The 57,671-nt window shown below is 44.9% G+C and carries 45 protein-coding genes (1 of these 45 cut by a window edge); 19 read left to right on the plus strand and 26 right to left on the minus strand.

What is annotated here, in order from left to right; translation table 11 throughout:
• Positions 1-315, minus strand: the 5' end (the start) of a protein-coding gene (locus JZY04_RS05395) for a dihydroorotase (protein ID WP_122141785.1). The gene continues 1,065 nt to the left of window position 1, outside the view; 315 of the gene's 1,380 nt are visible here — the first part of the coding sequence; it begins with the start codon at positions 313-315; its stop codon lies beyond the left edge, outside the window.
• 8 nt (positions 316-323) lie between these two features.
• Positions 324-1,070, minus strand: coding sequence for a polyprenol monophosphomannose synthase (locus JZY04_RS05400; RefSeq protein ID WP_122141784.1), 747 nt, complete (start codon positions 1,068-1,070; stop codon positions 324-326).
• 192 nt (positions 1,071-1,262) lie between these two features.
• Between JZY04_RS05400 and mfd the strand changes: the two genes are divergently transcribed.
• Entirely contained in the window at positions 1,263-4,640 is a 3,378-nt protein-coding gene (gene mfd / locus JZY04_RS05405; protein ID WP_122141783.1) for a transcription-repair coupling factor, read from the plus strand.
• 105 nt (positions 4,641-4,745) lie between these two features.
• On the opposite strand, the gene JZY04_RS05410 is transcribed toward mfd, so the two are convergent.
• The 14 genes from JZY04_RS05410 to JZY04_RS05475 form a co-directional block, all read right to left on the minus strand.
• Complete coding sequence (locus JZY04_RS05410; protein WP_122141782.1) at positions 4,746-6,599, minus strand: YgiQ family radical SAM protein; 1,854 nt, start codon at positions 6,597-6,599, stop codon at positions 4,746-4,748.
• Positions 6,600-6,624: 25 nt separating this feature from the next.
• Positions 6,625-7,101, minus strand: a complete 477-nt coding sequence (locus JZY04_RS05415) for a DUF456 domain-containing protein (protein WP_122141781.1) — start codon at positions 7,099-7,101, stop codon at positions 6,625-6,627.
• A gap of 4 nt (positions 7,102-7,105) precedes the next feature.
• Positions 7,106-7,450 carry a hypothetical protein gene (locus JZY04_RS05420; RefSeq protein ID WP_032535786.1) on the minus strand — a complete coding sequence of 115 codons (345 nt, stop codon included), beginning with the start codon at positions 7,448-7,450 and terminating at the stop codon, positions 7,106-7,108.
• On the minus strand, positions 7,447-7,662 hold the full coding sequence (locus JZY04_RS05425; RefSeq protein WP_005807358.1) for a sulfurtransferase TusA family protein: 216 nt from the start codon (positions 7,660-7,662) through the stop codon (positions 7,447-7,449). Before JZY04_RS05425 ends, JZY04_RS05420 begins: the two co-directional genes overlap by 4 nt.
• Positions 7,659-7,979 (minus strand): hypothetical protein, encoded by a 321-nt coding sequence (locus tag JZY04_RS05430; protein ID WP_032542511.1) that lies wholly within the window; start codon positions 7,977-7,979, stop codon positions 7,659-7,661. Before JZY04_RS05430 ends, JZY04_RS05425 begins: the two co-directional genes overlap by 4 nt.
• A gap of 166 nt (positions 7,980-8,145) precedes the next feature.
• The gene (locus JZY04_RS05435) at positions 8,146-8,547 is read right to left on the minus strand and encodes a hypothetical protein (RefSeq protein ID WP_032535789.1); all 402 of its coding nucleotides are present in this window, start codon (positions 8,545-8,547) and stop codon (positions 8,146-8,148) included.
• 313 nt (positions 8,548-8,860) lie between these two features.
• The gene (locus JZY04_RS05440; protein WP_122141780.1) at positions 8,861-11,770 is read right to left on the minus strand and encodes an N-acetylmuramoyl-L-alanine amidase; all 2,910 of its coding nucleotides are present in this window, start codon (positions 11,768-11,770) and stop codon (positions 8,861-8,863) included.
• Between the two features lie 101 nt (positions 11,771-11,871).
• Positions 11,872-12,594 (minus strand): tyrosine-protein phosphatase, encoded by a 723-nt coding sequence (locus JZY04_RS05445; protein WP_005823386.1) that lies wholly within the window; start codon positions 12,592-12,594, stop codon positions 11,872-11,874.
• Positions 12,595-12,684: 90 nt separating this feature from the next.
• Positions 12,685-14,676 (minus strand): glucosamine-6-phosphate deaminase, encoded by a 1,992-nt coding sequence (locus JZY04_RS05450; protein WP_005780179.1) that lies wholly within the window; start codon positions 14,674-14,676, stop codon positions 12,685-12,687.
• Positions 14,677-14,928: 252 nt separating this feature from the next.
• Entirely contained in the window at positions 14,929-16,095 is a 1,167-nt protein-coding gene (gene nagA, locus JZY04_RS05455; protein WP_005780176.1) for an N-acetylglucosamine-6-phosphate deacetylase, read from the minus strand.
• Positions 16,096-16,232: 137 nt separating this feature from the next.
• Positions 16,233-17,003 (minus strand): amidohydrolase, encoded by a 771-nt coding sequence (locus JZY04_RS05460; protein ID WP_122141779.1) that lies wholly within the window; start codon positions 17,001-17,003, stop codon positions 16,233-16,235.
• A 3-nt stretch (positions 17,004-17,006) separates the two neighbouring features.
• The gene (locus JZY04_RS05465) at positions 17,007-17,564 is read right to left on the minus strand and encodes a 1-acyl-sn-glycerol-3-phosphate acyltransferase (protein WP_032535791.1); all 558 of its coding nucleotides are present in this window, start codon (positions 17,562-17,564) and stop codon (positions 17,007-17,009) included.
• Positions 17,565-17,566: 2 nt separating this feature from the next.
• The gene (locus tag JZY04_RS05470) at positions 17,567-17,836 is read right to left on the minus strand and encodes a hypothetical protein (RefSeq protein ID WP_005780168.1); all 270 of its coding nucleotides are present in this window, start codon (positions 17,834-17,836) and stop codon (positions 17,567-17,569) included.
• A 253-nt stretch (positions 17,837-18,089) separates the two neighbouring features.
• Complete coding sequence (locus JZY04_RS05475; RefSeq protein ID WP_005807345.1) at positions 18,090-20,300, minus strand: patatin-like phospholipase family protein; 2,211 nt, start codon at positions 20,298-20,300, stop codon at positions 18,090-18,092.
• A gap of 322 nt (positions 20,301-20,622) precedes the next feature.
• Here JZY04_RS05475 and JZY04_RS05480 point away from each other — a divergent pair, with 322 nt between their 5' ends.
• The 3 genes from JZY04_RS05480 (at position 20,623) to JZY04_RS05490 (ending at position 26,431) form a co-directional block, all read left to right on the plus strand.
• Positions 20,623-21,813: an efflux RND transporter periplasmic adaptor subunit gene (locus JZY04_RS05480; protein ID WP_005780164.1), complete on the plus strand. Its 1,191-nt coding sequence runs from the start codon at positions 20,623-20,625 to the stop codon at positions 21,811-21,813.
• Between the two features lie 91 nt (positions 21,814-21,904).
• A complete protein-coding gene (locus JZY04_RS05485) occupies positions 21,905-25,051 on the plus strand; it encodes an efflux RND transporter permease subunit (protein ID WP_005780162.1) in 3,147 nt (1,048 codons plus the stop codon).
• 3 nt (positions 25,052-25,054) lie between these two features.
• Complete coding sequence (locus JZY04_RS05490; RefSeq protein ID WP_122141778.1) at positions 25,055-26,431, plus strand: efflux transporter outer membrane subunit; 1,377 nt, start codon at positions 25,055-25,057, stop codon at positions 26,429-26,431.
• A 17-nt stretch (positions 26,432-26,448) separates the two neighbouring features.
• Here JZY04_RS05490 and JZY04_RS05495 read toward each other — a convergent pair whose 3' ends face one another.
• Entirely contained in the window at positions 26,449-26,997 is a 549-nt protein-coding gene (locus tag JZY04_RS05495) for an RNA polymerase sigma-70 factor (protein WP_005780158.1), read from the minus strand.
• Positions 26,998-27,187: 190 nt separating this feature from the next.
• The gene (locus JZY04_RS05500; RefSeq protein ID WP_022012434.1) at positions 27,188-27,427 is read right to left on the minus strand and encodes a hypothetical protein; all 240 of its coding nucleotides are present in this window, start codon (positions 27,425-27,427) and stop codon (positions 27,188-27,190) included.
• A 284-nt stretch (positions 27,428-27,711) separates the two neighbouring features.
• Here JZY04_RS05500 and JZY04_RS05505 point away from each other — a divergent pair, with 284 nt between their 5' ends.
• From JZY04_RS05505 to JZY04_RS05550, 10 genes are all read left to right on the plus strand, one after another.
• A complete protein-coding gene (locus JZY04_RS05505) occupies positions 27,712-28,368 on the plus strand; it encodes a FecR family protein (protein ID WP_032535827.1) in 657 nt (218 codons plus the stop codon).
• Positions 28,369-28,405: 37 nt separating this feature from the next.
• Positions 28,406-31,783, plus strand: coding sequence for a TonB-dependent receptor (locus JZY04_RS05510; RefSeq protein WP_122141777.1), 3,378 nt, complete (start codon positions 28,406-28,408; stop codon positions 31,781-31,783).
• Between the two features lie 9 nt (positions 31,784-31,792).
• Positions 31,793-33,703 (plus strand): RagB/SusD family nutrient uptake outer membrane protein, encoded by a 1,911-nt coding sequence (locus JZY04_RS05515; protein WP_122141776.1) that lies wholly within the window; start codon positions 31,793-31,795, stop codon positions 33,701-33,703.
• A 21-nt stretch (positions 33,704-33,724) separates the two neighbouring features.
• The gene (locus JZY04_RS05520; protein ID WP_122141775.1) at positions 33,725-34,621 is read left to right on the plus strand and encodes a discoidin domain-containing protein; all 897 of its coding nucleotides are present in this window, start codon (positions 33,725-33,727) and stop codon (positions 34,619-34,621) included.
• 182 nt (positions 34,622-34,803) lie between these two features.
• Positions 34,804-37,623 carry a M60 family metallopeptidase gene (locus JZY04_RS05525; protein WP_122141774.1) on the plus strand — a complete coding sequence of 940 codons (2,820 nt, stop codon included), beginning with the start codon at positions 34,804-34,806 and terminating at the stop codon, positions 37,621-37,623.
• Positions 37,624-37,826: 203 nt separating this feature from the next.
• Positions 37,827-39,470, plus strand: coding sequence for a diphosphate--fructose-6-phosphate 1-phosphotransferase (locus JZY04_RS05530; RefSeq protein ID WP_005780146.1), 1,644 nt, complete (start codon positions 37,827-37,829; stop codon positions 39,468-39,470).
• A 98-nt stretch (positions 39,471-39,568) separates the two neighbouring features.
• Positions 39,569-41,272, plus strand: a complete 1,704-nt coding sequence (locus JZY04_RS05535) for a sialidase family protein (protein ID WP_122141842.1) — start codon at positions 39,569-39,571, stop codon at positions 41,270-41,272.
• A gap of 33 nt (positions 41,273-41,305) precedes the next feature.
• Entirely contained in the window at positions 41,306-42,163 is an 858-nt protein-coding gene (locus JZY04_RS05540) for a glycoside hydrolase family 25 protein (RefSeq protein WP_122141773.1), read from the plus strand.
• 48 nt (positions 42,164-42,211) lie between these two features.
• Positions 42,212-43,537: a TIGR01777 family oxidoreductase gene (locus JZY04_RS05545; RefSeq protein WP_122141772.1), complete on the plus strand. Its 1,326-nt coding sequence runs from the start codon at positions 42,212-42,214 to the stop codon at positions 43,535-43,537.
• Between the two features lie 34 nt (positions 43,538-43,571).
• A complete protein-coding gene (locus tag JZY04_RS05550) occupies positions 43,572-43,835 on the plus strand; it encodes a GNAT family N-acetyltransferase (protein WP_005780139.1) in 264 nt (87 codons plus the stop codon).
• A gap of 192 nt (positions 43,836-44,027) precedes the next feature.
• On the opposite strand, the gene JZY04_RS05555 is transcribed toward JZY04_RS05550, so the two are convergent.
• The 5 genes from JZY04_RS05555 to JZY04_RS05575 form a co-directional block, all read right to left on the minus strand.
• Entirely contained in the window at positions 44,028-44,297 is a 270-nt protein-coding gene (locus JZY04_RS05555; protein WP_005807327.1) for a zinc ribbon domain-containing protein, read from the minus strand.
• Positions 44,298-44,344: 47 nt separating this feature from the next.
• On the minus strand, positions 44,345-45,085 hold the full coding sequence (locus JZY04_RS05560) for an SDR family oxidoreductase (RefSeq protein WP_005820920.1): 741 nt from the start codon (positions 45,083-45,085) through the stop codon (positions 44,345-44,347).
• Positions 45,086-45,099: 14 nt separating this feature from the next.
• Positions 45,100-45,591: an accessory gene regulator B family protein gene (locus JZY04_RS05565; RefSeq protein ID WP_122141771.1), complete on the minus strand. Its 492-nt coding sequence runs from the start codon at positions 45,589-45,591 to the stop codon at positions 45,100-45,102.
• Positions 45,592-46,312: 721 nt separating this feature from the next.
• Positions 46,313-47,443, minus strand: coding sequence for an ATP-binding protein (locus JZY04_RS05570; protein WP_005820915.1), 1,131 nt, complete (start codon positions 47,441-47,443; stop codon positions 46,313-46,315).
• An 81-nt stretch (positions 47,444-47,524) separates the two neighbouring features.
• Positions 47,525-47,821 (minus strand): nitrous oxide-stimulated promoter family protein, encoded by a 297-nt coding sequence (locus JZY04_RS05575; RefSeq protein WP_005780129.1) that lies wholly within the window; start codon positions 47,819-47,821, stop codon positions 47,525-47,527.
• A gap of 84 nt (positions 47,822-47,905) precedes the next feature.
• Between JZY04_RS05575 and JZY04_RS05580 the strand changes: the two genes are divergently transcribed.
• The 4 genes from JZY04_RS05580 (at position 47,906) to JZY04_RS05595 (ending at position 54,419) form a co-directional block, all read left to right on the plus strand.
• Positions 47,906-48,838, plus strand: coding sequence for a DMT family transporter (locus JZY04_RS05580; protein ID WP_122141770.1), 933 nt, complete (start codon positions 47,906-47,908; stop codon positions 48,836-48,838).
• Positions 48,839-48,868: 30 nt separating this feature from the next.
• Entirely contained in the window at positions 48,869-50,083 is a 1,215-nt protein-coding gene (locus JZY04_RS05585) for a hypothetical protein (RefSeq protein ID WP_005780125.1), read from the plus strand.
• A 126-nt stretch (positions 50,084-50,209) separates the two neighbouring features.
• Positions 50,210-50,770: a hypothetical protein gene (locus JZY04_RS05590; RefSeq protein ID WP_032530369.1), complete on the plus strand. Its 561-nt coding sequence runs from the start codon at positions 50,210-50,212 to the stop codon at positions 50,768-50,770.
• Positions 50,754-54,419, plus strand: a complete 3,666-nt coding sequence (locus JZY04_RS05595; RefSeq protein ID WP_122141769.1) for an ATP-binding protein — start codon at positions 50,754-50,756, stop codon at positions 54,417-54,419. The genes JZY04_RS05590 and JZY04_RS05595 overlap by 17 nt, the downstream gene beginning before the upstream one ends.
• 6 nt (positions 54,420-54,425) lie before the next feature.
• On the opposite strand, the gene JZY04_RS05600 is transcribed toward JZY04_RS05595, so the two are convergent.
• Positions 54,426-54,899, minus strand: a complete 474-nt coding sequence (locus tag JZY04_RS05600) for a hypothetical protein (protein WP_122141768.1) — start codon at positions 54,897-54,899, stop codon at positions 54,426-54,428.
• A 279-nt stretch (positions 54,900-55,178) separates the two neighbouring features.
• Entirely contained in the window at positions 55,179-56,087 is a 909-nt protein-coding gene (gene rlmF, locus JZY04_RS05605) for a 23S rRNA (adenine(1618)-N(6))-methyltransferase RlmF (protein WP_122141767.1), read from the minus strand.
• A gap of 91 nt (positions 56,088-56,178) precedes the next feature.
• Between rlmF and JZY04_RS05610 the strand changes: the two genes are divergently transcribed.
• On the plus strand, positions 56,179-56,451 hold the full coding sequence (locus tag JZY04_RS05610; RefSeq protein ID WP_032535829.1) for a DUF1294 domain-containing protein: 273 nt from the start codon (positions 56,179-56,181) through the stop codon (positions 56,449-56,451).
• Between the two features lie 196 nt (positions 56,452-56,647).
• On the opposite strand, the gene JZY04_RS05615 is transcribed toward JZY04_RS05610, so the two are convergent.
• A complete protein-coding gene (locus tag JZY04_RS05615; protein WP_250704705.1) occupies positions 56,648-57,535 on the minus strand; it encodes a DUF3276 family protein in 888 nt (295 codons plus the stop codon).
• Positions 57,536-57,671: the final 136 nt, after the last annotated feature.

Raw genomic sequence — 57,671 nt, forward strand, 5'->3', positions numbered from 1 at the left:
GTCCAGTGTGGTGGTTTGCGGATTGGTATTGGGCATGTCCATAATAGAGGTTACCCCTCCTGCTGCCGCAGCCCGGCTTTCGGTGGATATGTCGGCCTTATGGGTTAGGCCCGGATCGCGAAAATGCACATGATCGTCGATGACACCCGGAAGCAGATAGCATCCGTTGGCATGGATTGTCTCTTCACAGGGAGTGGCCGGTTTCTGTCCTTTCTCCAGTATCTCGGCTATTTTTTCACCTTCGATGACTACCGAACCGCGTGTGGAGCGTCCTTCGTTTACTATGATGGCGTTTTGTATTAATGTTCTTTTCATATCTTAATTCATTTTGTTTTCTGCGGAAATTTGTGGAACCAGCTGTTCACTTTCAGTTTGATAACTCCAAATACCGCTTCTCCGAAAATACTGCTGTTCATTTTTGATGTGCCCAGTTCACGGTTAATGAAAATCACCGGTACTTCGATAATCTTGAACCCGCATTTGTAAGCGGTGAATTTCATTTCTATCTGAAAAGCGTAACCCTTGAAACGGATGTGGTCAAGATCGATGGTCTCGAGTACCTGACGACGATAACACTTAAAACCGGCAGTAGTGTCGTGTATCGGTAGTCCGGTAACGATGCGAACATATTTAGATGCAAAATAAGACATAAGGACGCGTCCCATCGGCCAATTCACTACGTTCACTCCGCTTACGTAGCGGGAACCGATGGCTACATCTCCTCCTTGGTTGGCACAAGCATCGTAGAGCCGTGGCAAGTCATTGGGGCTGTGGCTGAAATCGGCGTCCATCTCAAAAATGTATTCGTATGAATGTTCCAGTGCCCACTTGAACCCGGTGATATATGCCGTTCCCAATCCCAGTTTTCCTTTGCGCTCTATCATAAAGAGACGGTCGGGGAACTCTTGCTGCAGGGTTTTTACGATGGTGGCGGTTCCATCCGGAGAGCCATCTTCTATGATAAGAATATGAAAAATCTTTTCCAGTCCGAAAACGGCACGGATAATGTTCTCTATGTTTTCCCGTTCGTTGTAGGTAGGGATGATTACGATGCTGTCCGATGTCTGCATATTGTGTCTAAATTTGAAGACAAATGTAACGCTTTTCCGCTACTAACCAAAGATAGCGCATTAAAACTAAGGATAATTTAGTACTTTTGCGGTGAATTTGCATCACGGGTTACATGGATTCACACAGATTGGGAATTGATTTTGAGCGATCTGTGTGAGTTGGTGCGTTTGTGATGGACTAAAATGCTATTTATGACGATTACTGAACTGCAACATCAATATGCCGGGCATCCGAATGTGGAAGCCTTGAACAAACTGTTGGGGGAGCCCGCAGTCAGACATATCTATTGCGGTGGCCTGTATGCTTCCGCTGCTTCCTTATTCGCTTCGGCACTGGTAGAGAAGAGTCCTTGCCCGTTTGTTTTCATATTGGGTGATCTGGAAGAAGCCGGTTATTTTTATCATGATCTTACTCAGGTATTGGGTACGGAGCAGATTTTGTTTTTTCCTTCTTCGTTTCGCCGTTCGGTGAAGTATGGACAAAAAGATGCGGCCAACGAGATATTGCGTACCGAGGTACTCAGCCGGCTTCAGAAAGGTGAGCAAGGGTTGTGCATCGTCACTTATCCGGATGCGTTGGCCGAAAAGGTAGTCTCGCGCCAGGAATTGAGTGAAAACACATTGAAGTTACATGTGGGCGAGAAGGTGGACACCGGTTTTATCACGGATGTATTACATAGTTACGGGTTTGAGTATGTCGACTATGTGTATGAACCGGGACAGTATGCTGTTCGCGGCAGTATTATTGACGTATTTTCTTTTTCGTCCGAATATCCCTATCGTATCGATTTTTTTGGTGATGATGTGGAGAGTATCCGTACTTTTGAGGTAGAGTCACAGCTATCGAAAGAGAAAAAGGAAAGCATTGTCATTGTACCCGACCTTGCCGTAACCGGAAAAGTTACTACTTCTTTCCTTGACTTTATTCCGAAAGATACGACTCTGGCAATGCGTGATTTTCTCTGGTTGCGGGAACGCATTCAGGCTGTTCACGATGAATCGCTTACACCACAGGCTCTTGCTGCACAAGAGGCGGAAGAGAACGGAGGCATCACTCTGGAAGGCAAACTGATTGATGGTAGTGACTTTACTGTCCGTGCCTTAGATTTCCGGCGGATGGAGTTTGGCAACAAGCCAACCGGTACACCGGATGCCACGTTGACTTTTCATACTACGGCACAGCCCATTTTCCATAAGAATTTCGATTTGGTGGCAGAGTCTTTCAAAGATTATCTGAGCCAGGGATACACACTTTATATCTGTAGTGACAGTACGAAACAGACAGACCGTATCAAGGCTATTTTTGAGGACCGTGGAGACCGGATTCAGTTTACAGCTGTGGAACGGACACTGCATGAGGGGTTTGCGGATGACACTCTGAAACTTTGCCTGTTTACAGATCATCAATTGTTCGACCGTTTCCATAAATATAACTTGAAGAGTGATAAAGCCCGTTCGGGAAAAGTTGCTCTTTCACTGAAAGAACTGAATCAGTTTACTCCCGGCGATTATGTGGTGCATACCGATCATGGAGTAGGACGTTTTTCCGGTCTGGTGCGTATTCCTAACGGAGATACGACGCAGGAAGTGATGAAACTGGTTTACCAGAATGAAGATGTGGTATTTGTCTCCATCCACTCGTTGCATAAAGTCTCAAAATATAAAGGGAAAGAAGGAGAAGCTCCCCGGTTGAACAAGCTGGGCACCGGTGCTTGGGAGAAGTTGAAGGAGCGTACCAAGACAAAGATTAAAGATATAGCCCGTGATCTGATTAAACTTTACTCGCAACGTCGTGAGGAGAAGGGGTTTGCATACAGTCCCGACAGCTTTTTGCAACGGGAGCTGGAAGCTTCGTTCATTTATGAAGATACCCCCGATCAGAGTAAAGCTACGGCAGATGTGAAACAGGACATGGAACGGGATATGCCGATGGACCGGTTGGTGTGCGGAGATGTGGGGTTCGGCAAGACGGAAGTGGCCATACGTGCCGCGTTTAAAGCTGTAGCGGACAATAAGCAGGTAGCCGTCCTGGTGCCTACTACGGTATTGGCATACCAACACTTCCAGACTTTCCGTGACCGTCTGAAAGGGCTTCCCTGTCGGGTAGAATATCTCAGTCGTGCCCGTACGGCAGCACAGGCAAAGGCAGTTATCAAAGGATTGGAAACCGGAGATGTAAATATTCTGATCGGTACTCACCGTATTCTGGGTAAAGATGTCAAGTTCAAGGACCTTGGCCTGTTGATCATTGATGAAGAGCAGAAATTCGGTGTGTCGGTCAAGGAGAAACTGCGCCAGATGAAAGTGAATGTGGATACATTGACGATGACGGCAACTCCGATTCCGCGTACGTTGCAGTTTTCATTGATGGGAGCACGTGATTTAAGTGTGATTTCTACTCCGCCTCCCAACCGCTATCCGATACAGACGGAAGTACATACGTTCAGTGAAGAGGTGATTGCCGATGCCATTAATTTTGAAATGAGCCGCAATGGGCAGGTTTTTCTGGTCAATAATCGTATAGCCAATCTCCCGGAACTCAAAGCGATGATTCTCCGTCGTATTCCAGATTGCCGGATTGCCATCGGGCATGGGCAGATGGAGCCGGCGGAATTGGAGCAGATTATCTTCGGTTTTGTCAATTATGATTATGATGTGTTGATTGCCACCACCATTATTGAGAGTGGAATCGACATACCGAATGCCAATACTATTATTATCAATCAGGCTCAGAACTTTGGTCTGAGTGACTTGCATCAGATGCGCGGACGTGTAGGACGTAGCAATAAAAAAGCTTTTTGTTATTTACTGGCTCCCCCCTTATCGTCGTTGACGCCTGAAGCTAAACGTCGTCTGCAAGCTATTGAGAATTTCAGTGATTTGGGGAGTGGCATTCATATTGCCATGCAGGATCTGGATATTCGTGGTGCAGGAAATATGTTGGGAGCCGAACAAAGTGGTTTTATTGCTGATCTGGGCTATGAAACTTACCAGAAAATATTATCCGAGGCTGTACATGAACTGAAAACAGATGAATTTGCAGAGCTCTATGCCGACGAATTAAAGGGGGAAGGCATCATAAGTGGTGAAGAGTTTGTAGAAGAGTGCCAGGTGGAAAGCGATCTGGAATTGTTGTTACCGGCCAATTATGTGACAGGTAGCAGCGAACGTATGTTACTGTATCGTGAATTGGACGGATTGACTCTTGATAAAGATGTAAATGCTTTCCGTTTACGGTTGGAGGATCGTTTTGGCCCTGTTCCTCCCGAAACGGAGGAATTGTTACGTATTGTACCGCTAAGGCGTCTGGCTGCACGTTTAGGAGTGGAAAAAGTATTCCTGAAAGGGGGGCGTATGACTCTGTTCTTTGTCAGCAATCCGGATAGTCCGTATTATCAGAGTGCCGCTTTCGGCAAGATGATCGATTATATGATGAAATATACCCGCCGATGCGATTTGAGGGAGCAGAACGGACGTCGGTCTATGTTGGTGAAAGACATTCCGAATGTGGAAACCGCCGTCAGTGTGCTTCAGGAGATAGTGGCATTGCCGGTGAGAGAAAAAGAATAGACAGTTTACTTCGGAGGACACAGAGTATATACAGAGGATAAATTTTATCTTCAAACAGCGAAACTTTTGTGTCCTCTGTGTTCTCCGGAGTGAATAAAGCATGAATTATCTTTTTCCGTACAACTTGTCTATCAGGTCTGCCCGTCCGATGCGGCGCAGTTCATTGATGATGTTCCGTCGTTCTTCCGGTTTATACCAAAAAAAGAATTGTCTTTGGGCCAATTTTTCCCGTTGGGTTTTGGCACTGAATACCGGTTCGAGAGTGTATGGGTGGAAGCCGGTGTACCAGGCTTCGGTAGCTACGGTCATAGGGGTGGGAGTGAAGTCCTGCACCTGTTCCAAATGAAAATCCTGCCGCTTGGTAATTACTGCCAGTTCTGCCATATCCTCTTCTCTACATCCGGGATGGCTGGAGATGAAATAGGGGATTAATTGTTGGCGTAAGCCAAGTTCCCGGTTGATTCTGTCAAATATCTTTTTAAACTCCCCGAATTGGCTGAAGGCAGGTTTACGCATGATACTCAGTACCCGGTCACTGGTGTGTTCCGGTGCTACTTTCAGGCGGCCACTGACGTGGCGTGCTATTAGTTCGCGGGTGTATTCCGCCGTACTTTTATTGACGGAAGGGTCTTTGCTTTGATGAAGCAGTAAATCATAGCGTACTCCGCTGCCGATAAAGCTCCGTTTGATTTCCGGTAAAGAATCTACTGCATGGTAGATATCCAGCAATGGCCGATGATCTGTATTGAGGTTCGGGCATACTTTGGGATGGATACACGAAGGACGTTTGCAACGTTTGCAAAGTGCCAGGTCTTTTCCACCCATTTTATACATGTTGGCAGAAGGTCCTCCTAAATCGCTAAGATTTCCTTTGAAGTCGGGTAGTTGTACCACCTCTTTTACCTCTTTCAGAATGCTCTCTTTGCTTCGGCTCACAATAAATTTTCCCTGGTGGGCGGAGATCGTACAAAAGGCACATCCTCCAAAACATCCCCGATGGATATTGATGGAGAATTTAATCATGTCGTAAGCCGGAATACGTTTTCCCTTGTATTTGGGATGGGGTAAGCGTGTATAAGGAAGATCGAATGAATGGTCCAATTCTTCCTGTGTCATCGGTGGATAGGGTGGGTTTACCACTACTACTTTGTTGTCTACAGCTTGAATAATCCGGGCTGCTGCATATTTATTGCTTTCTTCTTCAATGTGCCTGAAATTGGCGGACTGCTTCTTTTTGTCAGCGAGGCATTCTTCGTGGGAATGGAGGGCAATATCTTGCTCATCAGGCTCATATTCATCGGTCAGATAAGCAATTTGCGGAATAGTAGTCAGTGAAGAACGACAGATGTTAAACGGTGAAGTTGTATTGTCCCGGTATTCATTGTGCGTTGTTAATCTGCGGACCAGTTCGCAAATGGGCTTTTCACCCATACCATAAATCAGCATGTCGGCACCGCTTTCACAAAGGATGCTTTTTTTAAGCTGATCTTGCCAATAGTCATAATGGCTGAGGCGGCGCATACTTGCTTCAATACCTCCTAAAATGACCGGTACATCGGGATAGAGTTTTTTCAGGATCTGACTGTACACGATTGAGGGGTATTCCGGTCGCATATCCGGACGTCCGTCCGGTGTGTAGGCGTCATCGCTGCGCAAACGTTTATTAGCTGTATATTTGTTCACCATGGAGTCCATGCAACCTGCACTGATGCCGAAAAAAAGGCGGGGGCGTCCCAGTTTGCGGAAATCGCGCAAGTCGTCACGCCAATTGGGCTGAGGTACGATGGCCACCCGTAAACCTTCGGCTTCAAGGATACGGCCGATGACGGCCGCTCCGAAGGAAGGATGGTCTACATAAGCATCACCGCTAAAAAGGATGACATCCAGTTCGTCCCAGCCGCGAAGCTCTACTTCTTTCTTAGTGGTGGGTAACCAATCAGTAAGTCGATATTCTTTCATGGGAGCAAAGATACGGATAATTTTGCTATACGAGGGCACGGATAAAGCAGAAGATGAACCAACCACATACGGCTACCTTCAGCACGGTACCCAACAGGAAACCTGCAAATGCTCCGAATCCGGCTTTCAGGGCGTATTTGGTCTCTTTACCGCCCAGCAATTCGCCTGCTACTGCGCCTACAAACGGACCGATGAATACCCCCCAGGGAGGAAACAGGAAAATACCGGCAAAGGTACCGATGATACATCCCCATTTACCCCATGAAGTACCTCCGAGCCTTTTCACTCCAAACATTGGAATGAAATAGTCGAGTATTTGTATCAGTACCACAATGAACAGCCAAAGGAACAGTTGCGGAATAGTGAAGGAAACTTTATCGGTGAAGTGTAGAAATACCAATGCCAGATAGGCAACAGGAGGTCCCGGCAACATGGGGACAATACATCCGGCCAATCCGACAAGCAGGCAGATGCTGCCCAAAATGATCAGGAATATATCCATGCGCTCAGCCGATTCTTTTAATAATAGCAATGAATTCCTCGTTGGTCATTCCGAAGTCTTGCTCACGATAGTTCACGAAATCCTCCAGATAGTCGCTGGCTATGGCTTCAAGAACTTCCTTACCGTTAAGTCCTTCTTCATCAATCATAAAACGGATCATACCCTGATAGGCATGAATCGTTTTTAAGCGCTGTTCGGCTCCGGCTACTCCCATCATTTGACAATGATGCTCGTTGCGGGCAATAAGATAAACGGTAGCATAGAATTTTTCTGCGCTACCGAATGTATTTTTTATTTTTTTGATTGCCGTTACCGGCCATTTCTTTATTTGATTTTGTACTTCGCTCATAAGATAGTAAACTGTAAAGTCATCCGCTCTCCATCATATATTTCGCGGAATCCGATACCTTGTTCTGATAAATATTCCTTAAGATCCTGAAATGCGGCTACCTGATCCGTTACAATCTCCATTTTGTCACCGGAACTGGCATTACACATCGCTTTTATGGCCGGAATCAACGGGCTATAGTTTGTCATTCCGCAGGTATCAATGGTAATCATACTTCCTCCTCTTCTTCTGCTTCCTGCTTCGATAGCCAGGTGAGATAAAGTTTGATGAGTTGCTGCAACCCGAATGCTTTCATATTATTGTGATAAATCACGTCTATGCAGAGGTCGAGCAGGTCCTTACTGTCTTCTTCCTGACTTGCTATCAGCGAACGTATATTCAGTTTCAACTTCTCCAGAACGGCTTCATCTACAATGCCATTGCTGTCTATCAGATGCTGGAATAAAGAGTGTTTTTCGATGGTTACCAAATTCTCTTCAGATATTTCCATGCTGCGTGTACCGCTCGGATTTGCTTGTATTGTGTACATAGTGCTTTTATTTTAATAGTTATTATTAGGAGCAAAGATAGAATTTAAAATGAAGAATGGAGTATGCAGCAGGGATTTTTTTTGATGAATTCATATTTTCATAGAATTCCCTCCGTGAGCAGACATGCTCACGGAGGGAACCTTATGACTGTTTATCTGTCAATTGTCAAGGCCATGGCTGAACAATAATCTGAATGGTTTGCCGTCCTAATGGGGGCTGCCCCGGATTGAGCGGATTATACCATTTCATATTAACATGATATCTTCCTGCCAAAATTCCTCTTATGCGCAGAATAATCATAGTGCCAAGTACGTATGACTCTTCTTGTTCTATGCCTTCCGGCGGGTTATCGCATTCCCATATCATTGCTCCAAACATGGGATATGGAATTTCTGCTATTTCGCCCACATGAAGAAAGACCTGACTCGGCAGTGGGGGAGGTGTAACATGAGGAGGTGGAATATCTTGTTCGATTCCTTCCACCTTTGAAATCGGAACGTTCACGGAAGGGCTGTATGCATAAGCTACGCCTCTACAAAGTAGCATGACTACTACTAAAAAAAACATTTTTGTTTTCATAATTATAAAAATTGGTTCATCTAAAATGCCACAAATGATTATCCAACCATAAATAATCAGATTAGAAGACTCTATTATGAAATTAGAAAAAGATAAGATGGCAAAAACAGTAATGGTAATGGGGCAACCGAATGATGGCAGGAACAAGAACGATAGCAGCCATTATGTCAGATGGCAGCAAACCTTAAAATAAATTCACGTAAATAACAGACATTATGACAGTTTTGTCTGCAAAGAACTTGTTCTTTGCAGACAAAAGACTAATACCAAATACCGGGACATAACAATGTTTATTGAAAGTTTATTTTTCTCCGAAGAATTTTAGTATTGCTGCCATTACTGTGGCACGGTCCGTTTCGCTTTCAATGCTTTCGAATGGGAATCCCATTGCGAATACCCGATAATCTCCTTTATAGGCAATTCCGGCACTGCGTTGCCCGGGTTGATATGCGAATACCGGGAAAGCAGAACCTACCGGCACAATGCAGTCGGGAGCAGTTACCGCATAAGACTTTTCGTTAGGCAAGCGGGGAATCTGTATGGTACGTCCCAGGCCCGAGATCTGTCCGGAACGGGTATCACTTAATGAACTCTGATAGCCGTATTTCAGTACAGTCTCTGTGAATTCGCGGTTACCTTGCGAATTACTCATGTCGCTGCCTATATAGGATCCGCTGACAAACAGGTTTCCTCCTGACTGGCAATAAGCTGTCAGTAAGCGCTGCATAGGTGAAGAGAATGTTTTATAATACGTTTTGCGGGCCGGATCACTTTGGATATCATCTTTCTCCAGGCCCAGAATGAAATCTACGATCGGATAGTGCTCCAGTTGGACACGTCTGTTTTCAACGGCTTCGTCACTGCATGAAACGAAGCTGTAGTTTCCGGCAGCCTGAATCGCTTTGCCATGTATAAATGGATAGTCGAAGGTATTCCCGGCAATTTTCATTCCTTCCAGTTCGCCGCCGCTATAACCCAGGCTTCCTTTTCCTTCTTTTCCGGCTTGAAAGCGATCAAAGTCTGTTTGTGCTCCGCAAAACGAAATATTATATTGGTAGGCGACACCGGGATCTTGTTCCAGATCAAAGCCTGCTTCATCCGGTGTGTCAATAACTGCCGGTCCGCTTAACCGATTGAAACCGTTAATGATAAGCACTTTTCCGTGTTCTCGCTTGGCTTTGTAGGCCGCCAGAATTTCAGACGGGAAACTTTCTCCTCCCCGGTTGACAGCCGTAACCTTAAATGAATAAACCAGACCCGGTTCTATTTTTAGAGAGTACGAAGGCTTGTCCACACGTACCCCGTTGTCGAAACCACCATATCCGATGCGGGTGTATACTATATACTCACGAGGACGGGCAGTGGGTTCCGATGGATCGTTCTCTCCCTGCCATGAAAGTTCCAGAGTATTTTTCTTTTTACCGAATCCGATGGCAAAGTTGCTTACGGGAAGTGGTTGTACCACATACTCTTTGTTGTGCTGGCTGCTGACAAATTGCAGTACGGCTTTATAAATGGCGCGTCCTACGGTAAACTTGAAATTCGGATCGTGTCCGAGTTTCATGTCGGCAAAGTTCTGGTGCGACAGTAACTCGATGATGGTGGATGGGGTGGCAGGCAGGCGGGTCTCGCTGTAATTACGGTCCCACATGCTGCGTCGGGTCCATTGTATATTAAAGTTGGCACGAATATCCTTTTGTATTTGGGTAAGCATGAGGTCGGCCAGATCCCGCGAAGCATATCGGTTATTTCCCGAGTTGAGCAGTCCGTTATTGAAGTTGGTTGTATAGATGCCGAGTGACCCTACTATATCGTCCGTTTTACTGTACCCGGCATCACTGTGCAGTGCCACATTCATTTCTAACGGTACACCCAATCCTTTCTGTACGGGATTGAATACGGAGCCCCCCGACAAATAATTGATGGTGTTGGAGCGTGCATTGATGTCGTCTGCATAATCGTTTTCTCCCTGTTTTCCTCCGTAAACGTCATAAGGCATTCCTGCCCATTGGGCGGAATAACGCGCACCCTCCAGATAGCGGGGTAATCCGCTCACTGTAGTACCCCGGACAATGTTTCCCATTCCTCCGCCGAAACGTACGGCGTCGGCACAGACAACTCCGCTTTCATTGCTTTCATTGCTCAGTACCACCATGCCGTAATCATTGCTGCCTTTGTCAAACTCAAATGTACCAAGGTATACCCATGTGCCACTGCCTATCTTCTGGTTGACTTTGAATTCCGTTACACCACCTTTGTGAAATACCAGATACTTGGCGTCACTAACGCTATTGGGGAGTGTCTGGTAAGATACATATACCGCATAGTTTCCCGCTTCGGGAATGGTAGGGATCCATTCGGCGAATGCCTTATTCTTTTTCTTTTCTGTACGGGTGAAGCGTGCGGTACCTGTCAGGAAGGGATTTTCTCCATCTTTGTAGACAGATTTTCTTTGTGCGAATCCATAACCGTTTGTTTGATTCCAACGGGCCTTGCGGCTTTTCATTTCCAGATAGATGGAACCGTTTCGGGTGTCATTGTCTACAATCACTTCATTTTTCTGAGTATCCCGTTCACGCGGAGTATAAACATTAGCTCCGGCGTTTTCAAGCATGGGAATGACATAAGGCAGGATGAAAGATTGCGTGAATAAGTCTTCTGTGGTACAGAACAGTCGCGGACGTTGCCAACTCCATTCGCCTTTATCGTTTTTGAAATATTTGCCATGGCTTTGCCAGAGGGAGATGTGACGGTTTTGCAGTCCTTTGGTTACTTCATAGGGGCGGGAAACATTTTTTACCCAAGGTGCTCCTCTGTATTCCGCATTCGAGAGTCGCGACTTATCTTTCTTTTTTCCACGAAAGAAGTTGGGGACTAACTCTTCGATGGGTTGGTCGTTGACATAAACCGTGGTTCGGAAAAAGCGTACAGGGCCCGGAAGTAACTCTGCTATCTGATGGTAGATTTCATCTACTGTTTCCGATAGAAAGGGCTGATAAGCAAAACTTTCGGAAGCATAGATGGATAGTTTTTTACCTTCAAAGTCAATATCTACGCTTTTTAACTTACTACTTCCGGTATTGGCAGATGCTGGGATGTAAGTCTCAAAGTAATTGCTAAGCCGTTCTTTTACGCTCTTTTCAATTTCTTGCGCAAATAAGATACCTGTGCCCGTAAGGAGCAACAGGAGGAGTATACATAGTTTTTTCATATATTCGGTTGAGTAATAGTCCGGGTACAAAAATAGGAGAAATAAATGAAAAACCGGTGATCCCGATAAGTCATTAGCAATTCAGACTGGTAATGAACCGTTTATTCGGTATACAATGCCCTTAGTCTGTCGATATCTGCTCCTAATTGATTTCTCAGGAAGTTCTCCAGGCCTTGGTAATCGGAATCGATGGTCTGGAAGGCTGCTTCCAGATATTCCTTACGCACGGTGGTAAGAGGCGCGAATTCGGGATGGGCCTGTACGATCGCATCGTATTTGCCTTTTAGGTATTCGGCAGACAGCATATAATCTTCCATAATCACTTTTCTGTCTACACCCAATGCTCCCAATAATAATGCGGCGGCAATACCGGTACGGTCTTTTCCGGCCGAACAGTGAAATAAAAGAGGAGTGTTCCGTTCTTCCGAAACAATCCGGAAAAACTCCCGGTAAGTATCCTGGGCATTTTGGATGATATAGACGTATGCCTGTTCAAGTATTTTCGGAATGTTGTTCAGGTTGAAGTGAGCCATGTCGGTCATGTCACCGGCTTCGATGGACAGAGGAATGTATTGCGTTACCGTTGCCGGTATTCTGTCTGCTGCCACTTTCTTTTCCTGTATACTTCTGAAGTCAATATCCGTACGGATGGATAAAGAGGCAAGATAGGCCAGGTCGGATTCTGTCAGTTTATTGAGATCGCCCGAACGGATAAATGTTTTCCACTTTACGTGTTTATGGCCTGCTGCGGGGTAACCTCCCAAGTCGCGCATATTATATGCTCCCTCGACAGGGAGAAGACGGAGATATTCTTCTTGTTTCATGTATGATTTGTCTTTTTATTAAAGAAAAGAAGAGTGAAGAGTCTCAAACTCCTCACTCTTCTTTATTTTTATTTCACTAATAAGCTCTGATTATAGTGGAATGTATTCCACAAATGCTTCCATTGCTTCGTAAGAGGCCAATCCCAAGCTGTCGTAAAGAGCTGCGGTACCCCGGTTGCGGTCTTCGCTACGTTGCCAGAACAGGCGTTCGTCATTACCCAGGAACGGAGCACTTTCCATCTGGGACTGGTGCTTCAGGATGGAGTTACGTTTTGCACGCAATTCTTCCGGACTGATAGGTACAGCCATTTCGATGTTTTCGATTTCCCATTCGGCCCATGCACCACGATACATCCAGATACGGCAATCTTTCAACCATTCGGCTCCTTCTTCTTTTTCAAGGTCTACAGCAGCAAATACGGCATCTGTACACACACGGTGTGTGCCGTGCGGGTCAGCGAGGTCACCGGCTACAAAAATCTGGTGAGGTTTCACTTCACGGAGCAGATTGCGGACGATTTCTACGTCAGCCTCGCTGATCGGATTTTTCTGGATTTTACCGGTTTCATAGAAAGGCAGATCCAGGAAGTGACAACGTTCCAGTGGGATATTATTATAGGTACAAGCTGTACGTGCTTCACCACGGCGAATCAAGCCTTTGATGGTCAGGATATCGCGTGTATCCATATCACCGTCTTTCTTATCCTTCAGGAATTTACGGATTTCGGCATATTTTTCACTGATCACCTGATCTTCACTGTTTATAAAGATTTGGTTGAATCCGTTGATGAAATGCATGAAACGAACTACTTCCTCATCACCTACGGCAATGTTTCCGGAAGTCTGATATGCTACATGGACTTCATGTTTCTGTTCTACCAGACGGCGAATCGTACCTCCCATGGAGATCACGTCATCATCGGGATGCGGAGAAAATACGACAACCCGTTTCGGATACGGTTTGGCACGTTCGGGACGATAGGTGTCGTCTGCCTTCGGTTTGCCACCCGGCCATCCGGTGATGGTGTGCTGCAGATCGTTGAATATCTTGATATTTACGTTATAAGCAGATCCGAATAGGGCAAGCAGTTCGCTCAGTCCGTTTTCGTTATAGTCTTTGTTGGTCAGTTTCAGGATTGGTTTTCCGGTCAACTGGCACAACCATACAATAGCACTGCGGATCAGTTTATCGTTCCATTCGCAAGAGGTGACCAGCCATGGACGCTGAATACGTGTCAGGTTGGAAGCTGCCGACAAGTCGATGGCTACATGTGCATTGTTGTGAGTCTGTAAATAAGATGCCGGAATGGTATCTGTTACATTACCTTCCACACACTCTTTCACCATGTGCGCCTTTTCTTCACCCCATGCCAGCAGATAGATTTTCTTTGCTGCCAAAATAGTGGCCACACCCATTGTAATGGAACTGATTGGCGTATTATCAATGGTTCCGAATATTTTGGATGCTTCATTGCGTGAACCGCTGTCCAGCAAAATCAATCGGGTGGTAGAATTCAGGCGTGAACCTGGTTCGTTGAAAGCGATATTACCTACGCGGCCGATGCCCAGTAAGGCGATATCGATACCGCCGAAACTCTCGATGCGCTGTTCGTACAGGCGGCAGTATTCAAAGATGGTATCTTTAGCGATCGTACCATCCGGAGTGAAGATATTCTGCTTGTCAATATCAACGTGATCGAGGAACATCTCTTTCAATGCGTTGAAATTGCTGTTGATAGCGTCTTGGGACAATGGATAGTATTCGTACATATTGAATACGATTACATTACGGAAACTGAGTCCCTCTTCTTTGTGCATGCGAATCAATTCGGTGTATACGCTGCGTGGTGAATTTCCACCCGGCAATGCCAGTACGCAGAAACGTCCTGCTTTTTGTTTATCGCGAATGACCTGTGCTATTTCGCAAGCGATATGATTTGCACCTTCTTCCACAGACTCATAAATATCTGTAGGAATTTTCTCTAATCGGGTTAATACCGATCTCTCGAATGCATTCTCCGGTCTATAATACCTGGGGGAGACCCTGTTGAGTGTAATCTGAGAACTAAGATTTGTCTTCATAAGTTTGTTATTAATTAAGTTTGACTGAGTCTTTGTCGTTATCGGAAACTCTGAACAAATATATATAAAAACAATCAACTATGCGATAAGGTTGACAGGGAATTTAAATTAAAATCTTTTTTTACCTATAAATGGGGAGGAGGGGAGTGATAAAACGATGAAGGTTAAACGATAAACGGTGGACAATGAACAGGCTGCGTTATAATGGTCTGTTCATTGTTCACCGTTTATGTTCAAAAAACGTCTATTCGATTAAAACAGCGTATTGGTTTCAGGCACCAGCTTACCCATGGCCCATACGGCTCTTACGTTGAGGTCCTCATCGAGTACCAGGATATCGGCATCTTTGCCTTTTTGCAAGGAACCCTTACGGTCGTATACACCCATGATACGTGCCGGGGTTTCGGAAGCCATACGGACTGCGTCTTCCAATGGAATTTCTGCTTTCTGTACGACGGTACGAATCAGGCGGTCCATTGTGGCAATACTTCCTGCCAAAGCAGAATGGTCGGCCAACTTACATACTCCGTCTTCGATAATAACACGCGGGTCGAAAGCTTCTTTGCTGTCACTGTCGGCGCAAGCAAGGGCATCTGTAATCAGGCAGGTTCTTTCTACACCTTTTATTTTATATACAAGTCTCAGGATAGTAGGAGGTACATGGATTCCATCGGCTACTACTTCTACGGTCATATCATCCAACAGATAAATACTTTCGACTGTACCTTCATACTTGTATTCTCTGCGCTTGTGGAAACCGGGCATTGCATTGTAGAAGTGGGTGGCATGGGTATATCCGGCTTCATATGCCGTACGGATGTCTTCAAATTCGGCTTGTGTATGTGCCACGGAAGGGAGAATACCTTTGGCAGCAATATATTTTCCGAACTGCATGGCTCCCGGAAGTTCCGGAGCGGCGTCCCAGCGCTTGATGCAATGATACTGTTCTACGATCGGAATATATTCATTCGGATCAGGGTTCTTGATGTTCTCGGGAATTTGTCCTCCTGCCATTTTCATGTTCAGGTAATGACCTTCAAGGTGCAGTCCCAGAATAGGGCTGTTTTTCTCTTCCATCAGTTTGGTGCAGGTTTCAGCAGCTTGCTGGATCATGGGGACTGTAGATGATGAAAGTGTAGGAAAGATACTTGTAGTGCCATGTTTCATGTGAGTATGGACCGCTGCCCGGAAGGCATCTTCCGTACATTCCATAAAGTCGCGGCCTCCACCACCATGCACGTGGATTTCTACCCCACCGGGAACTACATACATACCTTTGACGTCAATAAGTTCAGCTCCGATAACGGCCAGATCGCAGTTTGTGACTTCTAAAATCTTATTGTCTCTGATAAGCACGGAACCGTCTTTCATCCATCCTTGGGGGGTGAGTATACGTGCGTTAATTAATTGGGTTAACATTCGTGTTATGAGTTAAATTAGGGTTTGTTTTTTGGTACAATAAATTGATTGTCTGGCAAAATTAGATACTTTTTTGCATTTATATACTATAATTCAAGAGATATTTTTATTAAATGCGGAAATTATGTCCTGTAGATTTAATAAAGGAGAAAAGAGTCTGCGTCTTTCCAGCTGGGGAATTTATGGCGAAAGGCAGTGAGGGTTTCTATATCAAGTTCGATGGTTTGTATCTTTTCTTCCGAGTCGGGAGTCCCTGTCAGGATCTCGCCTTTAGGACTATACAAGGCTGAATATCCCGGATAGTGAAGTCCGTTGCCGTCTCGTCCTGTACGGTTCACACCGCATACGTAACATTGGTTTTCGATAGCGCGTGCGCAAAGTAGTGTATTCCATGCATGGATGCGTGGAGTAGGCCAACTGGCTATGTAAATAAGAAGGTCGTATTCGTTGTTTATATTCCGGCTCCAAACAGGAAAGCGAAGATCATAACAGACCTGAAGGCAGATATTCCAGCCCCGATAGGGGACGATCACCCTCCGGTTGCCTGCCGAAAAGTGTTCAGTTTCGCATCCCATGCGGAAGAGATGGCGTTTGTCATAGTAAAAATCCTGACCGTCCGGAGTAATCAGAAAGGCCCGGTTATAATAAGCACCTGCTTCTTCGCAGATGAAACTTCCGACCAATGCGAACTGAAACTCTGCGACATACCCTTTGAGGGTCCGGATGGTGAAACCGGAAATCGGTTCGGCCAATGTTCGGCTGTTCATGCTGAATCCCGTTGTGAACATCTCCGGTAAAACAACAATCTCCGTTGTTCCGCGAAGAGGAAGTAGCTTTTCGCGGAGCAAACGGAGATTTTCCTGTTTATTTTCCCAGATAATATCTGTTTGTACAATCGAGATTTTCATAAATCATTCAACGTCTCCAATGGAGAAGTTTTCGGGGTGTTTCCCTTTGAAATTTTTGAAATAAAGTTTTATTTCACGCATGTCCTTGTCAATATCTCCACTTGGCATGACTGCTTTAGTCGACGTAATGGTCTTGGTTGTATAGTCGATGCCGACCAGGACAATGGGTACCTGTGCTTTGAGCGCAATGTAATAGAAACCTTTTTTCCAGTTGGGGTTGCGTTTACGCGTTCCTTCGGGAGTAATAGCGAGGTGAAACTTTTTGCTGGTATTGAAGTGATGAACCATTTGCTCTACCAATGAGGTCTTGCGACTACGATCTACAGGAATACCTCCTACAGCTCTGAAAAGCAGCCCTAAAGGAAAAAAGAACCATTCTTTTTTCATCATGAAACTGGTCTTTCCTCCCATGGCACCGTAAAATAGTTTACCAATAAACAAATCTAAATTAGTGGTATGGGGAGCTGCGCAAACTACACATTTATCATATTTGGGTACTGTCACGTTCATCTTCCATCCCAGCAGGCGATAGTAAATAAAGCTATATATTGCTTTTTTCATTCTTAGTTCAGTTTCGCGATGGCGTCAATGATTTCGTTTACTTTTGCATTGAAGTCTACACGGAATTTTTTGTAGAATCCTTTCACATTTCCCGGTTCGGTGTGGCTGATACGGCTGATAAATTCATCCTGCATTTTCAGGATTTCCGCCATCAGTTCGTCAGCTTTTGCTTTATCTGTACCCGGTACGAACATGCTGTTGATCAAACACTCTGAAAATAATTCACCTGCGATATAGTTTACGTTCTTTTTAAGTTCTCTTCTCTTTGCCATAATTCTAAATGTTTTATGTGAGTATATAGAAAATATTTTCGGTAAAGATAACGACTTTCTTCGGTTCTGAGTAATAAATTTGAAATAATTAAATAATTCCGTGCTATGTCTGTCTTGTTGTTTGGTGGTTACAGGCGCATTTTAGCAGCGGGTGTAGCCATCCGTATGCCGGGGCTACACCCTATTGGCGGGAGGGCTACACCCTTTACCTCGTGGGGCTACACCCCCTGCCGGAAGAAAGAGGTTGGTATTGTCAGAAAGAAAATCCCAGGTTTACGTAAAATCCTACGTCCTTGGATTGGTTGGAGTACCCCAATGATGCTTCTAATGGACCGAACATGCTGTCCAGCCCATATCCGATGCTACAACCGTAAATCCGGTTGCCTTTCAGGATCTTGAAAAAATTATCGTCACTCAAGGCAAAGTTTCCGGCTAACGTTATATAATGTTTGCTACCCATGCGTTGGCGCAGCTTTAGAGAAGCCACGGCAACGGAATTGTGCGTTAATTCTATATTGTAAATTCCGGCGAACGGGAGTTGCTGGGGCAAATAACGTCCGAACACGTCACTTCCCAACGCATTCTCGTAAGCATAAGGAATTTCCTGCCCGATCAGTACTCTGCCGTAAATAGCCGGGATCAGGGCCAGACGGTTGCTGACAGAGAACACACTTTCCCAGGAGGCACTGAGTGCGGAGAAGGGGGCATGTCCGTTATATCGGGCGAAGTTGTCTGTATACAATGAATAAGCACCGGAGAAGTTGCTGCCTTTGGATGGGAAGTATCCTTTGTCGAAAGTGTTGTAACGTAACTGCGCAAAATAACTGATGAAGTATTCGGAGTTGACATCCATTGTAAATTCCGGTTTCTTGAAAAGGAAATCTTTGTATTTGAAATACTCGATTCGTGCGCCGAATCCAAACCGGAGATTTTTATACCACACATCCGAAAATCCGAATTCACCCAGATGATATTTATAAGTTGTGTTGTAGGCACGGTCGCCATGATCATAAATGTTGATGTCATTGTACTGGAACATGTACGAGAAATTGATGTTTCTTTGTTGCATGGGTTCCAGGGTATAATCTACCCGGGCCATGTATCGTTTGCCCAGTCGTCCGGTAACAGAAACTTTGGAAGGAATGTGGGTCTTTAATTGTGCTGTGGCATTTATCAATAGCGAAGCTATCTCTTCCGAGTCGAAGCGGAGACCTACATTGATGGTTTTCTCATACTTTTTCTCTAACAGGAAGGTTAAATTATAGCCTTCAGGGGTATTGGTTAACGTGTAACTGGCGTTTGAGTAAGATTGGTTCCCGCGCAGAATGAATAGTGCTTGTTCAATCTGTCGCATGCTGATTTCACTGTTTTCTTGCAGTTTGCATTTTTTCATTAACCACTTCTTGTCGTTTTCTTCTACATCAGAGAAAGTAATTTCCTTCACTGGCAAAGTCCGGGTGCTTGAAAATAAGGTATAAGGACCATGTGACTCGGGTTTGAAAGTGTCTGCAATACCGATTTTCTTTTTAAGAGCGAGCAGGGAGTTCCATTGCTTGCGAGCTGCCTCTTCTCCCCGGTGCATCAGAGAATCAATGGCCGAAGGGGTAAAACTGGCCGAAGAGTATCCTTCAACGTTCACCTTTATATAAGTATCGGTCAGGCTGATATTTTTTTGATGATTGTTTTTGGTAGTCAGGTCAATGATTTGGGAGAGTATGTCCGGAGCACTGTTAAGTTTGTCGATCCCTTTCAAGTTGTTTTGCACATCTACACCGATGATAACATCGGCGCCCATCGATTTGGCTACATCTACGGGATAATTGTTAATCATGCCGCCGTCAATCAGAATCATGCTATCCTTGCGCACAGGTGTGAACACTCCGGGAATCGCCATGCTGGCTCGCATTGCTGTGGCAAGCACTCCATTGTGGAATACAATCTGTTCGCCATTTACGATGTTTTGTGATACGCACGCAAAGGGGATAGGCAGTTTGTTGAAATCAACGGAATCATGATAGCCTACTGTCAGTTCCGTAAATAGGTTGGCCAGATTCTGTCCCTTTATGATTCCACCGGAAACGGCGTCTTTGGGGCTTTTGGTAAAGGGGAATGAAAAGACATATTTTTCTGATTTTTCGCGTTCGTTGAGTGACATGGCACTACGCTTTACACGATCACTGAGCAAAAACATCCAGTCTTGTTTGCGTACCATACTGTCCAGTTGATGCGGAGTATATCCGATGGAGTATAATCCACCGATTATGGATCCCATACTGGTGCCTACTATATAATCGATTGGGATACCGGCTTCTTCAATGACTTTCAGAGCCTGGATATGTGCTACCCCTTTCGCACCTCCTCCGCTGAGTACCACTCCGACTTTTTTACGTTGCTGTGCCATAGCGGGCAATGCCAGAAAAAAAGCTGGTAACAGAACTAATATCAGTGACAAATGTTTTTTCATTATAGTGTTATTTTTATGAATGCACTACAAATTTATATTATTATTTGGTAAGTAAGTAGTGAATGACACTAAAAGTGCAAGTTATGGAACTTATGCAGAAAAGAATTATCTTTGCGACCCTTTTGTGGAATAATTCCCCAATCAGGGACACAATTCCACACTTTGGATAAACGGCAGTTATGTTCGGAAGATCACTAAAACAGCTTCTGCAGGGCATTGGAGAGAGCTTTTTAGTTAAAAAGATATATTCGGGACATAGTTTGGTATCTGATTTGTAAAGTAGCTAAGAAAGGATAAGTTAATTTTAATAATACAAACAAGCATGAGACTATTTTTAACGAGAAAAGAGCTGAAACTAAGGAGAAAAAGAACAATAGTGGGCATCGTCTGTTTGGCTTTGGTGGTAGGCATTTACTGGGTTCTGACGCGGCCACATAAAGCAAAGCCGGAGATACCTACTGTGATTGTAGAACCGGCAGAAAGGGACAATGTAGAGATTTTCGGAGAGTATGTGGGGCGTATACGTGCACAACAGTTTGTCGAAGTTCGGGCGCGGGTGGAAGGATATCTGGAAAGTATGCTTTTTGCCGAAGGAACGTATGTGAATAAAAATCAGGTGCTGTTTGTGATCAATCAGGATCAGTATCGTGCCAAAGCAGATAAGGCACGGGCACAATTGAAAAAAGATGAAGCACAAGCATTGAAGGCAAAACGGGATTTGGAACGTATCAAGCCGTTGTATGCGCAAAATGCGGCCAGTCAGTTGGATCTGGATAATGCGGAGGCAGCTTATGAAAGTGCGGTGGCGACCGTCGCTATGAGCGAGGCAGATCTGGCACAGGCCGAGTTGGAACTGGGTTATACATTGGTTCGTTCTCCGCTGTCGGGTCATATCAGTGAGCGTAACGTGGACTTGGGAACTCTGGTGGGACCGGGTGGTAAATCGCTGTTGGCTACAGTTGTGAAAAGTGACACTGTACTGGTAGATTTCAGTATGACTGCTCTGGATTATTTGAAGAGCAAAGAACGCAATATTAATATCGGGCAACAGGACTCTTCTCGTTCCTGGCAGCCGAACATCACTATTACATTGGCGGACAATACGGTGTATCCTTACAAGGGATATGTGGATTTTGCCGAACCTCAGGTAGATCCCCAGACAGGTACTTTTTCAGTCCGGGCAGAGATGCCGAATCCGAAGCAGGTGTTGCTTCCGGGACAGTTCACAAAGGTAAAGCTGTTGCTGGATGTACGCGAAGGAGCGATTGTGGTGCCGCACAAGGCGGTAACTATCGAGAAGGGTGGAGCCTATATCTATACCATGCGCAGAGATTCAACGGTAGAGAAACGATTTATAGAGCTGGGACCTGAATTTGGCAATAAACTTGTAGTGGAGAGAGGATTGGCTGCAGGCGAAGAAGTGGTAATAGAAGGATATCACAAACTGACGCCGGGAATGAAGGTGAGGGCTACTTTACCTCAGTCACTAACCGAGAAAAAGGAGAGCGAATGACTCTTTTCCTGAGATAAATAAGAACGTATAATTTAAAAGAAACTCTTCCTCCCTCTCGTTGGGAGAGGGGTGGGGTGAGGCCTTATAGAATATGAAAGTTAGTTTTTTTATAGATAGACCTGTTTTCTCGATCGTTATCTCGATACTGATTGTCATTATCGGCATCATTGGTCTGACCATGTTGCCTGTCGACCAGTATCCTCAGATCACTCCTCCGGTAGTGAAGATCAGTGCTTCTTATCCGGGAGCCAGCGCATTGACGGTTTCACAGGCAGTGGCAACTCCTATCGAGCAGGAGATTAACGGAACACCGGGTATGCTTTATATGGAGTCGAACAGTTCCAATTCCGGAGGATTTTCGGCAACGGTTACTTTTGATGTTTCTGCCGATCCGGATTTGGCGGCCGTAGAAATCCAGAACCGTGTGAAACTGGCGGAAAGCCGTTTGCCGGCTGAAGTTATTCAGAACGGTATCTCCGTAGAGAAGCAGGCACCCAGCCAGTTGATGACCCTTACGCTGATGTCGTCTGATCCGAAGTTCGACGAAATTTATTTGAGTAACTTTGCCACGATCAATGTACTCGATGTAATCCGTCGTATTCCGGGAGTAGGACGTGTTTCGAATATCGGTAGCCGTTACTATGCCATGCAGATATGGGCGGAACCGGATAAACTGGCAAACTTCGGACTGACTGTACAGGATTTACAGAATGCGCTGAAAGATCAGAACCGTGAGTCGGCTGCAGGTGTACTTGGTCAGCAGCCGGTGAAGGGACTCGATGTAACGATTCCTATCACTACACAAGGACGCCTTTCTACTGTAGAGCAATTTGAGAACATTGTGATCCGTGCCAATACGAATGGTTCTATCATCCGTTTGCGTGACGTGGCACGGGTTTCTCTCGAAGCTTCTTCATACAGTACGGAGAGTGGGATCAATGGCAAGAATGCTGCCGTTCTGGGCATTTATATGCTTCCGGGCGCTAACGCGATGGAAGTTGCAAAAAGTGTCAAGGAAGCAATGGATGAAATCAGCAAAAACTTCCCGGAGGGGTTGAGCTATGAGGTGCCATTCGATATGACGACTTATATTTCCGAGTCCATTCATGAAGTATACAAAACCCTGTTTGAGGCGCTGGTTCTTGTGGTGCTCGTCGTTTATCTCTCTTTGCAGAGCTGGCGGGCTACGTTGATCCCGATAGTTGCCGTTCCTATTTCATTGATCGGTACGTTCGGTTTCATGTTGATCTTTGGCTTTTCGCTGAATATATTGACATTGTTGGGGCTGATTCTTGCTATCGGTATTGTAGTGGATGATGCCATTGTCGTGGTGGAAAACGTGGAGCGTATTATGGAGGAAGAGAAACTTTCACCGTACGAAGCTACGAAGAAAGCCATGAACGGATTGGCGGGTGCGTTGATTGCCACTTCTCTGGTGCTTTGTGCGGTGTTTGTTCCGGTGAGCTTCCTCAGCGGTATTACGGGGCAGCTTTACCGTCAGTTCACTATTACTATTGCTGTATCCGTACTGATTTCTACTGTAGTGGCGTTGACGCTGAGTCCGGTCATGTGTTCGTTGATTCTGAAACCGGATAACGGTAAAAAGAAGAACATTGTTTTCCGCAAAATCAACCACTGGTTGAACGTGGGCAATCATAAGTATGTAGTCGCTATCCGCCGGGTAATTGGTAATCCGCGTCGTGTATTGGCCGGTTTCGGGGTAGTACTGATCGGTATTCTGTTGATTCACCGTCTGATTCCGACAAGTTTCCTTCCGGTGGAAGACCAAGGCTATTTCAAGATAGAATTGGAGTTGCCCGAAGGGGCTACGCTGGAGCGTACCCGGGAGGTAACGGATCGTGCCATCACTTATCTGGAAAAGAATCCGTATATAGCGTATGTACAGAATGTGACCGGAAGCAGTCCCCGTGTGGGCAGCAACCAGGCACGGAGTGAGTTAACCGTAATTTTGAAGCCGTGGGAAGACCGCAAGAATACTTCGATAGACGAGATTATGACAAACGTTCGTCGCGATCTGAGTGAGTATCCGGAGTGTAAGGTTTATCTCTCCACTCCTCCTGTCATTCCCGGTTTGGGAACCTCGGGTGGGTTCGAAATGCAACTCGAAGCGCGTGGTGAAGCTACTTTCGATAATTTGGTGCAGGCGGCGGATACTTTGATGTATTACGCTTCCCAACGCAAGGAACTGACAGGACTTTCCTCTTCACTTCAGTCGGATATCCCACAACTCTACTTCGATGTAGACCGCGATAAAGTGAAGATGCTTGGTGTGCCTCTGGCGGATGTTTTCTCAACCATGAAAGCCTATACGGGATCGGTCTATGTGAACGACTTCAATATGTTCAACCGTATTTATAAGGTATACATTCAGGCTGAAGCACCCTATAGGGAACATAAAGACAATATCAACCTGTTTTTTGTGAAGGCCTCTAATGGAGCGATGATCCCGCTGACTTCTCTGGGTAACGCATCGTATACCACCGGCCCGGGTAGCATTAAACGTTTTAATATGTTTACCACTGCTGTTTTTCGTGGTGAGGCGGCGCAGGGCTATAGTTCCGGTCAGGCTATGGAGATTATGGAGCAGATTGCACGTGACCATCTGCCTGATAATATTGGCTTGGAATGGAGTGGTCTCTCTTATCAAGAGAAAAAGGCAGGTGGGCAGACCGGATTGGTACTGGCATTAGTGTTCCTTTTTGTATTCCTCTTCCTGGCTGCACAGTATGAAAGCTGGACAGTGCCCATTGCCGTATTGCTTTCGCTGCCGGTAGCCGCTCTGGGGGCTTATCTGGGGGTATGGATTTGCGGACTGGAAAATGATGTCTATTTCCAGATCGGATTGGTGATGCTTGTCGGATTGGCGGCCAAGAACGCCATCCTGATTGTAGAGTTTGCGAAAGTGCAGGTGGACCGGGGAGGTGATCTGGTGCAATCAGCCATCCATGCGGCACAATTGCGTTTCCGCCCCATCTTGATGACTTCGCTCGCGTTTGTACTGGGTATGCTTCCGATGGTGTTGGCAACCGGTCCCGGTTCGGCAAGCCGTGCGGCCATCGGCACGGGAGTATTCTTCGGAATGATTTTTGCTATTGTAGTGGGCATTATCCTTGTTCCGTTCTTCTTCGTACTGGTCTATAAAACAAAAGCAAAACTGAGAAATGTGCCGAATGTGAACGTGAAGTTACCGTTCAAGTCTAAAAAGAAAATTGATTGAATTATGAAAAGAAGCTATTTATATATTACTCTCTTACTAACTGCATTTACCTTGGGTTCTTGCAAGATAGGAAAAAGTTATGTCCGTCCCGACCTTAACTTGCCCGATAGTCTGGCACAGCATCAGGATACCCTGAGCTTCGGAGATAGGGAATGGTGGCAGATTTATACTGACAGTACCCTCCGGAGTCTGATAGACCGGGCACTGGAGCATAATAAAGATATGTTGATAGCCGCTGCCCGTGTCAAGGAAATGGCAGCTCAAAAACGCATTTCGACAGCAAATCTGTTGCCGGACATTAAAGGTACGGTGACTGCTGAACGGGAAAACGAAAACCATGGTGGAGATGCTTTCAAACGTAGCGATACTTTCGAGGCGCAACTTCTTTTCTCCTGGGAGCTCGACCTCTGGGGAAATCTTCGTTGGGCACGTTCCGCCAGCATTGCCGAGTATCTTCAGTCCGTTGAGGCACAACGCGCTCTTCGGATGACTATTGTAGCTGAAGTGGCTCAGGCGTACTATGAACTGGTGGCTCTTGATACCGAACTGGACATTGTCCGTCAAACGTTGAAGGCACGTGAAGAGGGGATGCGCCTTGCCCGTATCCGCTTTGAAGGGGGATTGACCTCCGAGACTTCTTATCGCCAGTCGCAGGTAGAGTTGGCACGTACTGCTACGTTGGTACCCGATCTGGAGCGTAAAATCTCGTTGAAAGAGAATGATATAGCTTTCCTTGCCGGTGAGTATCCCAATAAGATTACACGTAGCCGCTTGTTGCAGGAGTTCAATTTTCCGCAGGAATTACCTGTCGGTTTGCCTTCAGGACTGCTTGAACGCCGTCCTGACATTCGTCAGGCTGAACAGAAATTGATTGCCGCCAATGCCCGGGTAGGGGTGGCCTATACAAATATGTTTCCACGCATTTCACTTACCGGCAGGGTAGGATCGGAGAGCACTGCACTTTCCGAGCTGTTGAAGTCGCCTTATAGTATAATGGAGGGTGCTTTGCTTACACCAATTTTTGGCTGGGGTAAAAATCGTGCTGCCCTCAAAGCTAAGAAAGCTGCTTACGAGGCTGAAGTGCACAGCTACGAAAAGTCTGTCCTGACCGCTTTCAAAGAGACTCGGAACGCGATTGTGAACTTTAATAAAATCAAGGAAGTATATGATCTTCGTGTCAAATTGGAACGTTCGGCTAAGAGTTACGTAGATCTGGCGCAATTGCAATATATCAATGGAGTGACGAATTATCTCGATGTACTCGATGCCCAGCGTGGGTATTTCGATGCCCAGATCGGACTTAGCAATGCGATGCGGGATGAACTGATTGCTGTGGTACAGGTGTATAAGGCACTGGGAGGTGGATGGCAGATAAAATAATGGAATCTCGATTTTAGTCACGCTCCCATGAACAGCATGAAAAGATTAAGATTCTTTTTTAGAAATCTCAGAGCCAGGTTGATATGCCGCTCTATTGCTTTTTCGGTAATAGAAAAATGTTCTGCTATTTCTTTGTTGCTCATGTGCAGCTCCCTGCTCATACGGAATACTTCTTGTTGGCGGGGAGGAAGTTGCATGACAAGTTCATCGATGTATTTCTTTAAGTCAGCGGCATCCAGTTCTCCTTCCATATCATAAGATTCCTCGACTGCTTGTATCGCAGTTATTTTGAGGGCTGTTTCTTTATAGTATCTGCGTGAATGATTGAATATAACATTCCGGGTTATGATAAAGAGATAGCCCTCAAAACTTTTGTTTTCATCTAAAAAATGGTGAGATTCCCATACTTTCACAAATACTTCCTGCACAATCTCCTCAATGTCCATTGAAGCGGTGAAATAAAGCTTTGTGAAATTATAGACCTGTTTCCAGTAATGATTGTATAAAAAAGCAAATGCTTCCTGATCGCCATGCTTTAATTTCCTGACTGTTTCTTTCTCTTGCATCTGTTTTAGTAATTAGAGGTGCAAAAGTAATCTTTTTGTTCTAAATAGATGCAGTTTCTACAAGAATATTAAAAAATAACATATTTTGTTTAATTGATATTATGTTATGATGGCTGTATTATCTTATTATATGGACTTAATAGAATAATGTATCCACTTATTATATAAATAAAATAATAGCAACATATATTTATTGGATAAGTTCTAAAGGAACTATTCTTTTGTGAACTTTTTTGCATCTGTTCTCGATCTTATTCCATATCTGATTTCCAATCTCTGTATCTACCGGATTATTTTTGTTTTCATTCCATTGTTTTCTCATTTGTTTCTTTATCAAATTCGAATGATAGAGCTTTTTACGTCCTTTTTTGTCTAATCGATCTGATAATAGTTTTTTGATCAGATCGATTTCCTTGTTGTTTTTATCCATTTCTTAAATCTATTTTGTGTTATCTAAAACTAAATACACAACAGACCTGCTTACCACCACATGTGAATTATAACTTTTTAATTGAAAATCGTCTCTGATGATATCGATAGCATACATATCTTGGTTTTTATGGATGTTAATTAATTGTTTTATAGTGCTATATATGGTTTTTGTCCGGTAATAATAATTGCTTGTTTTTTTTATGCGTAATAACGTTAGTTCCTTTAGAACTATGGTATATCGCTGCTTCTGTAGCTCTTGTTCTGATCGTGGGTGGACTTTGGATGTACTCTAATACGGGTAGAACTCAAATAGAGAAATATATTGAATTTACGGCACAAGAAAGCAGAATGTATCTATTGCCGGATAGTTCGAAAGTATGGATGCAGCCGGGGAGCTCCATACGTTTTGCCGAAAACTTTAAAGAATGCAGGGATGTATGGCTGAAAGGCAATTCACTTTTTGAAGTTCGCAAGAATTCGGGTAGTAAATTCAGAGTATACATTGATAAAGCATTTATCGAAGTGAAAGGAACCTGCTTTCTGATAAAACAGAATAACCCTAATGCGAATGAAATTACACTATTTAATGGGAGCATTGAATTTAATATAGAATCCACCCATGATAAAATAGCAATGAAACCACTCCAGGAATTAGTGTATAATCCTGTTAGTGCAAGAACTCAGCTGAGGCGGATAGAAAACATAGAATGGCAAAACGGGCGCTATAACTTTACCCAATTTAATTTGGAACACTTAACCCGTATTATGAATCAAATGTATGGCTCTCATATCACCATTAGCGACAAAGTGAATAAAAATTGTGCTTTCACCGGAAGTATCCGCTATGATGAATCTTTGGAAGACGTTATTGATAAAATCTGTTTTAGCCTGAATCTTAGGAGCAAAGAAATGAATGAAGGAATTCTTATTTACAACTAATATTTATTAACCCAATGTTAAATCTAAAAATTGAAGCATGAACAAGTTTTTATTTTCTTGCCAGAAGCGGTGTCTTAAATACATCGTCATGGCTCTGCTGCTTTATCCGTTGTCTGCACTTGCTGCGCAAGGACAGATTGTGGTTAAAGGTCAGTCTCTCACCATTCCTCAAGCCATCCGGCTTATAGAGAAAAGTAGTATATATACTTTCTTCTACAACGCTAATGATTTGAAAAACACAAATCTCAAGAGTATCGATTGTAAAGGTTCCATCAACGACGTCCTGAACGAAGTATTTAAAGGGAGCAATATCAGTTATGTCATTAAAGGTAATGAGGTTATTCTTAAAGTAGAGAAAACGGAAAGCACACAACAAAAAAAAGCCAAAATTATCGGTGTGGTAACAGATTCTAAAACCGGTGAACCTATCATTGGAGCAACTGTACAGCTACTGGGTACTACTACAGGCGTTATTACCGATGTGGATGGTAAGTTTGAACTTGCGGCAACTCCTAAAAATGAAATACAAATTTCATATATAGGATATGTTACCAAGAAAGTGAAAGTAGGTAGCCAAAAGGTTATTTCGGTCACACTATCCGAAGATGCCCAGCAGTTGGATGAAGTGGTGGTGACAGCGTTTGGTACAGGACAAAAGAAGGAGACTATCACCGGGTCTATTCAGTCCGTACGTCCTTCAGACCTTTTGGTGCCTTCCGCCAATCTTTCTTCTTCATTTGCCGGACGCCTGTCAGGTGTGATTGCTTACCAGCGTAGTGGTGAGCCCGGTCAGAATTCTGCCGATTTCTTTATTCGTGGTGTTGCGACGATGAATGGGGCGACTTCTCCTTTGATTATTTTAGACGGAGTTGAGGTGTCCAAAGCAGACCTGAATTCGTTGGATCCTGAAGTAATAGAAAGTTTCTCTGTATTGAAGGATGCTACGGCATCGGCGATGTATGGTACTCGTGGAGCCAACGGTGTACTTATTATTAAAACAAAATCGGGTAGTGATCTTGAAAGGCCGATCATTGGCGTGCGTATAGAAGGATATGTGAATACTCCGATCAAGAAACCGGAGATCGTTGACGGACCTACATATATGCGTTTGTACAACGAAGCGGTTACCAATCAGGGAACAGGAGCCGTACTTTATTCTGATGAAAGAATTAACGGTACAATTAATAATCTGAACCCCTATATTTATCCTAATGTAGACTGGTATAAAGAAGTCTTCAAAGATGCAACATTCAATCAAAAGGCGAATTTTAATGTACGTGGGGGTACTTCTAAAATCACTTATTTTATGAATGTCAATATGAACCATGAAACCGGTATGTTGAAGGATCGTTCCAGTGATTTCTTCTCTTATAAAAACAATATAGACTATATGAAATATGCGTTTCAGAACAACGTGGATTTTCATCTGTCAAAGTCTTCTACTATTTCGCTGCATCTGAATGTGCAGTTGAATGACATGCATGGTCCTTTGACTACAAAGGACGGAAATGGAGTAGGAGATATATTCAGTGCTATTATGGGAACCAACCCTGTTGATTTCCCGGTTATGTTTCCGCAAGGATCGGATACATGGTACCATTGGGGAGGTATTCTTGCAGGTAACTATCAACCGCTCAACCCGGTAGCCCTTTCAAGTGCAGGATATAAAGATACATTCGAGAGCACGGTAGTGGCCAATGTGAATTGGGACCAGAAACTGGATTTTATTACGAAAGGTTTGAGCTTCAGGGCTTTGGTTTCATTTAAGAATTGGAGCTACAATCAGAAGTTCCGTCTGCAGGGATACAATAGTTACCAACTTTCCGACTATAAACAAAATGAAGACGGTTCCTATGATTTTACCAATACACCTATCGGTGAACCGAGCAATCATACGATGGATGCTTTCTTTGGTACTAACGGCGACCGCAGGTTTTACATTCAGGGATATCTTAATTACGAACGTTCCTTCGGTTCACACAATGTAAGCGGTATGCTGCTTTATAACCAGGATGATTATAATACAAATGTAAACAGCAGTCTTATTGGCTCACTTCCCAAACGTAAGATGGGTGTTGCCGCACGTTTGTCATATGATTACGATCACCGTTACATGCTTGAAGTAAATGCCGGATACAATGGTTCCGAAAGTTTTGCCAAAGGACATCGCTGGGGATTGTTCCCATCCATATCGTTGGGATGGAATATCAGTGAAGAGAAATTCTGGAAGTCTATTAAACCGATTATTTCCAATTTCAAAGTCCGTGGTTCGTATGGTTTGGTAGGTAATGACCAGATTGGTAGCGATCGTTTTGCTTATCTGGCAATTGTGAATCTGAACAGCAGCCCGTCTTATACAACCGGATATGGTGGGAGTACAACTTCATTATCGGGTCCTACCTATAATCGTTTCCAGAATAACGAACTTACATGGGAAGTGGGACATAAACTGAATGTGGGTGCCGATTTGCAGTTTTTCAATTCATTAAATATTACTGTCGACGGATTCAGGGAGATCAGGGATAACATTTTCCAACAGAAAAATTCGATACCGAATTACTTGGGGACTGCCAGTACTAAAATCTATGGTAACTTTGCTAAAGTGAAGAATACTGGATTTGATCTTGCTTTGGACTACGGAAAACAGGTGAACCGGGACCTCTCTATCCAGATGAAGGGAACATTCACCTATGCGCACAATGAAGTTTTGAAATACGATGAAGCGGCAGGACTTCGTCCGGCACTGTCGCAGGTTGGAAAGAGCTTGAACTCGATTTGGGGATATGTAGCAGACGGGCTGTATATTGATCAGGCTGATATTGCCAATAACCCTCAGTCGACTATCGGCAATATTGCCATTGCGCCGGGAGATGTGAAATATGTAGACCAGCCGGATGCTAACGGAAATTATGATGGGAAAATAACATCGGATGACAGAGTGGTATTGGGGTATCCCACAATTCCGGAGATAATATACGGATTCGGCCCTTCTGTTACGTGGAAGAATTGGGACTTCTCTTTCTTCTTCCAGGGACAAACCCATGTGTCACTAATGATGAGTGGTTTCGAACCGTTTGGAACACAGAGTAAAAGTAATGTCCTGAAGTGGATTGCTGATGACCATTGGAGCAAAGATAACCAGAATCCGAATGCAAAGTATCCAAGGTTGACACAATATAATAATAACAACAATACTGCATCATCTTCCTATTGGCTGCGCGATGCTTCATTCCTGAAATTGCGGAATGCGGAAATTGGCTATCGTTTCAAATGGGCAAGAATCTATGTGAATGGAAGTAACCTGCTGACCTTTTCTCCATTTAAGTTGTGGGATCCTGAAATGGGTGGAGGTGCCGGTATGAAATATCCGACACAGCGTACATATAATGTTGGTATTCAATTAACTTTTAAATAATAAATACTTATGAAGATAATATATAAACTCCTGTTCCTGCTTTTCCTGATGCTGGGATATAGTTCATGTGATTTCCTGAATATCGTTCCTGATGAAATAACGACCGAGGAAGATGCATTTAAAGATCGGAATGCAGCAAAGAATTTTGTTTATTCTTGTTATGGTTATCTGCCTCAGAGCAATGTAGCGTCGGCAAGTCTTGATTTGCTGACGGGAGATGAAGTGATTACAGCTTTTGAACATGAAACGTTTGCCAGTTTTCCGAAAGGAAACTATACGGCTTCGTCGCCGGTGATTTCTTATTGGAACACATTCTTTCAGGGATTGCGCCAATGTTACCTGTTTTTAGAGAATGTCGACAAGGTACCCGATCTGACTGAAAGTGTGAAGGCTGATTATATTGCACAGGTTAAATTCCTGATTGCTTATTATCATTATCAATTGGCACGTTGCTACGGACCTATTATCCTGATTAAAGAACTGCCGAATGTAAATGCTTCGCAGGCAGAATATTTGCCTCGGACTCCCTATGACGAATGTGTAGAGTGGATATGCAATCTGTTGGATGAAGCCGCAGCTTCATTGCCTGCCATACGTACCAATAAAGAAGATTACGGACTGGCAACCAGTGTGGGAGCAAAAGCGGTGAAAGCTAAGATGTTGTTGTATGCAGCTTCTCCGTTGTTCAACGGAAACTCGGCATTCTACAGTAACTTTGCAGACAAATCGGGCAATATGTTAATGCCTGTTACTTACGACCCCAACAAATGGGTAAAAGCGAGAACAGCCATAAAAGAGGCGATTGACCTTGCCGAGCAGAATGGGCATGCTTTGTATACGAAGCAAGACTATAAGATAGGTAATGAGGATGCGAACCCTTATCCGGCAGCCGGCCCCGTAAGATGTCTACGTACCAGTTTGGTCGATTGGGACTCTCGTAATCCGGAAGTACTGCTTGCAGAAACCCGCAGCGAAGGTTCATACGGTATACAGAATAAGTCATTGCCGTTTGTGACTGATGGCTGGGCATGGAATGGTATCGGCCCGACATGGACTATGTTGAATCGTTTCTATACCAAGAACGGTTTGCCTTGGGATGAAGATCCGGAGTATAAAGATAAAGACAAATTGAAGATTGTAAATGTGGATGCTGACCATGCTGATGAGGCCCATGAAGGTAGTAAAACGCTTCTGTTCAATCTGGAACGTGAACCTCGTTTTTATGCTTGGGTAGCTTTTCAGGGAGGATATTACGAAGTAATGAACGGGTCGACTAATCCCGCTTATGTGATGAGTAACGGAAAAAAAGACAATTCGGACAGCAGATTAATATGTGATTTTGTTTTGGGAGGTAACTGTAGCCGTGGTACTGCGACCGTACAACGTCCCGGAAATTATACTCCAAGTGGTTATCTGAATAAAAAAGGAGTCGACCCCAGTACGGTTGTATCTACCAATTCGACCAACCTGAATACATATCCCTGGCCTATTATCCGTCTTGCAGACCTCTATCTGGCATATGCCGAAGCGTGTGTGGAAACCAACGATCTGGAAACTGCCAAACAATACTTGAATAAAGTAAGAGAGCGTGCCGGTATCCCCACGGTAGAAAATGCATGGAGTGGCGTTGCTGCATTGGATCAGACAAAGCTCCGTCAGATTGTTCGTCAGGAGAGAATGAACGAACTCTATCTTGAGAATCAGAATTTCTGGGATATGCGTCGCTGGTTGCTGGCAGAGCAATATTTTGGAACTAAAGCCAAAGGATTGAATATCGCCGCCACCACTATTGAAGATTTTGCGGCAATTAAGACGATTGACTTTGAACGTAAGTTTGAGGCACCGACTCAATATCTGCTGCCGATACCTTCTGCCGACATTAATAGAAATGAAAAATTAGTAAACAATCCGGGTTATTAATCTTTATAAAGAGAATTGAAGATGAAAAAAATACTGCTTGGCCTATGCGCGATACTGGGCCTGATAAATATGACAGGGTGCTCCAGTGACGAGAAGTACCCCATGCCGACCACTATAGACCAGAATTCACTGTCGGCTGAAGCCAAAGCCGGGGCTATAAAACTGAAATGGACAGTGCCGGCTGATTCCAATTATTATTATGTGAAAGTGACTTATACGTTGCCGGAAGACGGAAAGAAATGCCTGAGACTTGCGAGTGTGAAGAGCGATACCATGCTGGTGGATAACTTGTTGCACCGCTATGGCGACATTGACTTTACACTGCAACCATGCAACCGTGCGGGGGAAGGATCACAGAGTTGCAGTATAACAGCACGGGCCTTGCCTGCCCCGAAGCAGATTAAAACAGACCGGAATGATGTGACTTTATCCGCTAAACAGTTGTATACAGATGATCAGGAAAGCAGTGAAGGTCCTATCGCCAATCTGATAGATGGAAAGAACGACACTTATTTTCACATGTCATGGAGCAGTCCCACACCTTTCCCACATTACATTGTGGTCGACTTGGGTGAGGAGAATGCTTTGTCTACTTTCCTGTTCTCTTATGTTTGTCGTGATAATAACAATAAGGATAATCCCAAAGAGATGGATATTCTGGGAAGCAATACTTTTGATGGAAAGAATTACGATGAAAGCCAGACAACCCTGTTGGCGTCTTTAAGTGATTTGCCCAATACCAAGGCTGCATCTTACGAGTCGGATATTATAAAAGCGGGCGCGTCTTACCGTTATCTCTGGTTTAAGGTGAAATCATCTACAAGCGGTTCCAATTGGATTGCGCTGGCCGAACTCGCCCTTTCTAAAGTAATTGTGAAAACCTATGATCCGGAAACCGGAGAGACTACCATTGAATAAAACAGGATTCAATAGGGACTAAATACAGTAGCATGAGTCTGCGCAGCCGGTAGCTGTCGGCTTGATGCTAAATAGAAGAATCAAATAATTATCAAAAAGGAAATACAAATGACATTTTTTACCAGAACAAAATTTGTATTTCCTTTGTTTTATTTATCTTATGTTTAATTTATCCTAATAACATGAAGAAACATCTAATTTCAATGATTTTTGCAGCAATCGTACCTTTGCTGCTGTATGCTTGTTCTGCCGAAGAAGAGAAAACGGTAACATCGACCACCCTTGAGGTGGCGCAGTCTGCAATTGACTTTAAAAGTGACGCAGGGACCCGTGACATTGCTATTGTCACCGATGCGGATAATTGGACGGCACGGTCTGATAAGGACTGGTGTTCGGTTGCTGTCAACGGAAGTACATTGACGGTGAATGTATCCGGATATGACGGGAAAGAGACCAGAGAGGCAGTGATCAAAGTGACTGCCGATGCATTGACGGAAACTGTTAACGTACGCCAATTGGGATCAGATCCTGCTATTCTGATATCCCAACAGATATTTACTGTTGAGGCCAGCGGAAGTGATATTGCGTTCGATGTAACTACAAACGTGCCGGTGACGATTACATTGCCGGAATGGGTCAAAGAAAAACCGGCGGATACGCGTGCATCCGAAATGGTGACTACAACACATAGATATATTGTCTCGGCCAATCCTGAAGACGGTGAACGCACTGGCAATATTACTGTAAAAGAGGTAGGTGGAGAGCTTGAGGCTCTGGTATCTGTCACTCAAAAAGGACTGGGAGAATATGAATCCGGAGATATGGAAGGTATTAAAGACGATATTAAGGTTCCGGTAGAATCGGGCGAGGCAAGTTCTTTCCAGGGAGGCTCGAATATCGATAAATCATTCGATGGAGATATAAGTACTATTTACCACTCTAATTGGAATAACGCAGGAGAGCATTATTTTCCTATCACGTTGACTTATAATTTCCCTGCGGGTTCGGATATGGATTATTTTATATATTATCCCCGTACTTCGGGACCGAATGGTAACTTCAAGGAAGTAGAGATTCGTGTGAAGTCAAATGCGAATACCAGAGGGGCCGATGAATGGAATACTGTGATGACTAAGAACTTCGGAGGTACCAACGCCGCAGTCCGTATTAATTTTCCGAAGGCACAAATCGGCGTCACATCCGTTCAGTTTATTGTAAAATCAGGTTCGGGAGACGGACAGGGATTTGCGGCCTGTGCCGAAATGGAATTTTATAAAAAGAATCCGGGAGCATTTGACCCGTTAACTCTTTTCACTGATGTAACTTGTTCTGAGCTGAGGCCCGGACTTACCGATGAAGAGATAGAAAACTGTCCTTATTCATTCTACAAGAACATAGCTTACTATATGAAGCAAGGTAAGTACCCGACAGAGTTCCGTATTCAAGATTATAAAGCGTGGCCCAATCCGGATGATCAGTCGAAAACACATAAGACCAGTCCCTACAGCCTGCGTGACAATCCTACGGGAATTTCGGTAAAAGACGGGGAACAGTTGATGGTCTTGGTCGGCGATACGCACGGGCAAATTATCAGTGCAGTGATTCAGAACCTTGACGTCCCCGGTGGTGACGGCTTCGGAGGTACCTTCTATCCGTTGTCTGAAGGAGCCAACAAGATTACGGCCCGGAATAAAGGATTGATGTATATTTTGTATCACACCCCTGACTATGAAACAGCTCAGCCTGTAAAGATACACATTGCCTCCGGACAGGTGAACGGGTATTTCGATGTAGCCAAACATCAGGTTTCCGATTGGAATAAATTGTTGAACAATGCGGTCGATAAGTATTTTGATGTGGTGGGACATTATGCACATCTCACATTTCCTACCGAGCGCTTTCGTGCTCACACTCCGGACGGAAAAGCATTGATCGATGCTTATGATCAGATCGTGAATTCGGAGATGGAACTGATGGGGCTGTATAAGTATAATAAATTGTTTAAAAACCGCATGTATCTGCATGTGATGTATACCAGCTATATGTATGCCACCAGTTATCACACCGCGTACAATGACGGTACACTGGCGGAACTTTGTAATGTGGATAAACTGAAAACTTCTTCATGCTGGGGGCCTGCACATGAAATAGGGCATTGCAACCAGACACGTCCCGGATTGAAATGGCTGGGAACTACGGAAGTGACGAATAACATTATGTCGGAGTATATTCAGACTACGATTTTCGGGCAGCCTTCACGCCTGCAGACAGAAAATATGGGAGATGGTAGCCGGAACCGATATTCCAAAGCTTGGACCCAGATCATCGCGGCAGGTGCTCCTCACGGAAACTTTGGCAGTGACAGTGATGTTTTCTGCAAACTCGTTCCTTTCTGGCAACTGGAGCTTTATTTCGGCAAAGTGCTTGGGCAGACACCACTTCAGCAGGCTGACAAAGGAGGATTCTATCCGGATGTGTACGAATATATACGTACGCACGATAACCTGAAGACTGCCGGAGAGCAACAGACTGAGTTTGTGTATATCTGTAGTTTGATAGCTAAAGCCAATTTGCTGGATTTCTTCACGAAATGGGGATTCCTGACTCCGATAGATGTCACTCTGGACGATTATGGAGTTGGAAAACTTACTGTCACTCAGTCCCGTATCGACGAGATAAAGAAGCGTGTAGAGGCTTTGGGATATCCGAAACCGGATGTTGCCTTAGAGTATATAACTGATAATTCGGTAGAACTCTATAAAACCAAACCCGGAATAATATCCGGAACAGCTACGCGAAGCGGTTCGACATTTACCATGACCAATTGGAAAAATGTGGTAGCTTATGAAGTAGTGGATGAAACGGGTAAAAAGGTTTGTATCTCCGATGGAGTATTAGCACCCTCAAATACTGCCACGTTTACCATGAAAACAGCCTGGAAGGACGGCTTTAAAGTGTATGCCGTCTCTGCTACAGGCGACAAGACAGTGGTGACGTTTTAAAGAGGAAGTTAGATATACCTTTAAGTAGCCGGGAAGGGCACAGAGTTCAGATCGTTGATTTTAGCTCTGTGCCCTTTGTTTGCTCTGTGGCATACCCGCAGAGAACAAAATCACCATTTTCTTTCATAATTCGGAAAAAAACACGAAATTTGCGACGCTTTTAAGTTCGAATTACTAACACCTTTAAATATAAGATAAAGAAAATGACTAAAAGTGCATTGCAAATTGCCAGGGCTGCTTACCAGCCCAAACTTCCGAAAGCGCTGAAAGGCTCAGTAAAAGCAGTTGAAGGCGCAGCTACACAATCTGTAGCCGACCAGGAAGCTATCCAGAAACTGTTCCCGAACACTTACGGAATGCCGTTGATTAAATTCGAAGAAGGTGAAGCTATCCAGCTTCCTGCCATGAATGTAGGTGTTATCCTTTCAGGAGGACAGGCTCCGGGCGGACATAACGTAATCTCTGGTCTGTTCGACGGTATCAAAACACTGAACAAAGACAATAAGCTGTACGGCTTTATCCTGGGTCCCGGCGGATTGGTTGACCATAACTATATGGAGCTGACTGCCGATATTATTGACGAATACCGCAACACTGGTGGTTTCGATATCATCGGCTCAGGACGTACTAAACTGGAAACTCCGGAACAATTCGAGAAGGGTCTGGAAATCATCAATAAGCTGGGTATCAAAGCACTGGTAATCATTGGTGGTGACGACTCCAATACAAATGCCTGTGTTCTGGCTGAATATTATGCTGCAAAGAATGCTGGTGTACAAGTGATCGGTTGCCCGAAAACTATCGACGGTGACTTGAAAAACGACATGATCGAAACTTCGTTCGGTTTTGATACTGCATGTAAAGTATACTCGGAAGTGATCGGTAACATCCAGCGCGACTGTAACTCAGCACGTAAATACTGGCACTTCATCAAACTGATGGGACGTTCGGCTTCTCACATCGCACTGGAATGTGCTTTGCAGGTTCAGCCTAATGTATGTATCATTTCTGAAGAAGTAGAAGCAAAAGACATGTCATTGGATGATGTAGTGACTTACATTGCCAAGATCGTGGCTGACCGTGCTGCTCAGGGAAACAACTTCGGTACTGTGCTGATTCCTGAAGGTCTGGTTGAATTTATCCCGGCTATGAAACGTCTGATCGCTGAGTTGAACGACTTCCTGGCTGCTAACGCAGTTGAGTTCGCCAACATCAAACGTTCTCGTCAACGTGAATATATCATCAGCAAGCTGTCGAAAGAAAATGCTGACATCTATGCAAGCCTTCCCGAAGGTGTGGCACGTCAGCTTTCTCTGGACCGCGATCCGCACGGAAACGTACAGGTATCACTGATCGAAACAGAAAAATTGCTGTCTGAAATGGTTGGTACGAAACTGGCTCAGTGGAAAGAAGAAGGCAAATATGTAGGCAAGTTTGCTGCACAGCACCACTTCTTCGGTTACGAAGGACGTTGCGCTGCTCCATCAAACTACGATGCCGACTACTGCTATTCACTGGGTTATACAGCTTCTATGCTGATTGCCAACGGTAAGACCGGTTACATGTCATCAGTACGCAACACAACTGCCCCTGCTGCCGAATGGATCGCAGGCGGTGTGCCTATCACGATGATGATGAACATGGAACGTCGTCACGGTGAAATGAAGCCGGTAATCCAGAAAGCATTGGTGAAACTGGATGGCAAACCGTTCCTGACATTTGCTGCCAAACGCGATCAGTGGGCGCTGACTACAGACTATGTTTATCCGGGTCCGATCCAGTACTTCGGTCCGACAGAAGTTTGCGACCAGCCGACTAAGACATTGCAACTGGAACAGGCTAAGTAAGCTGTTCTCCGCATTACAATAACAGAAACCCATCGGGGCGGATTGATTCAATTCCCTTCGGTGGGTTTTTAGTTCATTTGAATATCCTTATTTATATGATGAAACGACTTTCTACTCTATGCCTGCTGGCGGCAGGTTTTTTCCTTTCGGGGCAGGCGCAGCAAGCCCGTCCGTTAGTGCTCGATTCGGTCTGTGCTCCTTTGAAAGTAGCTACTCCGCCTTCCGATGCTTATATCGGTCTGTCGCTTCTTGACAATGGTGAAGTAAGACACTATAACTATGGAGAACAGGCAGTGGCAGGAGCCGTTTATCTGTCGAGTGCCGATCACGGTCTGACCTGGAAACGGGTAAACCGGGCTAAAGAGATGCCTTTTGCAGACCGTCAAAGCCCTGTGAGCAAAGAGTATATCCGTTTGGTAGATATGGGGGCGATGGGTGTTTATTGCATTCGTACTTCCGGTGGACTGGCAGGCGGACGTACCCTTACGAAAGTGGCTGACCGCAGTTCCATCATGATTAAACCACCCGTTTTTATCAGGAACGGCAAGCGTATTGTGGTGGCTGCCCATGGAGGCGTGACACCGAAAGGCTGTTATACTTACGTTTCCGATGATGACGGACTGACCTGGAAGTGCTCGAATACAGTCACTTCGCCCGACCATCGGGGAGGAGGCTTCCACAAAGGTATTCGTTGGAATCACGGTGCTGTGGAGCCTACTGTGGTTGAACTGAAAGACGGAACACTCTGGATGCTGATGCGTACTTCACAGGACCGGCATTATCAGGCTTTCTCGCAAGATGGCGGTCTGACATGGAGTGAATCGAAACCTTCGCCTTTTTACGGTACTATCACGATGCCCACCCTTGGCAGGTTGGCCGACGGTAGACTGTTACTTTTCTGGTGCAATACTACTCCTCTGCCTGAAAAAGAAGGGACGAATGGTGTCTGGGATGATGTTTTCACCAACCGCGACGTGACTCACGTAGCTGTGTCCGATGATGACGGCAAGACGTGGACAGGTTTTCGTGAACTTTATATGGACCCCATGCGCAATGACTCCGATTATGCTGTCAATGGCGGTGGAATCGACCGTGGTGTCCATCAGGCGCAGTTTGTAGAAGTAGCTCCGGGCAAGGTGCTGGCATCCATCGGTCAACATCCCCTCCATCGTGCCATGATGATGTTCGACGTGAATTGGCTATACGAGAAAAGCCGTTTTAATAATTTCAGCGATTCTCTTTCGCAATGGAGCACATTCAATTATATCGACGGTATTAAAGGGCATTGTGCCTATAACCGCATGCAAGGGTGTCGGCTCGAATCCCATCCCGAGAAAGAGGGTTGTCAGGTGCTCCATTTGTCTTATCAGCCGGATGCCTCGCTGGTAGCAGATACACGTGGGGCAGTGTGGAACTTCCCGGCAATGAAGAAAGGGACGTTCACTGCCAGCCTGCGTATTCCGGAGGGAAGCCATTCGGTTTCATTGTTACTGAATGATCGCTGGATGAATCCTTCGGACACCGTGGCCCGCTATGAATCGATGTACGAACTTCCTCTGACCCGCAAGCAACTGGGAGTAAAAGATGACCGTTGGCATGAAGTTTCTTTGGAATGGGATTTGTCTCAGAAACGTCCGCAGCCACGTGTCCGGGTAGACGGACGGCTTCGGTCCCTGCGTCTTCCACTCAGAAACAAGTCGCAAAACGGAATTAGTTATGTTCACTTTATCGCTCCTCCAGCAGAGGCTAATCCGGGCATTTATCTGGAATGGGTCAGGGCGGAAGCTGATGGCACTATTTAGAAATGAATCCAACTCAAAATAAGAATACAATCAATGAAGTCTTCACGAACCACTTCTGTTTCTAATAAACCCGCTCCCCGTCGCCATACGTCGGTACGGAAGAGAAAAGCGAAAAAGAAAGCCTCCCGTACCATGCCTGTTTGGTTGCGCAATACCCTTGCGCTCGTTGTTGTCGGTCTGTTTTCTGTTGCTTTTTACTATTTCGTTATCCGTCCTTATTCCTATCGCTGGAAAGAATGCTACGGGCGGAAAGAGTATGGTGTTTGCATTCCTTGTGGTTACGAAGTGCATGGTATCGATATTTCCCATTATCAGGGAAACATCGACTGGGAGGAACTGAAACAGAACAAGGAGGCTGATTTCCCGCTTCACTTTATTTTTATGAAGGCCACCGAAGGAGGCGACCATGGCGATGATACCTTCAAGCAAAACTTTGAACAGGCACGCCAGCATGGCTTTATCCGTGGGGCCTACCATTTCTTTACTCCCCGTACGGATGCCTTGAAGCAGGCTGACTTTTTTATCCGTACCGTAAAGCTCGATAGTGGCGATCTTCCCCCGGTGCTCGATGTGGAGCTGTCAGGCAAGAAACCTAAGAAGGAGTTGCAGCAGAGCATCAAGAAATGGCTCGACCGGGTGGAAGCACATTATGGTGTGAAGCCTATCCTCTATACTTCATATAAATTCAAAACCCACTATCTGGACGATTCGCTTTTCAATGCCTATCCCTACTGGATTGCCCATTACTATGTCGACTCGGTGAAGTATCAGGGAAAATGGCATTTCTGGCAGCATACAGATATCGGAAGTGTACCCGGTATTCACCATGATGTAGATTTGAATGTATTTAACGGTTCGCTCGAAGAGTTGCGTAAGATGACTATGAGGTGAACTTTACCCGCTTTGCCTGCGTTATATTCCTAAAAAAAGGAGATTCAGATGAATATAGCAATTAGCGGGGCCTCCGGTTTCATAGGCAAGCATCTTACAGAGTACCTTACGGAAAGGGGGCACCGGATAGTCCCTCTGGGGAGACCTATGTTTCGTGAAGGTACATCGGGATATTTAATTCAGGCCTTGTCGCATTGCGATGTAGTCATCAATCTGGCAGGAGCACCCATCAGTAAACGCTGGACGCCGGAGTATAAGAAAGAGCTTTATGACAGCCGTATCAAGGTGACGCATCGCATCATCCGAGCTATGGATGCGGTAAAGACAAAGCCGCGGTTAATGATTTCCGCCTCTGCCGTAGGATATTATCCGGAAGATGGAACGTTTGACGAATATACCAATACTCGCGGTAGCGGTTTTCTGGCGGAACTTTGCTACGCCTGGGAGAAAGAGGCTCGCCGTTGTCCTTCACAGACAAGGCTGGCTATCACCCGTTTTGGCATAGTGCTCTCACCCGATGGCGGGGCAATGGAGCAGATGTTGCGTCCGCTTCGGATAACACGGGTAGCCGGTGTGATTGCTCCGGGCACACAACCTTTTCCCTGGATTGGAATCCAGGATCTTTGCCGTGCGATGGAGTTCATCATCAACCACGAAGTATTAAGCGGAGTGTTCAATCTGGTAGTTCCGCAACAGGTTTCACAATATGCGTTTACCCGGGCGATGGCAGCGCGCTATCATGCCTGGATGAAGGTGGTGATACCACGTTGGTTTTTTCGGATGCAATATGGTGAAGCGGCTTCCTTCTTAACGTCGGGACAGAATGTGCGTCCCACACGCTTGCTCGAGGCAGGTTTCCGCTTTGATAAACCGACCATCGAAGCCTTTTTTGAGGGCACGGACCACAGTACGGTGGACGAACTGGATCTGCAACGTTATATGGGTACATGGTACGAGATAGCCCGTTTCGACCACCGCTTTGAGCGGGGACTGTCGGAGGTGACGGCAACTTACACATTGCTGCCCGACGGAACCGTTCGCGTAGAGAACCGGGGATGTAAGCATAAAAAGCCGTATGATGTCTGTAAAACAGCGGAAGGACGGGCAAAGGTTCCCGATTCGTCGCAACCGGGCAAACTGAAGGTATCCTTTTTTCTGTCCTTTTATTCAGACTATTATGTTTTGGAATTGGATCAGGAGGAGTATAATTATGTACTGATTGGCAGCAGTTCGGACAAGTATCTGTGGATATTGAGCCGTACGCCTATTCTGCCGGAAGAGATAAAGAAGAAATTACTGGATGCTGCCATCCGCAGGGGGTATGATGTGGATAAGTTGATCTGGGTGGAGCAGAGGGAGAAGAATTTAAAATAATCTATATTAACCTAAACAAAAAGGAGATTGGAAAATGGAAGAATATGAAGTAACTCACCGCCCGGAGCGGAATCGTTTTGAACTGGAAAAGAATGGAATGACTGCTTTTGTGGAGTATGAAGTGGAAGATGGAACGCTGGACATTATGCATACCATCGTTCCTCCTCCTCTGGAAGGAAAGGGGATTGCGGCAGCTCTGGTAGAAGCAACCTATAAATATGCTGCCGGACAAGGTCTGAAACCGAAAGCGACATGTTCGTATGCCGTAGCCTGGCTGAAGCGGCATCCGGTGGAATAAACGGTACCTCTTCCGATACAGTAGGAGATGTGTCAAAAGCTTTTTCACCAGAGGATTACACAGATTGTCACAGATTAGAATGTTAATCATCGATGACTTAAAATTCACTCTGTGTTACTCTGTGCCCTCTGTGGTGAGTTTCGACACACTCTCCTTTGTCTATGCGTCACAGATGTCTGTTTGAGTTATGTTTCACTGTTTCCATCTCTTCAGCATCGGGAAGAATTGCTTCATGTTCGCAATGGCCTCTTCCTTCGTCATTTTCACTTCCGAATCCTTGTTAAATTCGTCAACGAACTGTGCGCAATGGTTGATCATTTCGTCCATCGTGCAATCCACGGTGAAATGTCCGTCGGCATAACAATAGGTGCAGTATTCTTCGTTCTTGCTACCATCTTTTTCTGTTCCCAATACTTCCGGGCTAAGCGGCATACCGCAGCTCTGGCAAAATTTCTGTTCCATTCTTTCTTTGTTTTTAATGAATTATTCAATAGGGATATATATTCTTGTCACATAGTCTTTCCTGTCCGTATCGGCAGCCGTTTCCATATCCAGCGCGGAATCATCCGCCAGAAAAAGACAATGACAGCATAGCGCCAGTCGATCACTGCCACTCGTTTCCGGTGGTGCAATGCCCGTACAATCTGCCGGGCTACCTTTTCCGGTTGCATCAATAGCGGATAACGTTTTCCGTCGTTCAGCAGGTCGGTAGACACAAAGCCCGGGCGGATGTCCGTAAAACAGATGTTCAGTTTTTGCATGCATGCCAACTGTTCCAGTGCGTCGATATAGGTGTTCTGAAAACGCTTTGTGGCAGAGTAGGCAGGTGCCACTCCCAATCCCTTTGTTCCCGCAACGGAACTGATCACAGCCAGTTGTCCGCCGCCGTGCTCACGGAAGTAATTGAAAGCAGTGTCCACCATACGGGTGAACCCTTCCACATTGGTACGGGTGGTTTCCAGTTCGATGTCCGGATTCAGCCCTATGTTCTGATAACCGATGCCGGAGCTCAGCAGAAACAGATCCATACCTCCGACTCGCCTGATCAGGTTACTCAATTTGGGGGCTGCATCCGGTTGGGTGACGTCCAGTGCGGCGACTTCTACGCGGTCCGGTGCGCTGCTCTGCAAAGCTTCGAGTGACGGAAGCCGGCGCCCTGCAATACCGAGGTGCCAGCCCTGTAGGAGAAGTTGTTTGGCTACTTCACGTCCAATGCCTGAAGTAGCTCCTATGATAACGGCTCGTTTCATATTTGAATTTACTTTTATGGTGTTCTGTTTCTTTGAGAAGAACGTTTTTTCCGTCCGGTGTGTTTATCCGTCCGGCGCTCTTTTGTGTACCATCGGGTCAGTTGTCCGGTAAGGATCCATCCTGCGAGTAGGAACACTGCCAGCATTGCGGGAGTCACCCAGATATGTTTTTCAATCAGGGCTTCGAACCATTCAGTGTTCCGTATCGGTATGAACCACAGGGCTGTCAGCCCGATGGCCGAGAATATTCGTATGAGTATCCGCCTGTCTTTTCTTCTTTCTTTCTCCGAAAATCCGGTTTCCGGGTTGAAGCTGTCGGGTGCCGGCACCTTGACGATGAGTGTAGTCAGCAGTACGATTACGCAGCCCGATGCCAGCATTATCTTCTCCAATGGTTTGCTGCCTTTTGCCGCGAACTTCACAAAAAGAAAGATCAGGGCAGCGATAACAATGCCTGTAATCCAGCAGGCGGTTTGGTCGGCGGCGGAGGATGCTGTGTATATCATTTCCTTACGAAAAGGTGAAAATATAACTGGGTTTACAGCAACAAAGATAATTAAATCTTTCTAAAATGCGACCTTCCGTTTTAAAATGCTGTTTTTATAAGGTTGGCAGAATAAAGGAGGGGAAATTGTAGCGGCGATAAAATGTTATTTTGTATATTCTATCACTCTCAGGCAGCCTTGGTTTCATGCCGGAGGATGTGGTGGCTGAAAAAACGCTTGTAGGAGGATTAAGGTAAAGCAATATGATGGAGAATTTGGGATATTGTTGGAAAATTGTGTGGTATATGTTTTTATGATCTTAGTAAATGATCTTTTTTGTGTGTGATTACTTTCTTTTAGTAGATTTGATTCGTGCGGCACGGTGGCTCTGATAGTTTGTAAACAGCCCATCTTACTCTTCTTTTTTACTCGTGCGGCGTTGCTCGTAGAGGAACGCACCGTCTCTTTGAAGCCAATGCACCGTCCGTTTAGGACCAACGCACCCTTTCTTTGCTGTCAACAAAGGCTCTGATAGAGTGGGGGACTGCATATATCTGCTTTTTATTGCATTTTTATGAGAGAATAAAGACTTGTCCTTGCATGTTTTTTCATTATCTGTCGCTCCATCTCTCTATTTGTCTCTTTTTGTAAATGGAGGCTGTCGGCAGATAAGGGGTTTTACTGTCTTTTTGAAAGAAATCTATTGGAAATTCTTTCTTGGAGTGTTTGGATTTTAAGGGGCTTAATAGTTCTCTTTTAGCCAGATACCTAAAAATTGATCGTATATCTGGTATATTCCCAACTCCTGAGTGATGAAATCTTTTTCGAGCAGACCTTTCAGAGCCGATTGTACGGAGCTGGAAGAGGATAGCTTGTACTTCTTGATAAAAGCTGCCGAAGTAATAGCCTTCGCTTTTCCCTCTTTTGTGATGGCGATTAGTAACTCTTTCTGTTTTTCCGGTATGCGGAACAGTATTTCAGAATAGGTGAATTTGAACGAGTCGATGATTTGGCGGATGGCCTCCTCCACCATCTTCACTTCACAGGTTCCCTGTGCGGGAGTCATGTCGTAAAGTGTGTGGAGCACTTTCTGCATGTACCAGGTGATGCCGTCAAATCGTCGGTAGATGGTTTCAACCGTTTCATCGGTGATGCTTTTTCCTGCTTGGGCGAAGTGCAGTTGCGCGAAAGCAGTGTATTTTGCCAAAGGAATACTTTCAAGATGCATCATGGAAACACTCTGATAGAATGGGCGCGAAGGGGTGAGGAACATATTTCCCATGATGTGGCGCTGGCTTCCGGCAAAGATAAAATGGGCATTGCTGCAATGCTGGACATAGGTGCGCAAGGTTGCTTCTACATTATCCTCCGCATATCCGGCTATCTGCTGAAACTCGTCGATGGCTACCAGGCAGGGCTTGTCGGCATGGTTCAGGTAATGGAAAATTTCGTCCAGCGTTGTTGCCGGAGCTTGTATGTCTCCCAGTCCCAGACTCAGTGAAGGAGTGCCGTTGATGTCGAAAGATACGCTTGTATGCAATGATTTGACGCTTTTCCAGAAGAGTTGCAAAGCTTTCTTGCCGGAAGGTTTTAATTCTTCCAGAATCTCTTTGCTCAGTGCGAATACAAAGTCACGAAGTGATTTGGTGGCATATATATCTATAAAAAAGGTATAGTAGTCCTTCCGGATTTTCCTTTCGCGGAAGCAATGCTGAATCAATCCGGTTTTCCCCATTCTCCGGGTAGAGATCAGGGCGAGATTGTTTCCGTTGCTTACTTCCCGGATCAGGGTTTCGCTCTCTTTCTCCCGGTCGCAGAAATAATCGGAAGATACATATCCACTGGTTATAAAGGGGTTTCTGATGATAGTCATGGTTCGTTACTTTAATAAGCAAAGATAATTATTATAAAGTAATAATGCAATTATAATAATAATATTCTTCTCTGTGCCTGCTTATCCAAACAGATGCCTGATTGCTTCCCAAGGTGCATAAATCAGCATTCGGGGACCGGAGAAACGCATTACTTGTTTCATCCGTTCCCGCATGGCAGGTTTGTAGCAGTGTACGCTGCATTGCTTGCATGCTTTCTTTTTCTCCCCAAAAGGGCAGCGGTCCAGCCGGGCATGCGCATAGCGAAGCAACTCTTCGCATTGGGGGCAAAGCGTGACATTCTTTTCTTTTTTACGGCAGTAAAGACGGATCATCAGCTCTACCACTCTCTTTTCCTGATCAATACGGTTTTTGCTCAATTTTAATCTCTGTTAGAATTGACGCAAAAGTAACCAACATCTCCAAAAAACTGTATCTTTGCACCCCGAAAATTGAATATAATAATGAATATTAATAGTAAGGCTAAAGGATTTGTTTGCGGAGCTGTGGCTGCTGCTACTTACGGCATGAATCCGTTGTTTACACTGCCGCTCTATAAAGAAGGGATGTCGGTGGACTCTGTATTGTTCTATCGTTACGGGTTTGCCGTACTTATTTTGGGGATTCTGATGAAAGTGCAGGGACAGTCGTTTGCTCTGAAAAGGAACGAGATATTGCCTCTGGTTGCAGGCGGACTGCTTTTTTCTGCCTCTTCACTGCTGTTGTTTCTGAGCTATAAGCACATGGATGCAGGCATTGCTTCCACCATCTTATTTGTCTATCCGGTGATGGTGGCGCTTATCATGTTCCTGTTTTTCCACGAGAAAGTGTCGTTGCTGACCGTCTTTTGCATTCTGCTCGCCCTTTCCGGCATCGGACTGCTTTACAAAGGGGAGGGAGGCGAAACGCTGAGTCTGGTCGGCATGTTGCTCGTTATCCTTTCCTCACTGTCTTATGCTGTCTATATAGTCGGTGTCAACCATTCCACGCTGAAGTTGATGTCTACGGCCAAGCTGACTTTTTACGCGCTGTTGTTCGGTCTTTCCATTTATATAGTCCGCCTGAATTTCTGCGCGGATCTTCAGGCTGTTCCTTCGTTTTCTGCCTGGGGCAATATTCTTGCCATGGCTTTCTTGCCTACCGTCATATCATTGGTATGTACGGCTGTTTCCATTCATAGCATCGGCTCTACGCCTACTGCCATTCTGGGAGCATTGGAGCCGGTGACGGCACTTTTCTTCGGGGTGATGATTTTTGGCGAACGGCTGACTCCCAGATTAATGCTTGGCATTCTGATGATTCTGGTAGCGGTCATGTTTATTGTAGTGGGTAAGCCATTGATGACTTTTATCAAGGAAGAGTTAGCCCGGGGAATGAAGAAAAAACTGATAAGATAAGGAATCCTGAAAAGCTTATAGCCGTTATACATGACTACATTTCACTCTATCGACGAGTTGCTGAAGATGATGAGCCGAGAACAACTCCTGCTGAAACAGATGTTCAGCAAGCGGAAACAGCAATCCTTCCGGCGGGAATATGCACTGGAACTGACAGAATATAAACTACAACGTATACAGAGCCTGATCGATCACGGAGTGCTTCGTGAGAATGGTTCGTTTCTTGAGATGGAGGATATTTATCTGCATTTCTTCGAGCAGGTACTCGAAGTGAATGAAGAGATCAACACTTCGTTTGTTAACGAGCATATCAGTTATCTCAAAGATACTATCTCTTATTATCAGCAAGAAAACCACGAAAAACGGAAAACTACCTATCTGCGTACCATCAAGCGGATATTACGTAATATCGCCCTGACCACCTTGCGCAATGTGATCGACCTGAAGCGTAACATCGACAGCACTTTCAAGAATGAGCCGAACTATCAGATCAAGAAGAAAAAACTGGTTCGCCTGGACGAGAAACGGCGGGATATCGAGGCATTGATAAAAGTGAGCGAGGAGCTTCTTGCCAATGAAGAAGACCGCTTCTTCCGGCGGATACCGGACGAGGAACTGGGGCTTGTGGTGGCAAACGTACGGATACAGCTCAATGAATGTTTCCACAACCTGATCGAGATACAAAAGCAGATTATCAGCTATCTGAACAAAATAGAGTATCAGAACAAGATCCGGGTTAAGATCCGGCAGCTGAAATACCTGAAAGATCAGTTCGAACTGGAGGAACGAACCAATATCTGCGAGGTGTTGATGCAGAAAGACAGTGTCTGGTTCGAACCTGCACCGGCTTATCCGTTACGTCTCTCCGTAGAATATCTTCGTAATGATGATGAAGTGTTGGAGAGCATCCGTAAAGTGATAACCATGATCGGCAAGCGTGCCATCCTGACCCGGAATGTGGCCGGCAGCATTGCCGAAGACTCTCTTGAGACCCATATATCGGAAGAGGCTTATATCAATCTGGAAGAAGTGAAGAAGCGGTTTATGCAGGCTGAAGAAGATTTGTTTTCGTTTGTGGCTGCCTATCCTTTCGCACAAGAGGTTTCTTTTGATGAGCGGATAACGTTCTACTGCCAGATTGTATCCCAGTTTTACGAAGAACTCCGTATCACCGGTGATTATGGCAGAATGGGTGGGGTGGAATATGCACTGATTTATTCGGAAAGGACAGGCGAAATAGTTTAGAAACGAATACGACTCACCACAGATTACACGGATTCTCACAGATTAATAATTTATTTTATTGAGAGTTAAATTAAAAGATCTGTGTTAATCTGTGCAATCTGTGGTGAACTCAAAGCCATTATAGTAATGATTAAACAAACTGCTGAAATATTTGAAATACTGAGTAAAGGAGGATTCATCTCTTCCGACAGTACCAATCCCAATATCCGCCAACTCTATACGGTGATCGAAGATAATCAGTCGGAGTTGTACGATTTCTTTGCCGCCATCAACTTTATCCTTGAGAGCGGGAATGAATATTATTATTTCTCCCGTCGGGAAAATAAAGTCGATCTGGAGCGTAAGTTAGAGATTGCCGCCCGCTGGATTGATGTGCTCGATTTCATTAAAACCTACGATGCGGCTTTTTCATCCGGATTCCGTTTCCAGCCGGCCGATATGGTCGTAAAAGTAGGTACCGACCTGGAACTGAAAGAGAAACTCGCCGGATTGAAGAAACTTGTCGGACGGGAGAAGCACGAAGAGATGATCGATAAAATAGTGAATGACCTGAAACGTGACGGCTTCATTGAACTGGAGAACGAGATCACTTCCACCTATAAAGTAGTAGCGGCTTTCGGCTATCTGGAAGAGTTGGTCGCTTGTATTAACATATCAGAAGAAATACAGAATGAGATACCTGAATAAAATTGTTTTCATCAATAGTGCCCGTATACAATATGCCGAAATACAGATAGACGGCAATGTCCACTTTATCGGTACACAGGGGGTGGGGAAGAGTACGGCGTTACGTGCGCTGCTTTTCTTTTACAATGCCGACAAGACGAAGTTGGGCATATCAAAAGAGAAAAAGAGCTTTGACGAATATTACTTTCCGTACCTCAATTCATATATTATTTATGAAGTGACCATAGACGATGCATCGTATTGTGTGTTGGCTTTTCGCTCCCAGGGGAGAGTTTGTTTCCGTTTTCTGGGAACGGGTTACAAAAAAGAATATTTTATTTCTCCCGAAGGAAAGGCTTACGAAGAGTGGGATCAGATACGCGATGCCCTTGGCAGCTTTGTCTATAAGAGCCGTCGCGTAGAGACGTATGAGGAGTATCGTGACATCATTTTCGGCAACAACCGGGGGCTTCCTCCGGAGTTACGGAAGTTTGCCATTACCGAGAGCCGTCAGTACCAGAATATACCGCGTACCATTCAGAATGTTTTCCTGAATTCAAAGCTCGATGCTGAGTTCATCAAGCAAACCATCATCATGTCACTGAACGAAGAAGATGTGCGTATCGATCTGGGGCAATATGCCCATCATCTGCGACGGTTCGATGAAGAGGTGACTGATATCAGCAAGTGGTTCAGGAAGAACAAGAACGGCGAGGTTACTGTTCGCCGGCAGGCTGACCGGGTAATTGAACTTTATAGGGAAATGCATTATCTGGAGCAACAGGCGCGTACGCTGGGCGGGGAACTGAATTATACTTTCCGGATGGCACAGGAACTGCTCCCTTCACTGCAACAGAAGAAAGAGGAACTGTTGAAAGAGTTGGCAAAAGAGAAACACCAGCTTGAGGAACTTTCCGGGAAATTCCAGAGTGAGCGCGACCGTTTGCTGGGGCTTGTCAGGGTACAGAACGAGAACTTGAAAACTGCGCGTGAACGAAAGGAACGGTATGAGTCGCAGGATATTTATAATGTGTGCGACCGGGTGAATGCGGAGCCCGAAGCCATACTCCACAAACAGATGTTGGAGGAGCAGTTGACCATGTTGACTGCCCGCTTTGACGACATCAACAGCCAGTATAAACTACTGAAGGAACAGGCTTCCAGTGCCTTTGAACGTTTCCGTAACGGTAAAAATGCTGAGCTGAATACGCTCCATTTACGTGCTATCGAACGTAAGGAGGCTGTGCGAAAGGAGTACGATAAAATATTGAAAGAGGTGCGTGAGCATGAGGTAGGGAAGTTGACCCTCCTGCGAGAGCAGACAGAAAAGAAAAAAGAGGGCATCTATCAGTTGAAGATGGAACGGGAGAAGTGCCTGCACCGGACTTTCCATGAAGAAGAGTTACAGGCCTGCCGGACGGAACGCGTTGCATTGGAAAAGGAGAATCACGAATGCCGGTTGAAGCTGAAAGAGGCAGAACAACAAATGGGGCTGGTACGTCGGCAATGGGAACTGGATCAGACTGCCTGTGAGCAACAGTCGGGCGTCCGTCAGAAGGAAATAGAGCAGCAGATTGCAGTTGGTAGAGAAAAAGTGGCGGAGATAGACCGGTTACTTGATAACTGTCAGGGATCACTCTATGAATGGTTGAGCCGAAATTGTCCGGGATGGGAGAATACCATTGGTAAGGTGGTAGACGAAAAACTTGTTTTATTCAGTAAGGAACTCAATCCCCAATCTGTTCCGGATACCGGACAAGACTCTTTCTATGGCATCAAACTCGATCTTTCGGCTATCCGGAAAGAAGTGAAGAGTGTGCAGGAGTATGCCGTAGAGCAGGAAGCAATCCGTAAGGAGATACATGAATGGCAGCAGAATCTTGAGAAGTCGATAGAGGAAAAAGAGAAAGAGCTGGCTGTCATCCGGAAGAAACACCAGACTGTCCTTAATACTTATAAGGAAGAGATGGCTCAGTCCGCTTACTGTATGGAACAGAATGACAAGCGTATTCAGGTTCTGAAAGCAGATGAAATCATGTTGGAGCAGAAGGCAGGCGAGGAGAAACGTATATTGCTGGAACAGTTGGAAAAACAGTTGGCTGAGGCTACACACAGTTTGCAGGAGTCAGCGGCGGAACTGGAACAGTTCAATCACTTACTTGAAACCCGAATCCGCCAGAAAGAGAAGGAACGTAACCAGAGAATGCAGGAAGAAGACACTCTGATCCGTAACAAGCAGGAGGAGATCCATCAGTCCATTGCTTCTGAAAAGAAGAAAACCGATGAACTGCTGGAGACAATGGATAAGGACCTGTTGCATGAACTTTCTGGAAAAGGGGTGGATACGGAACGTATCACTGCCCTGCGTAATGAAGTGGCCCGCACGGAACAGGAGTTGGCGTTTATCGAGCAGCACCGCCGTCTGGTTTACGATTACGAAAAGGATAAGCGGGAGTTCTTCGACCGTATGGACGAATTCAGAAATGGAAAGCAGTTGGCCGAGAAAGAACTGGACGGTGAGAAAGAGAAGTTCCGCTTGAAGGAAGAAGAACTGAATCAGAAAGTAACGGGACTGAACAAGCAACTGGCTGAGACAAATACCCGCCTGAAGCATTTGGAAGAGGATATCCGGGAGACTGAGAACTTCAAAACACTCAATATTTGTCCGCCTGTACTGCAAACGGGAGTGGAAGCAGAGAGTGTGAGGCGTTGCAAAAAAGTGATAGAGGAGCTGACACAGAATCATTATCGGCAGATTGAACAAGAAAAGGACTTCCGGGAAGCGGTCGGCCGCTTTACGGGTAACTTCTCCGAACAGAATACGTTCAACTTCCGTACACGTCTTACAAAGCGCGACGAGTTTATGACCTTTGCTGCCGATCTCAAAGAGTTCATTGATAATGATAAGATCATTGACTTTGAACGTCGTTCGAATGAAGCATATACCGACTTGATTCACCGGATCGGGAAAGAGACGGCGGATATGCTTTCAAAAGAAGGGCTGATTCGCAAAACTATCAACGACATCAACAGTGACTTTGTGGAACGCAATTTCGCCGGGGTCATCAAAAGCATTGCCTTACAGATTGTGCCCAGTGGCAATCGTATCATGCAACATTTTGTTACTATCAAAGAGTTTTGCGACCGGAATCAACCGGGTGCTCTGGGCATGTTTAGCCTGTTCGGTCAGGAGGAGCTTGTGGAACAGAATCGGCAGGCGGTAAGTTTATTGCAGTCGCTGGTGAAAGAACTGGCACTGAACAAGGAAAAGGAACTGACGCTTTCTGATACTTTCGAACTTCAGTTTCGCATTGTGGAGAACGATAATGACAGCGGATGGGTGGAGAAACTGGCAAATGTAGGTTCCGATGGAACGGATATTCTGGTGAAGGCCATGATTAACATCATGTTACTGAATGTGTTCAAGGAAAAGGCATCGCACCAGTTCAACGATTTCAAGCTGCACTGCATGATGGACGAGATCGGAAAACTGCATCCCAATAATATTAAAGGTATTTTGGACTTTGCCAATAACCGGAATATTATCCTGGTGAATAGTTCGCCTACTTCTTACCGGGCAAGCGATTACAAATATACTTATATCCTGAATAAAGACAAGCGAAATATTACAAGCGTGACACGGCTGATAAAGCAAGAGGTGAGGGAGTAATTTCCCTCACTCACATCTGCAAAAGTCGTTGGCTCCGCAAGTACATCGCGGGAGCAACTGCTCCTTCAGTTCGTCACGATACAGTTCGTATATTTTCTTGCCGATCTCTTCTTTCAGGCGGAGCAAGCCTTCCCATAGGTCCGTTCCGTCTGCCGATATGGTAGGGAACAGTTCATCGAAAGGAAGATAATACCAGTGTTTTACCTCTTTGGAGAAGTGGTTACGGATTTCATCGGTTGTCTCGGAAAGGACGATGATAGTATCCCAGCTTTTGTTGGTATATTCGTAGATGGAATGGGGAGGTTGTGTGTCAGGTTCGATACCTGTCTCTTTTATTAGTTTCAGGACAAGCGGATGAACCTCTGCTGCGGGTGCTGTTCCTGCAGAATATATTTTCATACCTTTTTCAAACGAGGAAAGAAGAGCCTGTGCGATCCGGCTGCGGCAACTGTCAGCATTGCTAAGGATTAATATGTTCATAATAATGTATCGTTTTCCTATTAACAGTGTTAACTCGGAATGAATGATTCTGATTGTTTGCAAACAAAGAACTTCTTTTGCACAGTTAAAGGACAAGTCTTTTGTTTGTAGAAAACAAGTTTTAATACAGTGTTAAAACACGTTTTCCAGAATTTGTTTGTTTGGAGTGATAAACTGTTTAACCTCAATGATATCTCTGCATTGCGGATGATCTTTTATTAAGGCCGCCTCCTTGAAAGATTTGAGTAGATACTTGCTAATTTAGTAACTATATCTTTCTCAGAATCTCCATGCCAAAATCCGGCTGGTTTTAGTACCTTGATGCATCTCGATAATCCTATGTTTAGATATACCGATTGATTTGAGTTTGGCGGTCAGTTTACCCAGGTTCTTTTCTTTCGATACCAGGCTGGTGAACCATCCGCAATTCTTTCGGTAGTTCCGGCTCTCTTCGATCATGGTCAGCAGAAAGCGAAGTTCTCCACCTTCGCACCAGAGTTCGTTGGCATTGCCTCCGAAGTTGAGCCGGGCTTTGGTTATTCTTCTCCCCTTTAGGCTACTGAGTTTACGCAGCGTCCCGTCTTCAGCTTCTTCTCTGGAACTGTGGAAAGGAGGATTACAGATGGTTACATCGAAGTATTCATCCGGAGCAATGATCCCTTCAAATATCTTTCGGCTATCCCGTTGCAGCCGGAGTTCTATTTTATGGGCCAGTGTCGGATTGCAAGTTACAATCTTTCGTGCATTATCAATGGAGATAGGATCAATATCGGAACCGACGAAGGTCCATCCATATTCTGTTTGTCCGATAATGGGGTAGATACAGTTGGCACCTACACCGATATCAAGACACCTGCATGGGTGAGTGGCTTTTGTAGCTGCTTCTGTCTGTATCGGGTTTTCGGGTTGAATCAAATCCGCTATGTAATGGATATAGTCTGCTCTTCCCGGAATGGGCGGACACAGGTAATTCTTAGGAATATCCCAGTATCGTATGCCGTAACAGCTTATCAACAAGGCTTTGTTGAGTGCCTTCACTGCCTGCGGATTAAAGAAATCAATACTTGTCGTACCGTATGCGTTCGGTGCGACGAACTTCTTCAACGGGGGATACTCTTCCATCAGTCTTGAAAAATCGTACTGTCCGTTATGCTTGTTCCTTTTATGTAATTCGTTTCTCTCTGCCATGCGGGCAAAGATACAGAGAATCTTTCGACCGGCAAATCGGGCTTGATTAAAAATGCGTATCTTTGCCGGCGAATTAAAAAAGAGCCAACCGTTGAAGTTACTTATCTTATATCTGGTAATCGTGAATACCGTTTCTTTTGTTATGTACGGTATCGATAAACGGAACGCATCCCGAAAACGATGGCGTACTCCCGAAGTCCACCTGCTGGGAATAGCCGTAGCGGGAGGGTCGTTAGGTGCATGGGCAGGGATGTATACGTTTCGGCATAAGACACGGCATCTTAAATTTAAATATGGTATACCGGTAATTGGGGTATTGCAGGTGGGGATGGCGGTATATTATTTCTTGTCAGAATTCATATAGGGACGAATGTCTTTTAAGAGTGATTCTAAATACATTTGCAATGTCCTTTACTGTGTTTTTCCACTCTATTCTCTTCTATGCCTTTGGAATTGCTGACTACTTTTTCTATCATTTTTTTACAGTGTCACATTTGTAAAACCCTTTTCTCTCTACCCGTATTTAATAAGAGATGTCGTTTTAAAACCAGATAATATCATTATCTTAATTTAATTCCCAGTTTTTGTAATCTGGAACGTATCGCTCCGTCATTCCGTTCGAATATCTCTGTCAGTTCGTTAATGGTTTTGCCTTCCGCATACAACCGGAGAAGATAATCATCTGCACTCTTTTCCCATGGCAAATAGGCGTTGCCATACTCTTCTCTTTTGAAACTAAGAGTCTGTTTTTGCTTTATAGGGTTCAATCCCCAATATTCAATAGCTCGGTCTAATTCTTGTTTGAACTGGAGTATTTCATCCTTGTTGATGAAAATCGTTTCTCTGTGGAAACCCTTATTTCCTTGATGTTTACTTTGGGTAATTTTTAGATATTCTTGTCCGCTTAAGTCCTGTTTAATATCTAAAAAGAGTTCTCCTCCTTTTGTGGATGTCCTATAGGTTATAACATCACTGTCTGCCGCTCTCTCCATAAGGGTAGGCTCTGTCGGCAGGTAATTCGAATTGTGTAAAAATGTAATGTTTGTTTTTCCGCTAATTTGTCTGTCGATATTTCCTCCTGGTTTACAATAACCGATTATAACATGGTCCGCAAATGAAAGTATTATTTCATTCCGGTCATAGGCTGATTGATGATTAATTCTGTGTACCTGGCTATTACAGGCAGTTACTATCAATAGCCTCTTCTCTTTGAGTGCCAACTTAATATGATTACTCCATTCTTCTTTCATGCTTTCAGCCAGTATCAGAATGACTGGTACTTTCTTCTCCAATAGTATATTAAAGACCTCTTGTTCCATTTTTGAATGATTTCCGCAAAGGATGCAATCTCTTTCCGGTAATAATTGATTTGCCCAGCGATAAATAGATGCTGTTTTATTTTCAGGTACTTGCCGGGAACATAAGAAAGCAATTTTCTTCTTCGACATGAGTGCACTGTTACCTGATTGGTAGAGTTGGGGAGTGGTGTTCATTTTATATGCTGATAATTGTTTTTCAATGTATTAATTGTTAATTGTCTTATCGTTATGGGACTTACATTCCGGTGATTAACAAAGGTAGGGA

Origin of the sequence: Bacteroides sp. 11BF (assembly GCF_019633765.1) — a bacterium.
Classification (GTDB): Bacteria; Bacteroidota; Bacteroidia; order Bacteroidales; family Bacteroidaceae; genus Bacteroides; species Bacteroides hominis.

Coding starts and splice junctions, on each gene's coding strand:
- JZY04_RS05585 (WP_005780125.1), top strand. CDS start 48,869: ATGACTACATTTCACTCTATCGACGAGTTGCTGAAGATGATGAGCCGA.
- JZY04_RS05475 (WP_005807345.1), bottom strand. CDS start 20,300: ATGAAAAAACATTTGTCACTGATATTAGTTCTGTTACCAGCTTTTTTT.
- JZY04_RS05415 (WP_122141781.1), bottom strand. CDS start 7,101: ATGGATATATTCCTGATCATTTTGGGCAGCATCTGCCTGCTTGTCGGA.
- JZY04_RS05470 (WP_005780168.1), bottom strand. CDS start 17,836: ATGGCAAAGAGAAGAGAACTTAAAAAGAACGTAAACTATATCGCAGGT.
- JZY04_RS05490 (WP_122141778.1), top strand. CDS start 25,055: ATGAAAAGAAGCTATTTATATATTACTCTCTTACTAACTGCATTTACC.
- JZY04_RS05495 (WP_005780158.1), bottom strand. CDS start 26,997: ATGCAAGAGAAAGAAACAGTCAGGAAATTAAAGCATGGCGATCAGGAA.
- nagA (WP_005780176.1), bottom strand. CDS start 16,095: ATGTTAACCCAATTAATTAACGCACGTATACTCACCCCCCAAGGATGG.
- mfd (WP_122141783.1), top strand. CDS start 1,263: ATGACGATTACTGAACTGCAACATCAATATGCCGGGCATCCGAATGTG.
- JZY04_RS05485 (WP_005780162.1), top strand. CDS start 21,905: ATGAAAGTTAGTTTTTTTATAGATAGACCTGTTTTCTCGATCGTTATC.
- rlmF (WP_122141767.1), bottom strand. CDS start 56,087: ATGGCAGAGAGAAACGAATTACATAAAAGGAACAAGCATAACGGACAG.
- JZY04_RS05600 (WP_122141768.1), bottom strand. CDS start 54,899: ATGAACATATTAATCCTTAGCAATGCTGACAGTTGCCGCAGCCGGATC.
- JZY04_RS05565 (WP_122141771.1), bottom strand. CDS start 45,591: ATGATATACACAGCATCCTCCGCCGCCGACCAAACCGCCTGCTGGATT.
- JZY04_RS05560 (WP_005820920.1), bottom strand. CDS start 45,085: ATGAAACGAGCCGTTATCATAGGAGCTACTTCAGGCATTGGACGTGAA.
- JZY04_RS05420 (WP_032535786.1), bottom strand. CDS start 7,450: ATGAGCGAAGTACAAAATCAAATAAAGAAATGGCCGGTAACGGCAATC.
- JZY04_RS05510 (WP_122141777.1), top strand. CDS start 28,406: ATGAACAAGTTTTTATTTTCTTGCCAGAAGCGGTGTCTTAAATACATC.
- JZY04_RS05525 (WP_122141774.1), top strand. CDS start 34,804: ATGAAGAAACATCTAATTTCAATGATTTTTGCAGCAATCGTACCTTTG.
- JZY04_RS05555 (WP_005807327.1), bottom strand. CDS start 44,297: ATGGAACAGAAATTTTGCCAGAGCTGCGGTATGCCGCTTAGCCCGGAA.
- JZY04_RS05440 (WP_122141780.1), bottom strand. CDS start 11,770: ATGAAAAAACTATGTATACTCCTCCTGTTGCTCCTTACGGGCACAGGT.
- JZY04_RS05445 (WP_005823386.1), bottom strand. CDS start 12,594: ATGAAACAAGAAGAATATCTCCGTCTTCTCCCTGTCGAGGGAGCATAT.
- JZY04_RS05425 (WP_005807358.1), bottom strand. CDS start 7,662: ATGATTACCATTGATACCTGCGGAATGACAAACTATAGCCCGTTGATT.
- JZY04_RS05520 (WP_122141775.1), top strand. CDS start 33,725: ATGAAAAAAATACTGCTTGGCCTATGCGCGATACTGGGCCTGATAAAT.
- JZY04_RS05460 (WP_122141779.1), bottom strand. CDS start 17,003: ATGAAAATCTCGATTGTACAAACAGATATTATCTGGGAAAATAAACAG.
- JZY04_RS05515 (WP_122141776.1), top strand. CDS start 31,793: ATGAAGATAATATATAAACTCCTGTTCCTGCTTTTCCTGATGCTGGGA.
- JZY04_RS05590 (WP_032530369.1), top strand. CDS start 50,210: ATGATTAAACAAACTGCTGAAATATTTGAAATACTGAGTAAAGGAGGA.
- JZY04_RS05480 (WP_005780164.1), top strand. CDS start 20,623: ATGAGACTATTTTTAACGAGAAAAGAGCTGAAACTAAGGAGAAAAAGA.
- JZY04_RS05535 (WP_122141842.1), top strand. CDS start 39,569: ATGAAACGACTTTCTACTCTATGCCTGCTGGCGGCAGGTTTTTTCCTT.
- JZY04_RS05430 (WP_032542511.1), bottom strand. CDS start 7,979: ATGTACACAATACAAGCAAATCCGAGCGGTACACGCAGCATGGAAATA.
- JZY04_RS05400 (WP_122141784.1), bottom strand. CDS start 1,070: ATGCAGACATCGGACAGCATCGTAATCATCCCTACCTACAACGAACGG.
- JZY04_RS05580 (WP_122141770.1), top strand. CDS start 47,906: ATGAATATTAATAGTAAGGCTAAAGGATTTGTTTGCGGAGCTGTGGCT.
- JZY04_RS05540 (WP_122141773.1), top strand. CDS start 41,306: ATGAAGTCTTCACGAACCACTTCTGTTTCTAATAAACCCGCTCCCCGT.
- JZY04_RS05545 (WP_122141772.1), top strand. CDS start 42,212: ATGAATATAGCAATTAGCGGGGCCTCCGGTTTCATAGGCAAGCATCTT.
- JZY04_RS05550 (WP_005780139.1), top strand. CDS start 43,572: ATGGAAGAATATGAAGTAACTCACCGCCCGGAGCGGAATCGTTTTGAA.
- JZY04_RS05595 (WP_122141769.1), top strand. CDS start 50,754: ATGAGATACCTGAATAAAATTGTTTTCATCAATAGTGCCCGTATACAA.
- JZY04_RS05570 (WP_005820915.1), bottom strand. CDS start 47,443: ATGACTATCATCAGAAACCCCTTTATAACCAGTGGATATGTATCTTCC.
- JZY04_RS05410 (WP_122141782.1), bottom strand. CDS start 6,599: ATGAAAGAATATCGACTTACTGATTGGTTACCCACCACTAAGAAAGAA.
- JZY04_RS05465 (WP_032535791.1), bottom strand. CDS start 17,564: ATGAAAAAAGCAATATATAGCTTTATTTACTATCGCCTGCTGGGATGG.
- JZY04_RS05615 (WP_250704705.1), bottom strand. CDS start 57,535: ATGTCGAAGAAGAAAATTGCTTTCTTATGTTCCCGGCAAGTACCTGAA.
- JZY04_RS05450 (WP_005780179.1), bottom strand. CDS start 14,676: ATGAAGACAAATCTTAGTTCTCAGATTACACTCAACAGGGTCTCCCCC.
- JZY04_RS05435 (WP_032535789.1), bottom strand. CDS start 8,547: ATGTTTTTTTTAGTAGTAGTCATGCTACTTTGTAGAGGCGTAGCTTAT.
- JZY04_RS05505 (WP_032535827.1), top strand. CDS start 27,712: ATGTACTCTAATACGGGTAGAACTCAAATAGAGAAATATATTGAATTT.
- JZY04_RS05500 (WP_022012434.1), bottom strand. CDS start 27,427: ATGGATAAAAACAACAAGGAAATCGATCTGATCAAAAAACTATTATCA.
- JZY04_RS05530 (WP_005780146.1), top strand. CDS start 37,827: ATGACTAAAAGTGCATTGCAAATTGCCAGGGCTGCTTACCAGCCCAAA.